Raw genomic sequence first — 55,558 nt, forward strand, 5'->3', positions numbered from 1 at the left:
CAGCAGCTCGCGCTCGCGGGAGGGGCGGTATTGGACCTGTTCGACCATCCCGGCCTGCTTGACTGCCTTGACCGTGTCCGTTGGGATGGCGGTCAGTGGAAACTGTGAAGTCAGATCCAGCCCTGGGCGCGCAACCTGCAGCAACTCCAGCAGCCGGTACGAGCAGTTTTCATCGAAGAAGAAGTAGTCGAAGCGAATCTGGCGCAGTTCCCAGAGATGCTCAACCATTCGCCCGGTTTCTTCCGGGGAGAGGTTCAGTTGGTACTCCCACAGGTCGCGGTTTTCCAGGCTGCGGTATTCCGAGAGTTTTTCCTGGTAGGGCACGAAGGCGAACAGGCCGGGGTAACCGCCCATCAGGCCTTTCCAGGCGTAGAGAATACTGTTGTCGTTGCCTTCGATGTAGGCACCGAAGTTGACCGCGTAGCTGAGCAGGGCGGTCTGGTTACTTTGCACATCAGCCTGATCGATTCGCAGCAAGGTGTGGCCGAACATCGACGAGGGGCTGTTCAAATACGCCGCAGGGAAGATCAACACGGCACTGTGTGGCGAGACGTCCTTGTACCACTGCTGATACTCATCGCACTGGACAGCAGGAAGGTCAGTCAGCTGCAGTTGCTCACGCAGCCAGCGGGTGCGCGCTGGGAAAACGCACTGGGCATGTTTGTCCTTGAGGCTGGCGGGCGCATAAAGCGCCTTGACGGTCGCTGCGAGTTCTTCCCGAGGGTGGTGCCCGCCATCGGGGGAGAGGAAAAACTTCGGGTCATCCACGTAGCTGCGCCAACCCCCCAGCTTGGCTGTCTCATAGTGGCCCAGGGCGATCCAGAAGGGGTCGTCGGCCAGTTGCTGTAAACGCGTGTTGTCGACAAGGGGAGCAGCATGCAGCGGGGCGCAGGCAATGAGCGCCAGGGAGGCAAGGCGTTTGAGCATGGAGAGGCAACTAAGTCGATGGGTGATCCGTCACGGTCGGCATGTGAATACCCGCCCTCTGAAGGGCGGGTAGGCCGAGCTTAAGCCTGGGGTGCGTATTTGGCCAGACGCGCGTCGCTCTTGAGCACGGCGAGGGTGTTGGTGTGGACATCGTCGGCAGTCACCTTGGCGCTGCTGAAGATCTGCTGGAAGTGTTCATGGGTGACAGCGGCAAAGTGGGCGCGGTCTTCGGGTGCGACACCCAGCACGACGGCATAGGTGGTCAGTGCTTCGCCCTGGCCCTTGGCCATGTCTTCGGACAGTTCGTTCATCATGCCATTCATGGCAATCCAGGATTTGCCACCGTAGGTCAGCGCCGCATTGGTCGCGCAGCCGTTGGTGCCCGATGTCATGCCGAACGTGGCGTTGCCAGAGGTGCCGTTAGTGGTGGATGCAAGGAAGTGAGCCGGGGTGCCACGCTGGCCTTCGAACAGCATGTTGCCCCAACCGCAGTCCGGGCCGCCGGGCGCTTGCGCCATGGCGTTGATCGAGACCGCGGTGAACAGAGTACCGAGAAGAATCCGTTTCATAGCGTTGTTCTCTATTTGATTTGCAAACCAAGGGTCAGGGTTACCTGGTGCCTGCTGTAGCGCAGGTTCCAGGCGGGCCGGTTATGGGTCCGGCCGCACAGCTTGGAGTTTAGGCACGATCTAGCGGTTGCGCGCTTCATTGCAAAAGTTTGTCGTAAAGTCGCCGCTTTATGAGGAATATCGCTACGTGCTACGCCCAAGTGCCTTGCCAGTCGCTTGTATGCAGCGCCAGAATGCCTTCATCTGCCCCGCCTGAAGTAAGGATGCCCGATGCCCGATCCTGTCGCTGCGAGCCTGCGTCTTGCGCCTGAAGCGCTGACCCGTCCGTTTTCCGCTGAACAGTTCGCTTTTTCCACCACCAATGATCTGGAGCCTTTTCGCGGTGTCCTCGGCCAGGAACGTGCTGTCGAAGCCTTGCAGTTCGGCGTCGCCATGCCTCGCCCCGGTTATAACGTGTTCGTCATGGGAGAGCCTGGCACTGGCCGTTTTTCTTTTGTAAAACGCTACCTCAAGGCCGAAGGCAAGCGTTTGAAAACGCCTTCGGACTGGGTCTACGTCAACAATTTCGAAGAACCCCGCGAGCCTCGTACCCTGGAACTGCCACCGGGCAGCGCCGGTACCCTTACCACCGACATCAATGGCCTGATCGACAATCTGGTCGCGACTTTTCCGGCGGTGTTCGAGCACCCGTCCTACCAGCAGAAAAAAAGCGCGATCGACCGCGCCTTCAACCAGCGCTACGACCGCGCCCTGGATGTGATCGAGCGCTTGTCGCTGGAGAAGGACGTTGCGCTGTATCGCGACAGCAGCAACATTGCCTTTACCCCGATGGTGGACGGCAAGGCGTTGGACGAAGCCGAATTTGCGCAGTTGCCCGAAGCCGATCGCGATCGTTTCCACGAGGACATCTCGGTACTGGAAGAGCGCTTGAACGAAGAGCTTGCCAGCCTGCCGCAATGGAAGCGTGAGTCGAGCAACCAGCTGCGCCATCTGAACGAAGAAACCATTACCCTGGCGCTCCAGCCCTTGCTGGCACCGTTGTCAGAAAAATACGCAGAAAACGCGGCAGTCTGTGCCTACCTGCAAGCCATGCAGGTCTACCTGCTGCGCACCGTGGTCGAACAGGTTGTCGATGACAGCAAGTCCGACGCGCAAGCTCGCAAGCTGTTCGAAGAGCAATACGCGCCAAGCCTGGTGGTGGGCCATCACGTCAGTGGCGGCGCCCCGGTAGTGTTCGAGCCGCACCCGACCTACGACAACCTGTTTGGTCGTATCGAATACAGCACCGACCAGGGCGCGCTGTACACCACCTATCGACAATTGCGCCCTGGGGCGTTGCATCGGGCCAACGGTGGCTTCTTGATCCTGGAAGCCGAAAAGATGCTGGGCGAGCCGTTTGTGTGGGATGCGCTCAAACGCGCCCTGCAATCGCGCAAGCTGAAAATGGAATCACCGCTGGGGGAATATGGTCGTCTGGCGACAGTGACGCTGAACCCACAGATGATCCCCTTGCAGGTCAAGTTGGTCATCATTGGTGCCCGCCAGCTGTACTACGCCCTGCAGGACCACGATCCAGACTTCCAGGAAATGTTCCGGGTGCTGGTGGACTTCGACGAAGACATTCCTATGGTCGACGAGAGCCTGGAGCAATTTGCCCAGTTGCTCAAGACGCGCACCTGCGAGGAAGGTATGGCGCCGCTTACGGTGGACGCCGTGGCACGCCTGGCAACCTACAGTGCCCGTCTGGCTGAACATCAGGGCCGTTTGTCGGCGCGCATCGGTGATCTGTTCCAGCTGGTCAGCGAGGCGGATTTCATTCGCCACCTGGCCAATGACGAGATGACCGACGCCGGCCACATCGAGCGTGCGCTCAAGGCCAAGGCCACTCGCACTGGGCGGGTTTCGGCGCGAATTCTCGACGACATGCTGGCCGGCATCATCCTGATCGACACGGAAGGCGCCGCGGTCGGCAAGTGCAATGGCCTGACGGTGCTGGAAGTGGGCGACTCGGCATTCGGTATACCCGCGCGGATTTCGGCCACTGTCTACCCAGGCGGCAGCGGCATTGTCGACATTGAGCGTGAGGTCAATCTGGGCCAGCCGATTCACTCCAAGGGTGTGATGATCCTGACCGGTTACCTGGGCAGCCGCTATGCCCAGGAATTTCCCCTGGCCATTTCCGCCAGCATTGCCCTGGAGCAATCCTACGGCTATGTGGACGGTGACAGCGCCTCGCTGGGTGAGGTGTGCACCTTGATCTCGGCGTTGTCCAAGACCCCGCTCAAACAGTGCTTTGCCATTACCGGGTCGATCAACCAATTCGGAGAAGTGCAGGCCGTGGGGGGCGTCAACGAGAAGATCGAAGGCTTCTTCCGCTTGTGCGAAGCTCGTGGCCTGACCGGTGAGCAAGGCGCAATCATTCCACAGGCCAACGTCGCCACCCTGATGCTCGATGAGCGTGTGTTGCAGGCGGTGCGCAACGGCCAGTTCCATGTGTATGCAGTACGCCAGGCCGATGAGGCCCTGAGCCTGCTGGTCGGCGAGCCTGCTGGCGCGCCGGATGCAGAGGGCCAGTTCCCCGAAGGCAGCGTCAATGCCCGTGTGGTCGAGCGTCTGCGGGTGATTGCCGAAATGATCAGCGACGAGGACCTCAAGGAGGCTGAGCGCGAGCAGGCCGAACAGGCGCTGGCGGAGGTCAAGCCCACCTGACCTGCTGTAGGAGCAGAGCATGCTCGCGATGAATTCACCGCGGTGGTTCAGATACACGGCGGTGATGCCATCGCGATGGTCCGGCATTCCGGCAAGGTCGGCTCCTACGCAACACACAACCGCTCGGTCGCAAAAAATTTGCGACGGCTGGTTTTCTTCTATTCTGAGGTCAGGACAGTCATAGGTCACAGGATCGAAACAGCCCTCACCCGGCTGAATAATCGCTTCACCGAGGATCGTCGCCATGCCGCGCACCCTCAGCCTTACACGCCAATGCCTGGGTCTGGTCACCCGCATCGAATGCACCATTCGCCCGCTGTCCGGCGATAACGGAATGTGGACGCTGCTGTTTGCGGCCGGCATGGCCGGTGAGCAGCCATCCGCGATCAAAGCCCAAGGCCCCTTTCACGGACCTTTCGTCGCAGAGTCGGTGCTGGCCGCCATTGTCGACAGCCTGACCTTGCATGGGTATCAGCTCAGCGATGGGCCGCAGATCTGGTCTTTGCACTTGCAAGCGCAACTGCGCCGTCTCAACGGCGAACGCTCACGGCATCTGGGCGATTTCCAGTCCCATCCAGAAAGCTGACAGGGACCGTTTGACGCACGCTCAAGGCTTTTTCTGTCATGGGTGGCTGGTATACTCGCGCACGTTTTTTCCCGGCCATCAGTGAGATCCAATGGAACTCCTAAGTACAGGGCTCACGGCGCTCTAGCACAACGGTCTATGGCATGGCCGACCTATGCCTGCCCCTTTCCTTGCCCTTTGTGGGCGACGGCTCGATGGCACTGCGATTAACGCTGGAATGATGGCACATCGGGCCGGGGGTACTTTGAACTCCGATATGAGCACATATGCTAAAAGGATTTAAGAACTTAGCTGTTAGCACCGGGCTAGAGCGGCTGAGCACAGGTTTTACTAGCTTTACTACCCTTTAAGGCGTTTTTGCTAGGGTGAAGGTAGTAAGCCGAAAGGCACAGGGTAGAGCCCTTAAAGCACAATTTACTATCTTTACTACCTTATATTTATATATAGAGAGAGAGAAGTATATATATATGTAGTAGTGAGGTGTGTGCACTACTACATAATACGTGTATGTACCCCACCAGCAGTTGGAATGCCCTATTAAAGCCAGTAAAGGTAGTAAAAGGCTCTAGCCTGGGCCTTTCAGGGCATTTCGAAGGTAGTAAGACAAAAGTAGGACCATAGTAAGATGTGCTCGGAGCGCTCTAGCCCGGGCCTTTCAGCTGGATACCCCAACCTAGTACGCCTTCATCGCTCGCTGGACGGTGCTCAGTGAGACGCCCAGGTGCTCAGCTGCCTTGCGGTATGACAGCCCGCTCTCGACGACTGTGCGTATGGCTGCATCACCTACGGCCTTCGACCTGCCTTTGTACACGCCGGCCTCCTTGGCCTTGGCGATCCCTTCGCGCTGCCGTTCCCGGATCATGCTGCGCTCGAACTGGGCCACGCTGCCGAGCAGGGAGAGCATGAGTTCTTGCATGGGGTCGGCCTGGCCGGCGAACAGTAGGTTCTCTTTGTGGAACTTCACGGCCACACCCTTGCCGGTCAGATCCTTGACCAGTGCCAGCAGATCGCTCAGAGAGCGCGCCAGGCGGTCGATGGAGTGAACATGCAGGGTATCCCCACTTCGAATAGATCGCAGCACCTGCGCGATCTCAGGCCGGTCCACGGTGCTTCCGCTCACCTTGTCCGTGAATATCTGGTCCAGCTTCACGCCATCCAGCTGTCGAGCGGTGTTCTGATCAACCGAGCTGACCCTGATATAGCCAATGTCCATTGTGCTCACCTCTGTATTCATAGGCTCTAGACATTGACATCATTGTCCTGAATCCCACGCAAGGCAACCTCGAAACCCACGCAACTGTGTTCATCTGACAAGCGGTCAGTAGGGTGTACCCCAAGAATACAGCTCAGAGCCCCCAGGAAAATACCCCTTGCCCCGGAAATCATTGACGGTCGACACAAAGAACTGTTGAAGAAGCGGCCAAGGTCCGGGGGCGCCAGGGCTCCCAGGAAAGCCCCCCAGGGGCCAGAATATCGACCCCCGTGGGTACCCCCTTCGTCCTTCTCGATCCACGCAAATACATACTTGGGTCGTAGATTTCCGCGCCAATTTTTTAAAAACCCAGCCCCTAATTCCCTAATCCGTGGCTTAAACCCCCGCCATAAAATCAAGAGCTGTGCCAATTCCCTAATCCGTGACTTAAAACTTAGCGCTCCTAAATTTTCCCAGAAAAATCAGCGAGTTGTGCCAGCCATCAGCCCCTAAACCGTGACTTAAAATCAAGCACTGTGCTTAATCCCACGGCTAACAGATTCGAGGCAATTAACACAGTTCCATATAAATTGCAATAAAAATAGACGAACGGGCCTATTCATCGCTGTATGCAATGTTATTATGTACGCATGCGACAAATTCCAGCCGGGGGCGGAATGATGAAACCGACCAGTGCCAGCATCACGACAGCGATCAGCCTCAGCCAATTAGCGGCTTGGCTTGACCTCGACCCCTCGACCATCAGTCGTAAGGCTCAAGCGCTCCCGACCCACGCAGTGCACACCGGCAAGCCTGGTAAACCACAACTGTGCATCAGCCTGGGCGACTTGGCCGAACTCATTCAAGCCAGAACCGGAAACCTGTCCGACATCGAATGCCGTTTGAGGCTCGCGCTTATGAACAAGTGTGCCCCTGCAAAGAGTTCTGATCGTACCTGGCGGCATGGAACATTCCGGCTCGTCGAGCAGCCCGATGGCAGCTTCTACGTGGTGCCGACCGGCGTCGACTTGAGCACCTTGCCGCTCGACGTCCGCATCGCGGTCGAGGCATCCCGCAAAGCGAAACACGCCGAAGTTCGCGCCCACCGTGAAGCACGCAAGGGGGCCTTGCCATGTGCATGAGCATCTTCGTCCCGCACCCGGTGGCCACCGCACTTTCGATGCTCGCCGAGCTGTCACCTTTGAACCCGGATGCCTTCTGGCCTTATGGGCCGTTTGCTGTGCTCATGAATGCCGCACAGCTGAATCAGTTGTTGATCGACCTCGCCGTCGCCGAACTAGCGTCTGGAAAACACACGGTGCATTAGCAGGCAGTGCCTGCAGGAGCGGAAAGCCATGGCCGAACAAGGTTTCATGGAGCTGTTGAATCAAGGCTTGGGCAACGTCACCGGCACGCCACTCGGCCAGCTGGGCATGGGCCTGTTGATGGCTTCTGGTCCACAACAAGGCAACCCTGGATTCGGCCAGCGACTTGGCCAGGCCTTCGGTGGCATGGCTGATTTGCAAGCCCGCCAGCAACTGCAGGAATATCGTCGACAGATGATTGCCCAGCAACAGGCCGACCTGCAGATGCGCCAGCAATCCGCACAGACCAAGGCCGATCAGGCCCAGCGCCAGCAACAGGCGTTCCAGAACCCTGATGTGCTAAGCCAGCTTGGCCCGCTGAGCCAGGCACTTGCCAAGCTTGGCGTAGACCCCAGTGCGATCTTGCGAGCCAACGCTGGCGACAACCTGCAGGCACACCGTGCAGCTGCACTTCAACAGCAGGCCCAGCAGTTCGACGTTCGTCAACAGCATCAAGGTGGTGGCGGTGGTGCTCAAGGGCCACGCATGCCGACCCCACGCCAACTCATCGAGGAACCGCTCGATAACGGCATGATGCAAAAGCATCTGTACGACCCGGCCACGCAAAGCTACAAGCCTTACGGCCAGCCCTTCAGCCCCCACTCGACGCGGGGCAAGGCCAAGTCTGCCGATCCACTTGAAGCCGTGGTTGACCAGTTAACGCCAGGCGCGCCGACAGTCGCAGCCCCTGGACTGGAAAGCCTGCCAGGCGCGCCGACAGTCGCAGCCCCTGGACTGGAAAGCCTGCCAGGCGGTGGCAGCCTGCAAAGCTACGCGCCGCAGCCGCAAAAGCCGCAAGGCGTCGTTTCATCTGGTGCTGTGCCGACGGCACCCAAAGCCGGCAGTGCTGCACCGTCCGGTGATCTGGCCGCTGCCAAGAACGCTATCGCCGCAGGCAAGTCACGGCAGGCCGTGGTTAACCGCTTGCGCCAGGCTGGCTACAGCGATGCGCAGATTCGGCAGGCGGGGATCTGATCATGGCTCTGTCCTTTGATGACCTGCCCGATGAGGCACCTACTGTGCCGACCACGCAGATCGCGCCACAAGCGGCTGGGCTGAGCTTTGACGACTTGCCGGACGAATCACCCAACCGCACAGCGGGTCAGTGGGCGACCGACATCGGCGGCAACATTGGCCGCGGTGCCTATAACCTGTTCGATAGCCTCGCTGGGTTGGGCGACATCGCAACCGGTGGCGAGGTCACGCCGTGGCTTGCCCAGCATGGCCTGGATTCCAAGGCTGCCCGTGCCAACCTCGATGCAGAAATGTCGCCGCAAGCCAGAGCGCAGCAACAGGAGGTCGCTGGCGCCCAAGGGTTTCTGCCGACCATCAACGCCGCGCTGCGCAACCCCGCGTTCATGGCTGGGCAAATCATCGAGTCGTTGCCGACGATGGTCGTCGGTGGCGTAGCAGGTAAAGGCGCTGCACTCGGTGCCAAGGCGTTAGGTATGGCAGCACCGGCTGCTGGAGTTATCGGCGCAGGCGTAGGGGAGGCCTTGCCCACGGCTGGCCAACAAGCTGCCAACACTGTGCAGCAGACTGGCGACCTGACGTTGGCGCAGACAGCTGCCGCACTCGGTTCAGGCGCGCTTACCGGCATCATCGGTGCTGGGTCCGCTGGCCTGGGTAGCCGCTTGGGTGCTGCCGATGTCGATGCCCTCTTGAGTGGTGCAACTGGACCCTCGGCAGGTCGTGGCATGTTCGGGCGGATGGGTGTCGGCGCTGGTTTAGAGACCAGCGAAGAGGCGCTGCAATCCAGCCAGGAACAAGCCGCGCAGAATTTGGCACTCGGTAATCCGCTGAGCCAGGGTGTTGGTAATGCTGCAGGCCAAGGCGCTTTGCTGGGTGGGCTGATGGGTGCGGCTAGCGGTTTGCGCCGCACGGGCATGACCACACCACAGCCTGCGCCTATGCCAATGCCTGCGCAGCAACAGCAGGGCCAAGCCGTACCAGTATTCAACCCACAAGGCATGGCAATCCCTACCCCAGCCCCCAGCGCGTCCCCAATCGCGCCACAGCCTGCCACGGTGCCGGCCCAGCCGCTGCCACAACCTGTGCCGTTCGCTGGTAGCCAAGACATCGCGCCGTTGCTGCGGAATATCGGCATGGACGAGACCCGCACTCAGCAGACACTGGATCTACTCCGCCCCGTCGAGGCTGATATCGAAGCCCAGCGCCGTGGTGTTTTGCCGGTTGCAGAGCAGCAACGCCTGGCCAGCCTGATCGGCCTCAAAGGTGACAAGGCCAATGCCTTCGCCCGTCAGGTGGGGGAAACTTGGGCACCGGAAACGATCATCGCGGCGACCAACAATGTCGCGAGCCAGTACAAAGATGTGCTCACGCTGCAACAGAAAATTGCCAGCGGCCAGGCCAGCGACATCGATCGCGCCGAGTTCGTGCAGCGCCTTGGTGAAATGCGCCAGTCCTTCGGCAACCTCGCAGGCGCCAGGGCCGAGGCGGGCCGTAGCATGGCGGCGTTTAGGGGCAGTAACTTCGACTTCAACCGCACCAAAAACATCCTTGAAAGCTTGGGCACCGACGGTGCTGACGACCTGGCCAAAGCATTCGGGGCAGCGGTCAAAGCGGGTGGTATCGGGAATGCAGCGCGGTTGATTAACCAACCCGACACACTCATGCAAAAACTGTTTGGATACTATTACCGCAGTGCCTTGATTTCCAACCCCGCGACAACGGTAGCGAACGTGATCGGCAACGCGGGGATGCTCGCAAAGCGCTCAGCAGACCGTGCTGGCGCCGCTGTGGTGAGCACCGCAAAAAATGTGCTTGGCGGTAAGGGCGAAACGGTCTGGCGTGAACCGGTCGCACTGCTCAGGGGCAACGCGGCCAACCTGCTCAATGCAACCCGTGCAGCAGGGCAAGCTTTCATCGAAGGGGATAATGCGGCCACTGGTATTAACGCGGTGGAAGCCACCGGCAACATGAACGCTCCAGGCGGCGTACTGCACAATGTGGCAAGCCTGCCTTTTCGGGGCCTTGCAGCAGGTGATTCATTTTTTCAGACCGTCCATATGGGCGGCGAACTGCGTGCCTTGGCTACTCGACAAGCGAGCGACGAGAAACGCAACGGGAGACTCCCGGCGGGCATCACCCTGTCACAGCGCGTTGACCAGATCGTTGCTGACCCCAGCCCGCAGATGATCGAAGCTGCTGGCGACTATTCCCGGCACGCGACCTTCAATCAAACAGCGGGTCCGCTGGTAAAAGGTGTGCTCGCGCTCAAGCGTAAGTTACCGATTTTACAGGTAATTTTACCTTTTTTGCGCACGCCAAGTAACATTGCAAAGGAGGTTATCGGCAGCACTCCGCTGGCCGGACTGACCCCGAAGTTTTGGGAAGATGTGCGCCAGGGTGGGGCGACCCAAGAACAGGCGCTCGGAAAAGTGCTGGCTGGTTCGGCGTTCATTACTGCTGCGTTGCTCGCTGCCAGCGAAGGGGCAATCACGGGCAGCGGTGTGAATGACAAGGAGCGCAGGGCCAAACAGGCCACGGGCTGGCAACCTTACTCCATCCTTGTGGACGGGAAATATCATTCTATCCAACGGTTGGACCCCTTCTCGTCCATGTTGGCGTTGGCCGCAGACCTTGCCGCCATGAAGCCCGGATCGGATAGCGCGACCAAGCTGGCGGGTGATTTGCTCGGTTCGTTCGTCGCCAACATCGTGGACAAAACCTCGCTCGCTGGTCTGAAAAACGCTGCTGAATTTCTCAGTGACCCAGCTGGTCGGGGTGCGTGGTATCTGAAAAACACCCTTGGCACACTGGCGCAGCCGCTCACTGTGCTCAGTACGCTGGCGTCCAGTACCGACCCCTATGCCCGTGAGTCGGCCACTGTGCTGGACCAGATCAAGTACCGCACGCCAGGGCTGCGCGATGACTTGCCCGTCAAGCTGGATAACTGGGGCGATCCGGTGGAGAACACCCGCCAGGGCTTGTCCATGTTGGCGGTTCCGTCTACGACCAGCGCCGAGACGACTGACCCTGTACGCCTGGAGGCTGCGCGTCTTGGCTGGACGCCACCAGCGTTCCAGAAAGCGCTGACCCTCAAAGGCAAGCAGACCCCGTTCACGACTGAGCAGCACCACGAGCTCGTCCAACTGGCAGGGCAGCTGACGCACCGTGGCGCTCAACGCCTAATGCAGTCGCCTGCCTGGAAAAAGCTCGACGACGACCAGAAGCGCGATGCCTTGGAGGCAGTGGCCAAGAAGGCCAGGGCAGCTGTGCGGATGGCTGCTATTCCCTACATCCACGCAGGCAATCGATCCGCACTCGACCGCCTGCGCAGTTCCGTCAACCAACGAGGCAATCAGTGATGAACATCGAACAAGCCACCGAAGCTGTGCAACAGGCCCAGGTGAGGCTCGACGGATTGCGCCAGGTCGAGGAAATGTTGCGGCGTGAACTGCCAATTGCCGAGCAGGCGCTTGATGCGGCACGCGCCAGGTTGTGCCGCATCAAACGGCAAAACGGTGTCGTCGCCCGCAGTCGTAAGGATGAACTCGCCGCGATCCGTCGGCAGATCGCAGCCCTCGAAGCCCAAGAGGATTCCAGCCATGTATGACAATGACTCGCGTCAACATTTTGAAGTCGAACAGGTCCATCACCTTCGCGAAGAAGCGAAGCTGTACAACCTTGATTTCACCCGCGCTCGGATTAGCATCCAAGGCGACAAGCACACCGTCACTTTCGACAAGCCGGTCGTACCAATCGACAAGTTCCTGGGCTATGCACCACCCGCCCGGTTCAGCCACCCCAGCGCCCTGCAGGTCGAAGGCACCATGCTTGATGGCCTGATTCGAATCCAGCGCGCTGAACGCCAAGCGGTGCGCTGTGGCGTAGTGTTCGGCTGGTCTGGTGAACAGATCAACCGTCGCCCTTTGACCGCTGAAGAGCTCGCCGAATACAAATCGCGCACCACCCACGCGGTGCAGGTCGCCAAGCTGCAGGCAGATCTGCAGGAAGCCATCCAGGCCCAGGCACGGCGGGCCCAGAAGGTGCGGGAGTCGGTTGATCTTTCCGCGCGCTACAGCGTTATCGACGAAGCCGATGTGCTGACCCCTGCTGAAACCACAGCCGATCTGGTAGGCCACACGCTCATCAACGCCCCCTCTAAACCACGTCGCGCCAAAAGCGCCAGGAGTCTGTGAGCCATGAATGACCAAGAACTTGCGGGCTGGGCCGCTGAATTGACTGGCAGCACTGGTGTGCCAGACGATGATGTGGGCGACTATGTGCCAGAGCCGGAAGCCCTGGGTGATGACGGTGCTGTTGCCGAGTTCGAGGCTTACGCCGCTGACCGCGACGAGCGCCTAGGACTCAATGACCTGGACAACGACGATCAGGTAGACGACGGCCATGTAGACGACGGCCAGCACACTGACCGCTCCAAGAAGCAGGTGCCATTGGGTGCCTTGCAGCAAGAACGCGCCAAGCGCCAACAGGTGCAGGCCGAGCTGCAGGAAACACAGCGCCGCTTCGATGAGATACAGCGGTTGGCTGCCCAGCTTCAGCACCTGCAGCAACAGGCCGCGGTCCCTGCGTTCGAGGAAGACCCGCAAGCGCACGTCGAAGCGCGCTTTCAACAACTTGAGCAGCGCCAGCAGGCCGAGGCACATCAGCGTCAGGTCACTGCCCAAGTCGACTTCATCGATAAGCAGGTAACAGCTGCAGCGCCGGAAGTGGATCGCATCGAAGCCGAGTTCACCGAAGCCACCCCTGACTACCCGCAGGCTTTCGAACACCTCAACAATGCGGTGGACGAGCGCATGCGGCAGCAGTACCCGGACAAGTCACCGGCAGATCATGCCCTGGCCAAGCGGGTCGCCATGTTGATGTTCGTTCGCGACGCCCAAAGCAAGGGACAGAACGTCGCGCAGTTGGTCTACAACCAGGCCAGAGCGCTGGGCTTCCAGGCAAACCAACGTGTGCCAGCAACTGGCAGTCGTGGTCAGCGTGGGTCGAGTGGTATCAGTGCCAGCCGGTTGAGTGAAATGTCCGACGACGAGTTCAACCAGTTGTACGCGGACATGCAGAGCAAAGCCCTTGTGCGTCCGTCGTTCGGAGGTTGAGCCCATGAGAGAACCACAACCCGGTAGGCTCACTCGCGGCATGCGCCTGGAGCGGGTGCTGGCCGACCTGCAGCGCGACATCGAGTGCCGAGGCAGCCTGGAAGATAAGCGCCAGCGTCGCGCGATCCTGCGCGGCATGCGCCTGGCTGTATGGCTGCTGGTGGACGCGAGGCCGTCGGTCAACGAAGTGCATCAGGAACTCCGCGCTGAGTTGTTCGGCTGTGCACTGCCCAGCTTATCCAATCGCGTGGACGATGCCGAGGCGGGTGTCGCTTGTGAGTGATCATGTGCAGCACAATCGGTAAGGGCGCCCATGAAGTGCCCTTTGTTGACTGGTGTTCTACGGCTTAGCTTTCGAGTTCTGCAGGCCAACGCAGCAGGCGCTTGAGCACACCGTCGTATTTGCGTACTCGGTACACCGCCAGGATGCCATTGATATTCCTCAGCACCATGTACGCTTTGCCGTCGTGTACCTCGAAACCGCTGTCGGCCTGGCCCGGTTGCTGGGGGCGTTCGCTGTGCCGATAGAGGGCGGCGACGGCGCGTTTGAAATACTCCTGCTCATAGTCAGACAGGTGCAGCCGGTCGGTGTCGATGAACTGTTGGAACAGTGCAGAGTTGAAGGTGGCCATGTCAGTTAACCTCGTCAGTGCGATGTGAAGTGGACACACCTATAAGTTAGTTTCTAAAACCAAGTTTGTGAAGCTGCAAGCGACGGGTGGGCGCCCTTTATTATTCCGGGTCGCCTAGACCCTGATCAATCGACCGCAGCTGTTCTAGCGTACCGTCATGCTCGGCGCGCATCAGCAGGATGTGCAGCTGTTCGAGCACATCGGCTTGTGTAGCGCCGCCTGGCTGGCGTTGAGCTTCCGCCCTCGCTGCCATGTGCAGTAGCTCCTGCGCTCGCTCAGGTAACGACTGGAGCGTCTCTGTCAGCCACGGCATATTGATCCACTGCGCGCTTGAGGCAGGGCGATCTGGTGGTAGGTGATTCATGGTCGTGTACCTCCCGTCAGTTCCAGCAGGAAGCCGTCCGCCTCCGCGTACCGCAACGTCTCATAGCTGAGCAGGAACAGTTGCGATGCGCTGGCACCGTCTGGCCAGAGGCGATCTGCCTCTGCGATGACAAAGGCAACCAAGGTGTCTGTCGCCTTGGGCGTGAGTGCCGACACAACGCGGTTGAACCAGCCGGGGTCCACGACGATCACGCCAGGGTCCGCCTCCAGGCTTTCACAGAGGGGTGTACGGGCGTCGATCACGACAGCCTCGCCGCCAGCACAGCGGCGCTTGACCTTGTCTATGGCTGCTTGGGTGAAGTCAAATATCTTGGCCGACGGTGGCGGCATACTGGTGGTTGCGGTCGCGCTATTCATGATCATCACCATCCAGGGCGTCCAGCATTTGCCAGGTGGCCTTGTCGTCGCTGTTCAGGTCGGTAGGAATGTCCCGCTCGATACGCGGTGCCGGGGTGTGCCCCAACTCGCGCTTGGCAGAGGCGGCGCTGCAATTGGCCAGGAACTCCAAGAAGTCGTTCAGAGGCGGCGCGGCCTTCTTGTCGCTGGCATCATCGTCTTCCTGAGTCTTCACCCGACCAATGCCACGGTTCATGATTTCGACGCGTAGCTTCGCCGCCAAGGCGGGGTCGGTCTTGGGGTCCAACGCGGCGTTGATGTGCCGTTCGAGCATGATCTGGGCGTATTCCGCTGCGAGCAGTTCGGTTTCGTACCGGGCTTTCTGTAGCGCTGCTCGGTGCTTGGCGAGTTCGTCGCGGCGCTGGGTGACTTCGTTGGGAACAAAGCGGTTGAGCACGAATGGGACGGGCAGCGATGCGGCAACTGTGCCGGAGATGCTAGTCATTTGATCCACCCTCTGTATTCGGGCGGCACAGAATCGCCTTCGCGGTCAGTGAGGCACGGGTTATCACTCGTCTGTGCTCGGGGTAGTGCTGGCACTCCCACCAGTACAAGCCCGCAGCCTCCTGGCACGCAGAGTGGCCGGAGCGGTATGCGAGAGCCAGCGTGCCGTACCGACGACACCAAGCAACGAAGCTGGCCTTGCACATCTCGGTTCGGCTTTCGAGGTGGAGAGCGCGCAACGGCGCCCCTGCGAGCATTACAAAGTCGCGCGAAATGGCCGCGAAAACATCACAAGAAGGCTTATCGGCCAGGAGCAGACTGCCCAAGGTGCGCTTGAGTTCGCGTTTTCTGTCAGCCTCCAGCTTGTCAAACTGTCGCCCTAACGCACCGCAAAGGTTCAGGGAGACGTATCCCGGTGGCGATGCAGTCGCGCTGCTAGGTATGGAATTACTCATCTTCAGCCTCTTCGGGGTTGGTTACTTCAAAGGGGCGAACCCCGGTGTCCAGATAATCGAACCGCGCCTTGGGGCGTTCGGTTCTCCACTTCGCCATGTTGCGCAGGCATATCAACATGTACTTCGGTTTGCTCGCGCGTTCGTCCACGCGCCCCAGATGCACGTCGCCCTCACGCAGTTCGCGCAGCGCCGGTAGAAGGTTTTTCTCGGTGAAATCAAGCCGCCGATACTCTTGGTCGTCCTTGAACCCTTTCATTCCGTCCAGCAGCGCCCGGGTGTACGTCAAGTCTTTGTCGAACGGAATCAGTCCGCCTTCAATCTTCGACCGAAGCCATGTGGCGCGCTCACTCAGGTTGTCTTCGATGAGGCGTTGCTTGGCACTGGTCATGGGTGGTCGCTGGTCGATCTTGAACTTGGAAATGTCCCGATTCGCCAGATAGCCAGCCAGTTTCGGGATGCCGTAACCCGGCGATAGCTTGCCGATCCACGCACCGAGTTGGTCGTAATAGGCGGTGTCCTTGGGTTTCTCAAGGCACAACGCAGGGCACAGCCGACGGTCGTCAACTGCCAGTGGCAGCGATTCCATCTCGTTGGTTGTGATGACGATGTGCGGGGTTCGACGCACACGCGCCGGAATGCCCTTGGGGTTGAGAGACGTGCGTACCGCTGACGTCAGTCTGTTGAACTTGCCAAGGTCGTCGGTGCTGTCAACCCTGGTTTTGCGTTTCAGCTCTTCGATGATCGTGAACACGCAGTCTATGAAGTCGTCGTCGAAGGTATCCCACAGCGCCGTGCTGCCAGATTCCCGCACCAGGGCAACACCCCATACCCACTTGAGGGCAACGCCGATCATGGATTTGCCTGTGCCCCGGAACGGCGATACGAACGCCAGCGCGACAGGTATCTTTTCGTCTGGCCGCTGGTAGACCGTTGCCAGATAATCCCATATGTAGTCAACCGTAATCCGGCAATGCCCCGCCATGTACATGAGGTGGTCGTCGAACATTTTGACGTCGTCGAAGGTCGCTGATTCATCCGGGCGGGCCATCAGCCGTCGTGTCAGGTGCCATGTGTTGAGCTGGTCAGAATGAAAATCATCCAGGGCGTTGGTAGGCTCGAAAACCTTCTTGCGGAAGATCCGTGCCGTCTTCTGCGACATGCCGCTCCACCACATTTCCGACACGGACTGTTTGCACATGGTGTGACTGGCTGTGTACCCGAACACCGGGCCGTACTGGCTATCCGCCCAGCGCTGCAGCCCTTCGCGACCCATGCCTGGGCATTCGGGGTCCGCTAGCACGGTTGCACGTTTGGTGCTTGCATCAAAGCCAATCTCGTTGGTGAACAGCTTCAATAGATCCCAGCCTTCCCGCGTAAGTTCAGCCATGGTGGCTTGCTTGGTGACGACTCCAGCGTCTTTGAAGGCGCCGTCGGCCAGTGCCTTGGTGGCAGCTAACGTGCCCTCCCGGATAATCGCGGCTTGCTCATACGACATGTGCAGGTGGTTCACGAACGCGCCAGCGGTGTCGAAGACTTCTTCAGCGGTTAAATTGCCGAGGCTGGCTACCAAAGCAATCTGTTCGGCTTGTGCGTCGGGCAGCGCTGGTTGAGGCTGGGCATGCTGGTCGGCGATTTGATCCAGTTGCAGTGACGACACGGTGCCCTTGGCGAAGTCGATCTGCACATTGGGTACAACGCCAGGCGCGACCGACACAGCCGTGGTGGTGAGGCTGCAGCTGTAGGTGGCCGTGATGGTGCGCGTGGTCACTTCCTGTGTCGGCACAGTTCGTCGGCTGGGCGTGGTCACTTCCTGTGTCGGCACAGTTCGTCGGCTGGGCGTGGTAGGTGCTTGGGAATCCCACTTGCGCACCAGGCCAAGGAGGTCGTTGGATGCCAACATGGTGCTGGCGGTACCTGAAATCGAGGGTATACTGTTCATACATACATGCTCCATCTTGCCCCGGCCTGGCTGCGAACCTCGTCGGGGTTTTTCTTGCCCCAGACTGCCGACGTTCGAAGTTAGGCGGTTTGGGTTGAGCGACCAGCGGCTGTGCGGGGTTTGGTCAACTGATGTTGAACCCACTGCTCAACTTCGGCACGGCTGAACATCACTCGCCCGGCACGGCTTCTAGCGCCGCGTGGGCTGATTTGAATGGACAGTGGGAAGTGGCCGTCTCGCATCCAGTTGTAGAGGGTGTTGACGCAGACACCAGTGACCTGGAGCGCTTCATCAATGCTCATGAACGGGCTGGTAACAGTCTGGTTAGCGGCGGGGGTTGTTGCTGGCATGGTGCACCTCGGGGCTCAACTGAACCCGACGCTTTTTAGCGCCGGTCACTTGGTCCCGAAGTCGAATGTTCTATTTCCGTTTCGACTTGCTAAGCCTGTCAGGCTCCTATGGCGGGCCTTGGGGCGGGATTACGTATATAGGGGTTTACTGCATTCCGTTGACATCAATGATAGTTGGTTATCTGAGAGGTCAAGGAAGTTGGGCGCTAGTTTCGCCCGTACCGTTCGTCAGAAACGGCGCCAGCCCGCATACGACGTGGCTTTGCGCACATGAGATTTTTTATTCAGCGCTACTTTCGGCAGGGTAAGTCGTGCGCAGCTGGTCAAGGTAATTTGACCAGGCTTGCATCGCAGCCCGTCGTTCATCGAGCAGATCCTCGCGGGCGTACACATCACCGAGCGGGCCTTTCATTTTGTGCGAGAGGCACATCTCCAAGACGGTGGTATCCAGCTTCAGCTCTTGCCGGGCGGTAGTCCTGAAGGTTGCGCGAAAGCCATGAGTGGTCACAGTGCCGCGTGGGTACCCAAGGCCATTGATCAGGCCGCTCAACAGGCTGTCACGCTGAATGGGTTGTGTGGGGCGGGTGGGGGAGGGGAACACCCAGCCTTCGCCCTTGGCGTTGACCACCCGGTTCTCCTGTAGCTCGCGAAGGATATCGACGGCTTGCGTTGGCAGGCAAGCGGTATGCAGCTTGCCGGTTTTCGGCACCGTGTAGGTCCACAGGCCCGCGTCCAGGTCCAGATCCTGCCAACGCATGCCAGTCATCTCTGCCGGGCGTGCCGGGATCAACACCAACAGGCGCAGTGCGCAGCCGACGCTGGTGCCCCGACCGCTGTAGCCATCGAGCCTGTGTAACAGGGCAGCCAGCTCTGCCGGCTTGGTGATCGCCGGGTGACGGGTGTGCGTGTGTTTGTTCAGCACCATGTCGCGGCGCTTGGGCACCACGTTCTTTTCGATCATCCCCCACGCCACCGCGTAGTCGAGCACCATTTCAACCAGGTTGAGGGTCAGTCTCGCCGCTGTCGGCTTCTCGATTGACGCGACCAGGGAACGGATGTGCATCGGGGTGATCCTATCCACCGGCAGTGGGCCAAGGAGCAGATAGGCATGGTTCCTGAGCGTGCGGGTGTAGCCCTTGATCGTACTGGCGGCTGTTCCTTCCTCCTTTAATAGAAGGTAGTCGGCTGCCACGCTTTCAAAAGTACACAAAGCTTTGGTACGTTCCACGTCTTGCTCCATGGCCCTGGCTTGCACAGGTGACTCGCCGCCGGCGATGGTCTTCTGCAGGGCCTCAGCCTTCTCTCGGGCTTTCTTGAGTGAAGTGTCGGGGTAGGCACCGAGTGAGATTCGGGTCTCTCTGCCGGTCAACGGGTTCTTGTACTTCAAGCGCCACAGCTTGGAGACCCCTGACTTGCCAATGACGACTTCCAGGTACAGGCCGGCTACCTTGCCGTGGCGGTACTTGCCCGGTTCGGTCAGGGAACTGATCTTGGCGTCTGTCAGTGCAGGCTTCATTTAGGGCAAGTCTCAGGTAGAAAAGGGGCAGGCAAGGTGAAATTCTGCCCCTTTTTACCCTGGGTAGCAATGAAAATGGTTGGAATCGGTTGGACTATATTTAGAGCGATATGCCTGTATTCGTTGGGCTTTGTGGTAGTATCAGCATGATTTTAAGGGCATTTTAGGAGACCCAATGGAACGCTTTATTGAAAATGCGATGTACGCCTCGCGCTGGCTGCTCGCGCCCATCTATTTCGGTTTGTCCCTAGGGTTGCTGGCACTGGCGCTGAAATTCTTTCAGGAAGTCTTCCATATCCTGCCCAACGTTTTCGCATTGGGCGAGGCGGACCTGATACTGGTGCTGTTGTCGTTGATCGACATGGCGCTGGTGGGCGGCTTGCTGGTGATGGTGATGATTTCCGGCTATGAGAACTTCGTGTCGCAGTTGGACATCGATGAAGGTTCAGAAAAGCTGAGCTGGCTCGGCAAGATGGACTCTTCATCGCTGAAGATGAAGGTGGCTGCCTCCATTGTGGCGATTTCCTCGATCCACCTGCTGCGGGTGTTCATGGATGCTCGCAACATCGAGACCCAATATTTGATGTGGTACGTGATCATCCACATGACCTTTGTCATTTCGGCCTTCGCCATGGGCTATCTGGACAAGCTGACCAAGCACTGATCCAGCCCTTGAACCACTCTCGACCGCCCGTCCGTTGCAAAACGGACGGGCGGTTGCGTTTATGCCTTGTGCTTTGTCCGGCACTGTATGAAAAATGAACGGTCGCTCGAATGTCCCAGTAGTGAGGTGTTGCAATGAACCTGCACGATCTGAACGCAGAGGCCAAAGCCGGCCACGTCGAGGAGTTGAACCTGATTGCCATTGAGGGCGGAGATTATTTGCTTGAGGCACGCGTCCATGGCCGCGCACATCCGTTATCCGATGCCAAGGGCCAACGGGTGCGGGTGCATTCGGTGATCGAGGCGCGCAATTGGCTCAAGCAGGTATCGGGCTTGCCAACGAACCTGGTGCATTGGTCTGTTCAAGATGAGATGTGTGGCATGAGCGGCGACGGGGAAGACCTCAAGGTGCCGATCTCCCGGCAATAAGCCCGGTAGCTGATTCGTTTTGCCGCAGTGTGCTAGGCTGCTCGCCCTTTTCATAAAGGGCGCAGTTCATGTGCGCCCTAGAGCGGAGCGAGACAATGTCCGAAATTAACCTGTCTACCGACGAAACCCGCGTCAGCTACGGCATCGGTCGCCAACTGGGCGGCCAATTGCGCGACAACCCGCCACCGGGTGTGAACCTGGAAGCCATCCTGGCCGGCCTGACCGACGCCTTCAATGGCAAAGACAGCCGCGTCAGCGAAGAAGACCTGTCGGCCAGCTTCAAAGTCATTCGCGACATCATGCAGGCAGAAGCTGCTGCCAAGGCTGAAGTGGCTGCTGGCGCCGGTCGTGAGTTCCTGGCAGAAAACGCCAAGCGCGAAGGCATCATCACCCTGGCTTCGGGCCTGCAGTACGAGGTGCTGGCCGCTGGCGAAGGCGCTATGCCGACTCGCGATGACAGCGTTCGTACTCACTACCACGGCACGCTGATCGACGGCACTGTGTTCGACAGCTCCTACGATCGTGGCCAGCCTGCAGAATTCCCGGTTGGCGGCGTGATCGCTGGCTGGACCGAAGCCCTGCAACTGATGAACGCCGGCAGCAAATGGCGCCTGTACGTTCCGAGCGAGCTGGCCTACGGCGCTCAGGGCGTTGGTAGCATTCCGCCACACAGCACGCTGGTATTCGACGTCGAGCTGCTCGACGTTCTGTAAGACCTGCGTGTGACGCATCGCAGGCAAGCCTTGCTCCTATGTATGGACTCGCCCCCACTATCAACCCGCTTTTGAACACTGCTACCCGGCTGCATCTATGTATAAGGCCTACTCGAGGAAGCCTGATCGGCTTCTGGCCAACATTCAATAAGCTCGCGGTATGCCAATTACGTTAAGGCCTCAAGGGCCAGTAGGAGCACAGGCATCAATCCGCGACGGTCTGACCTGGGGTCAATGTTCTTTAGCAAGGGTTGGAGCGCTTTAACGCCCCGGTGGCAGAACTCTGTGGATCAGTGACTCATCGTCGCCTCCTGGACATTGCCCATGTGGCGACGATAGGTCTGCTCGGTTTTCAGTAATACCCAGACGATGCGTAGGGTACGGTTGGCCAATCGGACGGCCGTTTCCTTGCGACCCAAGCGACACAGCCAGCGCAGCAAGCGCCGGTCATCGGGTTGTTCCGAATCAGGCCGCACCTGTCTCAAGACCGCATGCGCGCCCTGGATCGCCAGGCTGCGTAGGTAGGCGTCGCCCTGCTTGCTCATCTTGCCCAGCCGGATTTTCTGTCCGCTGCTGTGCTGAGTGGGCACCAAACCAAAGTAGGCGGCAAACTGGCGTGCGTTGGCGAAGCGCTCAGGCTCGACCTGCTTGGCCAGCAGCGCGGTGGCGATGATCGGACCGATGCCACGCACCGTCATCAACCTTTTCGCCGTCTCATCCTGCTGTGCGGCCGTTTCCAGTCGGCCGGTCAACACGCTGACGCGCTCGCCCAACTGGCTCCATTCGCCGAGCAGCTCAGCAATCAGCTCGCGCAGCAGATCCGGCAGCGGCTGGGTGGCATCCTCGAGTATCCGCGGCACCACCCGGCTGATCGCCGCCTCACCTTGCGCCAAGGCCACGCCATGCTCGAGCAGCAAGCCACGCATCTGATTACCCATGGCCGTGCGCCGCCGCACATAGCCCTGGCGGGCGCGATGCAGTGCCTGCATGGCCAGCGCCGCGGCACTTTTGACCGGCACTGAGACAATCCGACTATCTCGACCCGCCCGCAAGATCGCATGTGCATCGTTGCGATCATTCTTCGGCCCGCTGCGATGATCGGCCACATGCTGCGCAGGCAGGATCCGCACCGGGTTGCCTTGGGCCTGCAGCAACCGCGCCCATGCCTGAGCGCCTGGGCCTGTTTCCATCAGCACCATGACGCTCATGGGCAGTTGGCGAAGAAACGCCTGGAAGGCTTCGCGCGATTTGATTCGGTCCTCGTACACCACTTGGCCCAGGGCGTTTTCCCCGGCCACCTGGAAGACCCTCTTGGCAAGATCTACCGAGACGGTCGAACAGGTTGCTAGGTCGGCTGAAGACAAAGAGTGATTGTTGGTCGTATGCTTTTTCATGGGCTCGCCCTCGCTGTCGTTGGCTTCTTTATAGATGCCACCGTGGCGCATAGACGCCTCGGTTGGGGCGAGTCCATGTAATTACAGGGCTTGCCCGTGATGCATATCACACCTTGCGCACGAACTCGGATTTGAGTTTCATTGCGCCGATGCCGTCAATCTTGCAGTCGATGTCGTGGTCGCCATCACACAGGCGGATGTTCTTGACCTTGGTGCCGACCTTGACCACCAGCGAGGAGCCTTTGACTTTCAGGTCCTTGATCACGGTCACGGTATCGCCATCCTGCAGGACGTTGCCCACTGAATCCTTCTTCACCGCATCCGATTCGGTTTCAGCTTCAGCCGTAGCCGACCACTCGTGGGCGCACTCAGGGCAGATCAACTGGCTGCCATCTTCGTAGGTGAATTCGGAGTTGCATTTGGGGCAGGGAGGCAAAGTGCTCACTAAGGTTCCTCTGGGCGCAAAAATAAAGCCCACATTATAGAGGGTTTTGCACAAGGGTAGGAGCCAGCTTTAGCTGCGATGGCCTGCAAAGCAGGCCCATGGCCCGCCAAGCGACGGGCCGGGGGAGGGCGGATCAGTGTGTCCGAGCGACTGCAAACTCGCTCAACTCAACCAGAGCATCCCGGTATTCGTTGGCAGGCAGGACTTCCAGGCAGGCAATGGCGCGGGCGACATAATCGCGAGCCAGCTGTGCGGTGTACTCCAGGGCGCCGGCAGCTTCCACGGCCGCGCGGATGCTCTCCAGGTCTTCGATGCCGCCCTTCTGGATGGCTTTGCGAACCAGCGCCGCCTGTTCCGGGGTGCCTTCGCGCATGGTGTAGATCAATGGCAGGGTAGGCTTGCCTTCGGCCAGGTCATCACCGACGTTCTTGCCCAGGGTCTCGGCGTCGCCCTTGTAGTCCAGCAGGTCGTCAACCAGTTGGAAAGCGACGCCCAGGTGGTCGCCAAAGGTGCGCAGTGCTTCGGTTTGCTCAGGCGTAGCCTCGGCCAGGGCGGCGGCACTGTGGGTGGACGCCTCGAACAGCATGGCGGTCTTGCCGCGAATGACGTCCATGTAGGTTTCTTCGGTGGTGCTGGCATCGCGAATCTTCGACAGCTGCAGCACTTCACCTTCGGCGATCACACGGGTGGCCTTGGAGAGGATCTGCATCACCGGCATCGAGCCCAGCTCCACCATCATCTCGAAGGAGCGCGAGTAGAGGAAGTCGCCCACCAGCACGCTCGGCGCGTTACCCCACAGGGCATTGGAGGTGGCGCGGCCACGGCGCATGCCGGACATGTCGACCACGTCATCATGCAGCAGGGTGGCGGTGTGCAAGAACTCGATGGTGGCGGCCAGCAGGCGCAGTTGGTCGCCTTCGCGTCCAAGGGCCTTGCCGCACAGCAGCACCAGCAACGGACGCAGGCGCTTGCCACCGGCCGAAGTGATGTAATCGCCGATTTTCGACACCAACGGTACGCGCGACGTCAGTTGCTTCTTGATGATCTCGTCAACGGCGCTAAAATCGTCCGCCACCGCGCGGTAGAAAGCTTGGGGTTGCATCAGCGACAGTTGCTCCAGATAGGTTGCGCGGCATGCTAGGTCTCAGGCCAGGGCCTGTCAAGGCGAGTGCCTGCGGCATTGGGCCTGCACTTGCAAGGTGCTTGGCGCTTGCGTACAATCGCGCACCCTAACTTCCTGGGCAGCACCTGCCTTACGCAATTGCACTTGGGCCGTTCCAGCCTTGTGCAGCCATGCCAGCCGACACTCTACTTATAAAGAGCTGGGTGAGCAGGATTATCGGAGAAATACCATGTCTTATGCAGTAATCGTTACTGGCGGCAAGCAATACAAGGTCGCCCCAGGTGAATACCTGAAGATCGAAAAACTGGAAGTCGCTACCGGCGAATCCGTTACCTTTGATCGCGTTCTGTTGGTTGCCAACGGTGACGACGTGAATATCGGCGCTCCAGTTGTTGCTGGCGCTACCGTTGTGGCTGAAGTGATCTCCCAAGGTCGTCACGATAAAGTCCGCATCATCAAGTTCCGTCGCCGTAAGCACCACATGAAGCGTATGGGCCACCGCCAGTGGTACACCGAGATCAAAATCACCGGTATTCAGGCTTAATTTCAGCCTAATTCCTCACTAGGAGAATTGAACTCATGGCACACAAAAAAGCTGGTGGTAGTACCCGTAACGGTCGCGACTCAGAAGCCAAACGCCTTGGCGTGAAGATGTATGGCGGCCAGGTCATCAAGGCCGGCAACATCATCGTGCGTCAGCGCGGCACCCAATTCCACGCTGGCTACGGCGTTGGCATGGGTAAAGATCACACTCTCTTCGCTAAAATCGAAGGCGTGATCAAGTTTGAAGTAAAAGGCGCCTTCGGTCGTCGTTACGTGAGCGTCGTTGCGGCCTAATCGCGCGATTGCTGGAGAAGCCCTGTCTCACGACGGGGCTTTTTCGTTTGTGGGGTGAGTCTCTTGCAAAGCTGTTTGTCTGAGCTGCCGGCGCTGGTTGTTACGGTCGTTGATTGGAGCTACGGCGCTCATTTTTGCAAGAGCCTTATGTCTAGGTTTTAATCGGCTCGTCCGTGTGACGAGAGGCGTTTTTTTTATGAAGTTTGTAGATGAAGTTTCGATCCGTGTAAAAGCGGGTGATGGCGGCAATGGTTGCATGAGCTTCCGCCGCGAAAAATTCATTGAGAATGGTGGTCCAAACGGCGGTGACGGTGGTGATGGCGGCTCGATCTATATGGTTGCCGACGAAAACCTGAACACCCTGGTCGACTACCGTTACACCCGTCATTTCGATGCCCAGCGCGGCTCGAACGGCGGCAGCACCGATTGCACGGGTGCCAAGGGTGAAGATCTGTTCCTGCGGGTGCCGGTCGGTACCACGGTGATTGACGCCAGCACTCAGGAAATCATCGGTGACCTGGTCAAGGCCGGTCAGAAACTGATGGTGGTGCAAGGTGGTTGGCACGGTCTGGGTAACACCCGATTCAAGTCCAGTACCAACCGCGCGCCACGCCAGACTACGCCAGGCAAGCCGGGCGAGCAGCGTGACCTGAAGCTGGAAATGAAAGTGCTGGCCGATGTGGGTCTGCTGGGCTTGCCGAACGCGGGTAAAAGTACCTTTATCCGTTCGGTGTCCGCTGCCAAGCCGAAAGTCGCTGACTACCCGTTCACGACCCTGGTGCCAAACTTGGGTGTGGTCAGTGTCGATCGCTGGAAGAGCTTCGTGGTGGCCGACATTCCGGGCCTGATCGAAGGCGCTTCTGATGGGGCTGGCCTGGGTATCCGTTTCCTCAAGCACCTGGCGCGTACTCGCCTGTTGCTGCACCTCGTGGACATGGCGCCCATCGATGAAAGCAGCGCTGCCGATGCAGCTGAAGTGATCGTCAATGAGCTGGTCAAGTTCAGCCCTTCGCTGGCCGAGCGTGATCGCTGGCTGGTGCTGAACAAGTGCGACACGCTGCTTGAGGAAGAGCATGAAGAGCGGGTCAAGGAAGTGGTTGATCGCCTTGAGTGGGAAGGTCCGGTCTATGTGATCTCGGCCATCGCCAAGGAAGGGACCGAGCGCCTGAGCCGCGACATCATGCGTTACCTGGAAGACCGTGCGGATCGCCTGGCCAATGACCCGGCCTACGCCGAAGATCTGGCGGACCTGGATCAGCGCATCGAAGACGAAGCGCGTGCCCAGTTGCAAGCCCTGGATGACCAGCGTGCCCTGCGCCGCAGCGGCGTCAAGAGCGTGCATGACATCGGTGACGATGACGATTGGGATGAAGAGGACGCTGAAGACGGTCCAGAAATCATTTACGTGCGCGACTGATTCATTGCAGTACACTAAACGCCGCTTTTTGAAGCGGCGTTTTGGTATCTAACGAATCAATTTCACGAGTGGCGCCGGCTCGCGTCGCTCGCAGGCATAGGTTGGAAGACGATGCGGGACAAGGTGACGGGTGCGCAGCGCTGGGTCGTGAAAATCGGCAGTGCACTGCTGACGGCCGATGGCAAGGGTCTGGATCGCGCCGCAATGGGCGTCTGGGTCGAACAGATGGTGGCGCTGCATGAGGCGGGCGTCGAGCTGGTGTTGGTGTCCTCTGGCGCGGTCGCGGCCGGCATGAGTCGTCTGGGCTGGGTCAAGCGACCGAGTGCCATGAACGAATTGCAGGCGGCTGCCTCGATTGGCCAGATGGGGTTGGTGCAGGCTTGGGAGTCGAGCTTTGCCGAGCACGGTCGTCATACTGCGCAGATTCTGCTGACTCATGATGACCTGTCAGACCGCAAGCGCTACCTGAATGCGCGCAGCACCTTGCGTACTCTGGTCGAGCTGGGTGTGGTGCCGGTCATCAACGAAAACGACACCGTGGTCACCGACGAAATTCGCTTTGGTGACAACGACACGCTGGCGGCGCTGGTGGCCAACCTGGTCGAGGCGGACCTGCTGGTGATCCTCACCGACCGCGACGGCATGTTCGATGCCGATCCGCGCAACAATCCCGATGCCAAGCTGATTTTCGAAGCTCGTGCCGATGACCCATCGCTGGATGCGGTGGCGGGCAGTACGGGGGGTGCGCTGGGGCGTGGTGGCATGCAGACTAAATTGCGTGCGGCTCGTCTGGCGGCACGTTCCGGGGCGCATACCATTATTGTGGGTGGGCGTATCGAGCGGGTGCTGGATCGCCTCAAGGCTGGCGAGCGCCTGGGCACGCTGTTGTCGCCAGAGCGCGGCATGTTGGCGGCCCGCAAGCAGTGGCTGGCTGGGCATCTGCAGACTCGCGGTACCTTGGTGCTCGATGCGGGTGCCGTCCAGGCGCTGCGCTCCGGTGGCAAGAGCTTGTTGCCAGTGGGTGTGAAGGTTGTCCAGGGCAGCTTCCGGCGTGGCGAAATGGTGGTATGCGTGGCGCCTGATGGTATGGAAGTGGCGCGCGGGCTGGCCAACTACAGTGCGCTTGAGGCGCAGAAGATCATTGGCCAGTCATCCGAAGCGATCGAAAAATTGCTGGGTTATATTGCCGAGCCTGAGTTGGTCCATCGCGACAATCTGATTCTGGTCTGAGGGAGTGCGCTGTGCGAGTGCTAAGGAATGTGCTTGGTCTGCTGGCAGTGTTGCCGCTGCTGGCTTCGGCCGAGGAAATCGGTCAGGTATCAACGGTATTCAAATTTGTCGGTCCTAACGACCGTATCGTAGTCGAGGCCTTTGATGATCCGAAGGTCGAGGGTGTGACCTGCTACTTGTCGCGCGCCAAGACCGGTGGTGTGAAGGGTGGCTTGGGGTTGGCTGAAGATCGTGCCGAGGCGTCTATCGCCTGTCGGCAGGTTGGGCCAATCCGCTTTGCCCTGCCGTTGAAGGATGGTGAGGAAGTCTTCAAGGAGCGCACGTCGCTGGTATTCAAGACCATGCAGGTGGTGCGCTTTCTCGACAAGAAGCGCAACACGCTGGTGTATCTGGTCTACAGCGACCGTGTGATCGAAGGCAGCCCGCAAAACGCCGTGACCGCTATCCCGATCCTGCCCTGGGCCCAATAACCCCGGCCCCTGTAGGAGCGACGGGGGCGCCTAGCCTTTAGTCGCGATGGCATCACCGCGGTTTATCGCAGACCGCGGTGATGTCATCGCGACTAAAGTCTGCTCCTACAAAAAAAAGGATGTATCGCTGAATTGCAGGCAATAAAAAGCCGACCCTAGGGTCGGCTTTTTATGGAATGGTTCGCTTAAGCGGCTTCTTTCAGCGCTTTAACGTGGCCATTCAGACGGCTCTTATGGCGAGCAGCTTTGTTCTTGTGGATGATGCCTTTATCGGCCATACGGTCGATAACTGGAACAGCCAGAGTGTAAGCAGCTTGCGCTTTTTCAGCGTCTTTTGCGTCGATGGCTTTGACTACGTTTTTGATGTAGGTGCGAACCATGGAACGCAGGCTGGCGTTGTGGCTGCGACGCTTCTCAGCCTGTTTTGCACGTTTTTTGGCGGAAGGTGAGTTGGCCACCGTCGAGCTCCTCGAAAGACTTTGGGAATAGCAAACAAAATAGGCCGCGAATCATGCCGATGAGTTGAAGTCTTGTCAAGGGCGCTTGAGACGTTCCGCTGAGTGGTCATTCTTCAGAGGGGTGATTCCCTTCTGACGCACGACCTGTAAACTCGCGATTTTTTGGCACTGTCTGCGTTGCGGCGCGCAGTATCGCACAACCGGATGCCTCAGGCCCGCTCTTTATCTTCAGGCGCGAAAAACTTTCGATGAATCTTCTTAAATCCCTGGCTGCGGTCAGCTCTATCACGATGGTTTCGCGTGTTTTGGGCTTTGTGCGCGATACCATCCTGGCGCGTATCTTTGGTGCCGGTACCGCGACGGACGCCTTCTTTATTGCCTTCAAGCTGCCCAACCTGTTGCGGCGAATCTTCGCAGAAGGCGCGTTTTCCCAGGCGTTCGTGCCGATCCTGGCCGAATACAAGAGCCAGCAGGGCGAGGAGGCGACCCGGACCTTCATTGCTTATATCTCGGGCTTACTGACGCTGGTATTGGCTGTGGTGACGGCCTTGGGGATTCTGGCGGCGCCTTGGGTTGTCTGGATAACAGCGCCGGGCTTTGTCGACAGCCCCGAAAAATTCGAGCTCACCACTGACCTGCTGCGGGTCACCTTTCCCTATATTTTGCTGATTTCCCTGTCTTCCCTGGCCGGGGCGATCCTCAATACCTGGAACCGCTTCTCGGTACCTGCGTTTGTTCCGACACTGCTTAACGTCGCAATGATTTTCTTTGCCCTGTTCCTGACGCCGTACTTCGACCCGCCAATCATGGCGCTGGGTTGGGCGGTGCTGGCGGGTGGTCTTTTGCAGCTGTTATATCAACTGCCACACCTGAAAAAGATCGGCATGCTCGTGCTGCCACGCCTGAACCTGCGCGATAGCGGGGTCTGGCGAGTGCTCAAGCAGATGTTGCCGGCGATTCTCGGGGTATCGGTCAGCCAGATCTCGCTGATCATCAACACCATCTTCGCCTCGTTCCTGGTGGCTGGCTCCGTGTCCTGGATGTATTACGCCGACCGCTTGATGGAACTGCCCTCGGGTGTGCTGGGCGTCGCGTTGGGCACCATTTTGTTGCCGACGCTGGCCAAGACCTATGCCAACCGTGATCGTCACGAGTATTCTCGGATTCTCGACTGGGGCCTGCGGTTGTGCTTCGTGCTGGTGCTGCCGTGCTCGGTCGCCCTGGCGCTTTTGGCTGAACCCTTGACGGTGTCGCTGTTCCAGTACGGTAAATTCAGTGCCTTTGACGCGGCCATGACCCAGCGGGCGTTGATCGCCTATGCGGTCGGGCTGCTGGGGATTATCCTGGTCAAGGTGCTGGCGCCTGGCTTTTATGCGCAACAAAACATTCGTACACCGGTGAAAATCGCCATTTTCACCCTGATCACTACCCAATTGCTTAACTTGGCCTTTATCGGCCACCTGCAGCACGCCGGCCTTGCGCTGGCGATCAGCGTAGGTGCCATGCTCAATGCCGGTTTGTTGTACTGGAAGCTGCGCCAGCAGCAATTGTTCGTACCGCAACCGGGCTGGACCCCGTTTTTGATCAAGCTGGTCGTGGCGGTGCTGGTGATGGCCGCGGTGCTGTTCGGGGTGATGCAGTGGATGCCAGCGTGGAGCCAGGGGCAGATGCTCGAGCGCTTCCTGCGCCTTGGCGCGCTGGTGTTCAGTGGCATACTGGCTTATTTCGGTACCTTGCTGGTGCTGGGTTTTCGCTTGAAGGATTTCGCCCGCAAGTCGTTGCATTAAAAGGGGAGCGGCCTGGCCGAACGTCGGTTTTGTGCTTTCGGCCGCTTTGGGTGATGGTGTCGCCTGTCGTCAACCGTCGTGTGTGGTTATAATCGACCACTTTATGAGCAAGAAGCGCGTTATGCAGCTGGTTCGAGGCCTTCACAACCTGCGGCCCCAGCATCGGGGCTGCGTCGCCACTATTGGCAACTTTGACGGTGTTCACCGTGGTCACCAGGCTATCCTGGCGCGACTGCGCGAGCGAGCGGCGGAGTTGGGCGTGCCCAGCTGCGTGGTGATTTTCGAGCCGCAGCCGCGTGAATACTTTGCTCCCCAGACCGCTCCGGCGCGCCTGGCTCGCCTGCGCGACAAGATCGCGCTGTTGGCCGACGAGGGGGTGGACCGGGTCTTGTGCCTGGCCTTCAACCAGCGCCTGAGCAAGCTCAGTGCTAGAGAATTCGTCGACACTATCCTGGTCGATGGCCTGGGTGTTCGCCATCTGGAGGTCGGTGACGACTTCCGCTTCGGTTGCGATCGGTTGGGCGATTTCGATTTTCTCCTGCAGACAGGCTGCGTGCAGGGTTTTACCGTTGAGGCGGCGCAGACCGTCGAACTGGCCGGTGTACGTGTCAGTAGCACCCAGGTGCGCACGGCGTTGGCCAATGCCGATTTTGCCTTGGCTGAACAATTGCTGGGGCGTCCGTACCAGATAGCCGGGCGCGTGCTGCATGGCCAGAAGCTGGCGCGACAATTGGGTTGGCCGACCGCCAATATCCAGCTCAAGCGCCGACGTGTGCCCCTGAGCGGGGTATACCTGGTCAGCGCCGAAATCGATGGCACACCATGGCCGGGAGTCGCCAATATCGGCGTGCGCCCGACCGTTTCCGGGGACGGCAGTGCCCATCTGGAAATACACCTCCTGGATTTTGCCGGCGACCTTTATGGCCGGCGTTTGACGGTGGCCTTCCACCACAAGCTGCGTGATGAGCAGCGATTCGCCTCCCTGGAGGCGCTGAAGTCGGCGATCGATGCGGATGTCGCCGCCGCTCGTGCACACTGGCACAGCCAACCGCTAACAAAGAGCCTGAAATGACCGACTACAAAGCCACGCTAAACCTTCCGGACACCGCCTTCCCGATGAAGGCCGGCCTGCCCCAGCGCGAGCCGCAAACCTTGCAGCGCTGGGACAGCATTGGCCTGTACCAGAAGCTTCGCGAAATTGGCAAGGATCGTCCAAAGTTCGTTCTGCACGACGGCCCTCCGTACGCCAACGGCCACATTCACATCGGTCATGCGGTCAACAAGATTCTCAAGGACATGATCATCCGCTCCAAGACCCTGTCGGGTTTTGACGCGCCGTACGTGCCGGGCTGGGACTGCCATGGCCTGCCGATCGAGCACAAGGTCGAAGTGACCCACGGCAAGCACCTGTCCGCCGAGAAAACCCGCGAACTGTGCCGTGCCTACGCGGCCGAGCAGATCGAAGGGCAGAAAACCGAATTCATTCGCCTGGGCGTACTGGGCGACTGGGCCAACCCCTACAAAACCATGAACTTCTCCAACGAAGCCGGCGAAATTCGCGCCCTGGCTGAAATGGTCAAGAATGGCTTCGTGTTCAAGGGGCTCAAGCCTGTGAACTGGTGCTTTGATTGCGGTTCGGCCCTGGCCGAGGCGGAAGTCGAATACGCCGACAAAAAATCCTCCACCATTGATGTGGCCTTCCCGATTGCCGATGAAGCCAAGCTGGCTGCCGCTTTCGGCCTGGATGCACTGGCCAAGCCGGCCTCGATCGTGATCTGGACCACCACGGCCTGGACCATCCCGGCCAACCAGGCGCTGAACGTCCACCCGGAATTCAACTACGCCCTGGTCGATGTCGGTGATCGCCTGCTGGTGCTGGCTGAAGAGCTGGTCGAGTCGTGCCTGGCTCGCTACACGCTGGAAGGCTCGGTGCTGGCCACTGCTCCTGGTTCTGCGTTGGAGCTGATCAACTTCCGTCACCCGTTCTATGACCGCCTGTCGCCGGTGTACCTGGCTGACTACGTCGAACTGGGCGCCGGTACCGGTGTGGTTCACTCGGCACCTGCCTACGGTGAAGATGACTTCGTGACCTGCAAGCGCTATGGCATGGTCAACGACGACATCTTGACCCCTGTGCAGAGCAACGGCGTGTACGTCGAGTCGCTGGAGTTCTTCGGTGGCCAGTTCATCTGGAAAGCCAACCCGAACATCGTCGACAAGCTGGCCGAAGTCGGTGCGTTGATGCACACCGAAACCATCAGCCACAGCTACATGCACTGCTGGCGCCACAAGACCCCACTGATCTACCGCGCCACCGCGCAGTGGTTCGTGGGCATGGACAAGCAGCCCAACAGCGGTGAAACCCTGCGCAAGCGTGCGGTCAAAGCCATCGAAGACACAAAGTTTATCCCTACCTGGGGGCAAGCGCGCCTGCATTCGATGATCGCCAACCGTCCTGACTGGTGCATCTCGCGTCAGCGCAACTGGGGCGTGCCGATCCCGTTCTTCCTGCACAAGCAGACCGGCGAGCTGCACCCGCGCACGGTCGAGCTGATGGAAGAAGTCGCCAAGTTGGTCGAACAGCAAGGCATCGACGCCTGGTTCAACCTGGACGCCGTCACGTTGCTCGGTGACGAGGCAGGTCAGTATGACAAGATCTCCGACACCCTGGACGTCTGGTTCGATTCCGGTACCACACACTGGCACGTCCTGCGCGGCTCGCACTCGATGGGCCACGCCAGCGGCCCGCGTGCCGACCTGTACCTGGAAGGTTCCGACCAACACCGCGGCTGGTTCCATTCCTCGTTGCTGACCGGTTGCGCCATCGACGACCACGCTCCGTACCGCGAGTTGCTGACCCACGGTTTCACCGTCGATGAAAACGGTCGCAAGATGTCCAAGTCGCTGGGCAACGTGATCGCACCGCAAAAGGTCAACGACACCCTGGGCGCCGACATCATGCGCCTGTGGGTATCGGCCACTGACTATTCCGGTGAAATGGCCGTTTCCGAGCAGATCCTGCAGCGCAGCGCCGATGCCTACCGTCGCATCCGCAACACCGCGCGCTTCTTGCTCTCGAACCTGACCGGCTTCAACCCGGCCACCGACCTGCTGCCGGCCGAAGACATGCTGGCACTGGACCGCTGGGCCGTGGATCGCACCTTGCTGCTGCAGCGCGAGCTGGAAGAGCACTACGGCGAATACCGCTTCTGGAACGTCTACTCCAAGATCCACAACTTCTGCGTGCAGGAGCTGGGCGGTTTCTACCTGGACATCATCAAGGACCGTCAGTACACCACCGGTGCCAACAGTACCGCACGTCGTTCCTGCCAGACCGCGCTGTACCACATCAGCGAGGCGCTGGTGCGCTGGATCGCGCCGATCCTGGCGTTCACCGCCGACGAGCTGTGGCAGTACCTGCCGGGCGAGCGCAACGAATCGGTCATGCTCAACACCTGGTACCAGGGCCTGAGCGAGCTGCCAGAAGGCTGCGAGCTGGACCGCGCCTACTGGGAGCGGATCATGGCGGTCAAGACCGCGGTCAACAAGGAAATGGAAAACCAGCGAGCGGCCAAGGCCATCGGTGGCAACCTGCAAGCCGAAGTGACCCTGTTCGCCGACGAGTCCCTGAGCGCCGACCTGAGCAAGCTGAGCAACGAACTGCGTTTCGTGCTGATTACCTCGACCGCCAGCGTGGCACCGTTCGCCCAGGCTCCGGCCGAAGCGGTAGTCACGGAAGTGGCGGGCCTCAAGCTTCAAGTGGTCAAGTCCGGCCATGTCAAGTGCGCCCGTTGCTGGCACTGCCGCGAGGACGTCGGGGTTAACCCGGAGCATCCTGAAATCTGCGGTCGCTGTGTAGACAACATCAGTGGCAGCGGCGAGGTGCGTCACTATGCCTAACGCTGTTGCCGGGCGCTTCGGGCGCCTGAGCTGGCTGTGGCTGAGCGTGCTGGTCCTGGTCATCGACCAGGCCAGCAAGTTCTACTTCGAAGGCTCCCTGAGCCTTTACCAGCAGATCGTGGTGATCCCCGATTACTTCAGCTGGACACTGGCCTACAACACCGGTGCGGCCTTCAGCTTCCTGGCGGACAGTTCCGGCTGGCAGCGCTGGCTGTTTGCCGTGATCGCGCTGGTGGTCAGTGCAGTGCTGGTGGTCTGGCTCAAGCGCCTGGGTCGTAACGAAACCTGGCTCGCCGTCGCTCTGGCCTTGGTGCTGGGCGGCGCACTGGGCAACCTGTACGACCGTATCGTGCTGGGCCATGTGATCGATTTCATTCTGGTGCACTGGCAAAACCGCTGGTATTTCCCGGCGTTCAACGTGGCCGACAGCGCAATCAGCGTTGGCGCCGTGATGCTGGCACTGGATATGTTCAAGAGTAAGAAGTCTGGAGAAACTGTTCATGACTGAGCCGCGTATCGGCCAGAACGCCGAAGTGACCCTGCACTTCGCCCTGCATCTGGAAAACGGCGACACCGTCGACAGCACCTTCGACAAGGCGCCAGCCGTGTTCAAGGTGGGTGATGGCAACCTGTTGCCAGGTTTTGAAGCGGCTATCTTCGGCTTCAAGGCCGGCGACAAGCGCAGCGTCACCGTGCCGCCAGAAAACGCTTTCGGCCAGCCGAACCCGCAGAACGTGCAGATCATGCCGCGCTCGCAGTTCGACGGCATGGACTTGTCCGAAGGTTTGCTGGTGATCTTCAACGACGCCGCCAACACCGAGCTTCCAGGGGTGGTCAAGGCGTTCGATGAGGATCAGGTGACCATCGACTTCAACCACCCGCTGGCCGGCAAGACCTTGACGTTCGAAGTCGAGATTATCGACGTGAAGGCGCTTTGAGCCAGGAGCCCCGTATGAAAATCAAACTCGCCAACCCTCGTGGTTTCTGTGCAGGCGTGGATCGGGCGATTGAAATCGTCAACCGCGCGCTGGAAGTCTTCGGCCCACCCATTTATGTGCGCCACGAAGTGGTCCACAACAAGTTCGTGGTCGAGGACCTGCGCGCGCGCGGGGCGATTTTCGTCGAGGAACTTGATCAAGTGCCGGACGACGTCATCGTGATCTTCAGCGCCCACGGTGTGTCCCAGGCGGTTCGCCAGGAAGCAGCGGGGCGGGGCTTGAAGGTGTTCGATGCGACCTGCCCCTTGGTCACCAAGGTGCATATCGAGGTGGCACGCTACAGCCGTGACGGTCGCGAATGCATCCTGATCGGCCATGCCGGCCACCCGGAAGTCGAAGGCACCATGGGTCAGTACGACGCCGGCAACGGTGGCGCCATCTACCTGGTCGAAGACGAAGAAGATGTCGCCAATCTGCAAGTCAAGAACCCGGAAACCCTCGCGTTCGTGACCCAGACCACCTTGTCGATGGATGACACCAGCCGCGTCATCGACGCGCTGCGCACTCGCTTCCCGAGCATTGGTGGGCCGCGCAAGGACGACATTTGCTACGCCACGCAAAACCGCCAGGATGCGGTCAAGCAATTGGCCAACGAATGTGATGTGGTCCTGGTGGTGGGCAGCCCCAACAGCTCCAACTCCAACCGCTTGCGCGAGTTGGCAGAGCGCATGGCAACGCCGGCCTACCTGATCGATGGCGCCGAAGACATGCAGCGCAGCTGGTTCGACGGTGTCGAGCGCATCGGTATCACCGCCGGCGCTTCGGCCCCTGAAGTGCTGGTGCGTGGTGTGATCCAGCAGTTGCAGGCCTGGGGTGCGACCGGCGCCGATGAACTGGCCGGCCGCGAGGAGAACATCACCTTCTCGATGCCCAAGGAACTACGCGTTCGCTCCCTGCTTTGACACCAGGCGCTCGCAGAGGGGCTGCTCGCCTTTTTTCGAGCGCAGGCTGACTCGGCCGGTGTTGGCCAGTACCACTTGGTAATGGCTGACCGGCTGGCGTTTGGCGCAGATGTGCAGGGTTCCATTGTTGAGCCCCTTATTGCCCAGCGGCTCGCCCATACTGTTGAATTGAACCATGGTTTGCACGTGATGATTGCCTCTCACGGGGACACGGCTACTCACGGCATACTCCAGCAGGATCGGGTTATCCCTATCCTCGAAACCCTTCCCACTGGCATCAGCAATCACTCGCCAGCCCTTGCCCCAATCCTCTTCAATCGCCTGAACAATCACCCTCTGGTGACGCAGTATTGATTCATGGCGCGCCATGCGTAGTCCGCTCGCAAGCTGCTTTGCCATCACCTGACGCTGCTGAGATTCGACCAACTCATGGAACGCTGGTGCGCTTAGATGGACCAAGATAGCAACCAAGGCCATTGCTATAAGCAATTCGATTAAAGTGATGCCATTCTGTTTCACAATTTTCCCTCCCTGGAAAATGCCTGGGGTTTGCGCGGGGTTCGGTCCTTCAATTGTCATCCTGACCATTGAACGGCCCACGGCGCCGCTGTTTTATAGTCCAGTTTCCGCAAGAGAGATGTGTCATGCGCAAGGATTGCCGAGGCTTTTCGATGATCGAATTGTTGCTGGTCGTGATCTTCATCACGATCCTGGCAAGCATGGCCGTGCCGGCCTACACCGGCCTGATCCAGCGCAACCGTGCCGACGCTGACCTGAGTGAACTGGTCCGTTCCCTCAATTACGCCCGGCTTGAAGCGATTGATCGCGGCACCAGTATGCGCTTCACCCCCAGCACCTCCGGGGCGGCCTGGAACACTGAGTTGAAAGTCGTCACCGTGGCCGATACGGCCACCACCCTGCGCGTGGTCTCGGCCATGACCAGCGGGGCGACTCTCAATGCCGGCAGCATTACTGCCATCGACTTCAACAGCTTTGGTGGGCTTGCCGCGCCTTCAAGCGCGCAGACACTTACGTATACGCTAGGTGCCGTGACCCGAACTGTGAATATCTGCTTGAATGGGCGCATCGTGCAGGGAGGTAGTTGCTGATGCAGGGAGCAAGACAGCAAGGGGTGACGCTGATCGAAGTGCTGGTGGCGATGTTTATCCTGGCCATCGGATTGCTGGGGGCTGCGGCCATTCAGCTCAATGCCCTCAAATACACTGACAGCTCATTGATGAGCAGCCAGGCGACTTTCATTGCTTACGACATGATGGACCGTATTCGCGCCAATCCAGATGTCGACTACAGTCTGACGGGCCTATCTGCCGCCCCTTCGAGTGCCTCCGGCAGCGATGCGAGGCTGCAGGATTTTTTCGACTTCAAGACCAATATCAACAACTTTGGCGGATCGACGGCAACCGGGCGTATTGCGGTGGTCAACCGCCTGGTGACCATCACCATTACCTGGGATGACAACCGCGCAGGCGGTGGAACCCAGACCTACAGCCTGGTCAGCCGGGTCGCAGTCGACCCCGTGGCGATCACCCCATGAAGCGGCTCGCACGCGGTTTCGGGCTGGTGGAAGTCATGGTCTCCATGCTACTGGGGTTGATTGTGGTGTTGGGCATCACTCAGGTATTCATCGCGGCCAAAAACACTTACCTCGCCCAAAGTGCTTCCGCACGGCTGCAGGAGGATGCTCGCTTTGCCTTGAGCAAGATGATTCAGGAGCTCCGTATGGTGGGTATGTTCGGCTGCCTGACCACCCACTCGATGACCTACGCCGATGCCGCGATCGCCACTCGGTTCAGCAACCCGATTACCTTTGCTCGATCCTCCGATGGCAGTACCCAGACCCTCACTTTGATTACCGCCGACGTCGGCACCACAGGCAGTACGCAGGACTGGACCGTGGTAACCGATTGTGTGAGCACCGCGCGTGCCTACCTAAAAGCGCAGGCCCCTGGCGCTGGGCAGATCGCATTGCCGCTGCGCGAAGTGATCTACACCGTCGAGAACAACCAACTCAAAACTGGCACGAACAAGCAGGTGCTGGTCGATAACGTTTCCTCCATGGCGATCTCCTTTGGCATTACAAGCTCCGCCACCGACAACGCGGTGTCCAGTTACTCCACGACTCCCAGCAACGCGGCGACGATTCGCAGTGTGCGCCTGAGCCTGACCTTGCGAGACCCGCAGGCGCTCGTCGAGGATCAGACCTATAACGTCGTTGCGTCCCTGCGTAATCGGCTCAGGTAGAGGCATGCCAATGAACCGCAGCCACTGGCAGGGGCAGGGGCAGGAAGCCCAACGAGGCATGGCCCTGGTGGTCAGCCTGATCTTCCTGCTATTGCTGACCTTGATCGGTCTCTCATCGATGCAGAGCGCCACGGTGCAGGAAAAAATGGCCGGCAGCGTCAAGCAGCGTAATGAATCCTTCCAGATCGCAGAGGCCGCCTTGCGTGCCGGTGAAACGGTTGTGCAGGCCAGCACCTTTACCTTGGCGCAGTGCACCTATTGCCTGCCGCCACCGGAGTCGGTGCGGGTGACCGCCGCCGGCGTCTACAGCGGTACCGGGCAAAGCTCGGGGACCGTTTGGGTAGCGGCCAACAGTGGTTTTTATCTGATCCAGAATATCGGTGTGTCGGCCACCGCTGTGAACGTGCCGTCAGGTTCGTCCGCCACCTTGTACCGGGTCACCGCAGTGGGGCTGCAAGGCAACTCCCGATCGGTTGTGGAGAGTGTGTATGCGAAGTATTAAGGGACTGCTCGCCGGCCTTGCATTAGGGCTGTATGCCAGTACTCCGGCGTATGCTTTCACACCTTCTGAGTCGCCGCTGCTCAGTGCGGCGGCGGTAGCGCCCAACCTGATGTTGCTGGTGGATAACTCAGGCAGTATGTACAACATCGTGTGGGCCGCCGGATTTGATCCCAACGCTAACCAGGCGCCGGTCTACAACTGCAGTTCGAGCACGTCTTGCCAGTTTGGCAACTCGGCGCTGGACGGTGGGAATATCCTGCTTGAAAACCTGAACCGTGGTGGCTGTTCAAGTGGCTGGGTGGGTTTCTATCGGGGACTGTTGTCTCGCGTGTGCCTGAAGTTGCCTGACCCGGTGGGCAGCGGCAATACCCGCTACACCGCAGATTATCTTTCTTATCTGGTCGCTCAGGCGAACGGTGCAAACCGGGATTACACCACTGGCAACATCCCCAATGACTACCGTATGAATGTCGCCCGTGAGGTGTCCAAGACGCTGATCAATAACAACCGCGGCTTGCGCATTGGCCTGGCCAGTTTCAACGCGCCCAGGACCAGCGACCGTGGCCCCGGGGGCAATGTCCAGAAGTCGATAACGGACTTGTCGGTGGTGCCCAACAGCGTGACCCAAGCCCAGGCGGACGCCAACTACAACGCCCTGATCACGGCCATCAATGGTCTGGACGCCGAGTCCAACACGCCCCTGGCAGAGACGTACTACGAGGTCAGCCGTTATTTCCGAGGGCTGGCGCCGTACTACAATACGACGCCGTCAACCTACACCAGCCCGATCCAGTACCGCTGTCAGAAAAATTACGGGGTGGTGATTACCGACGGCTTGCCGACTTATGACCGCACTTTTCCCAGTAACGACCCCGATGGCGCCGGCAAGCTGCCGAACTGGGATAGCGTCAACAACGATGGTGCTGACTCAAGCGGTGATGAGGAAGGTGACACGCTGTACCTGGATGACATCGCCAAGTTTGCCTTTGATATCGACATGCGCAAAACCGGCACCGATGCCGCTGGCAAAAGCTGGAACGGAGTAGGCTTTGAAAAGCAGAACCTCAACACCTATACCGTCGGTTTCGCCGTTTCTAACGACATGCTGTCGGACGCTGCCAACTACGGCAACGGCCAGTATTACCAAGCCAACGACAGCGCTGCCCTGAGTGCAGCACTGGCCTCGGCTATTGGTGATATCAACTCCAAGGCCGGCTCCGGCGGCGGTGGCGCTACCAGTTCGGCGACGCTGCAGTCCGACACGCGCTTCTATCTCACCCTTTACGATCCCACGGATTGGCGTGGCACCATCAAGGCGTTGGCCATCGACAGCAATGGCAACGTCAATACCAATAGCCCGGCGTGGAGCACCGACACGACCATGGTGCCCGGCAGCACCTCGACCACTTTCCAGTCTTGGCGCACCGACACCAACAAGGCTATTTCTTTGGCGTTCGCCAACTTTTCCGATACACAGAAAACCGTTCTTGGCCAAAACTTGTCCATCGGCATCACCGCCACCGACTTGGTGGAGTGGTCCAAGGGCACCAACAAAGCCGGCTTGAAAGTGCGCAGTGTGCTGCTGGGCGATGTCGTCAACTCGCCACTGGTGGCCGCCTTGCCAGGTGACAAGACCGCCAGCGACCTGGTGGGCGATACCAGCTACAGCGGTTACCTGGCCACCAAGCAGTCGAGCATGACCAGCAGCCTGGTGGTCAATGCCAATGACGGTTTCATGCATGTGATCACCGCCAGCAATGGGGCGCGCCGCTACGCCTATATGCCTTCTACTGTGCTGCCATCGCTGTATCTAATTGCCGATGTGGGCTACAAGAATGGCCAGTCGCACAAATTTACGGTCGATGGTCAATTGGCCGTTTTCGACGCTCAATTTGGCAGCACCAATACTGCGTGGAAAACCGTGGCACTGGGCGGCGTCGGCGGGGCGGGCAAGGCCTACTATGCCGTGCAGTTATTCGATGCCTCGGCGGGCAACGTATCCCAAGCGCTCTGGGAAATTCGTGCCCCGGACGTGGCCACTACGGCCAACGCTTTCAATGATCTGGGTTATGCCTATTCGCGACCGGCCGTTGCGCGGCTGGCCGACGGCACCTGGGCAGCCTTTATCGGCAATGGCTATGGGAGCAATACCGGGGTGGCGGCACTGTATGTCGTCGATATCCGCGATGGCTCGCTGATCAAAAAGATCGTCGTCGACGCCACCGAGAAGGACAACGGGTTGTCTTCAGTCAAGCTCAAGGTCAACGCCCAGAACGTGGTACAGGCGGCCTATGGCGGCGATCTCAAGGGGCGGATGTGGAAGTTTGACCTGAGTGCTACCTCCACCAGCAGTTGGAATGTGGCGTTCTCCGGCAAGCCTTTGTTCACGGCGTCGGGTGGCATCAACCAGCCCATCAGTGTGCAGCCGCTGCTGCTTGACCACCCCACCAACGGCAAGCTGGTGTATTTCGGTACCGGCAAGTTCAACGAAGCCGCCGACAAGCTGTCCACGGCTCGCCAGGCGTTCTACGCCATTTGGGACGCCGACAACGGTGCCGGCAACTACACCGAGAGCCAGCTGCAAGCCCAATCCATTACCGGTGTTTTTACGGGATCCAGTGGCGAGTTCATCACTAGCAGTGAGAACGACGTCAACTGGGCCAGCAAAAAAGGCTGGTACCTGCCGCTGGTCTACAACAGCCTGCTCAAGGGCGAGCGGGTGATCTACCCGGCGCAGACCACCCGTGGGCGTATCGTCTTTACCACGGCCGCGGTCGATACCTCCGACCCCTGCGAAAGCTCGGGCACCGGGCGGTTGGTCGAGCTCGACCCGGAAAAGGGCAAGATGCTCAGTTATGCAGTGCTCGATACCAATGGTGATGGGGTCATCAACAGCAGTGACATACGGGCCAGCGGGATCAACTACGGCGAGGGTGTGACTCACCTTGCGAGCATTCTCAGCGGAACCGTCGATTACAAGATGATCACCTTGTCCAATGGCAAAGTGGTCAGGGTGACCGAGAAGGGTGCCCTCCAGTCCGGCTCCAGGCGGATCATGTGGCGACAAATCATGTAGGCAGGTTTACCCATGCAAAGACTCAAAAACGGCTTCACCTTGATCGAACTGTTGATCGTCGTCGCGGTTATCGGCATTCTGGCGGCCATCGCTTATCCCAGTTACACCGAATACATCAAGAAAGCCCGGCGCACGGAAGTGGCCGGGTTGTTGTCCGAAACCGCGCAAAACCTTGAACGGCATTATTCCCGGGCTGGGCAATATTCGGACACCGCGACGATTATCACGCCCGTCTCGGCTGGCACCGACTATTACACGCTGGTCGCCACGCGCAATGCCCAGGATTTCACCCTGACCGCAACGCGCAAGACGGGCCTGATGGCCGGTGACAAGTGCGGCGATTTCGTGCTCACCAATACCGGTGCGCGCACTAACCCCAATAGCGCCACCGGCGTCACCAGCAAGACCTGTTGGGGGCGCTGACCGCGCCAGCAGTTGGATCAATAGATGGCAAAGCAAGTAGTGATTGTCGGCGGCGGGGTGATTGGCCTGCTGACGGCGTTCAACCTGGCGGCACATGTCGAACACGTCACGGTGCTGGACCGCAATGCGGTCGGCCAGGAGTCTTCATGGGCAGGCGGCGGCATCGTTTCGCCCTTGTACCCCTGGCGCTACAGCCCGGCCGTGACCGCGCTGGCGCATTGGTCCCAGGATTTCTACCCCTCCCTTGGGGCGCAGTTGTTCGCCTCTACCGGGCTGGACCCGGAAGTTCATGTCACCGGCCTCTACTGGCTTGACCTGGAAGACGAAGAGAAAGCGCTGGAGTGGGCGCGCCGTGAACAGCGACCGTTGAGCGCTGTGGATGTGTCGGCCGTATACGATGCGGTACCAGTGCTGGGCGCAGGCTTCGAGCGGGCGATCTACATGGCCGATGTCGCGAATGTGCGCAATCCACGCCTGGTCAAGTCGCTGAAGGCCGCCCTGCAAGCCTTGCCCAATGTCACCCTCAAGGAGCACTGCGAAGTTCAGGCGTTCATTCAGGATGGCCGGCAAATCCTGGGTGTGCGAACCGCGCAGGGCGATCTTCTGGCAGATCAGGTGGTCTTGACCGCAGGCGCCTGGAGCGGCGACTTGTTGCGCACGCTGGCGCTGGATTTGCCGGTCGAGCCGGTCAAGGGCCAGATGATCCTGTACAAATGTGCTGACGATTTCTTGCCAAGCATGGTGCTGGCCAAGGGGCGCTATGCTATCCCGCGCCGTGACGGGCATATCCTGATTGGCAGTACGCTGGAGCACGAAGGCTACGATAAGACACCGACCGATGTTGCACTGCAGAGCCTTAAGGCGTCGGCAATCGAGTTGTTGCCGGCACTGGCCGAGGCAACACCGGTGGGTCATTGGGCCGGTTTGCGTCCGGGCTCTCCTGAAGGCATTCCCTACATCGGCCCGGTGCCCGAGCACGACGGTTTGTGGCTCAACTGTGGTCATTACCGCAATGGTCTGGTGCTGGCGCCTGCGTCCTGCCAGTTGTTTGCCGACCTGTTGCTGGAGCGTGCGCCGATTATCGACCCGGCCCCTTATGCCCCGGCCGGGCGCTTGACGTCAGTCCAGGCCTAGTTTTTTCAGCCGGTAGCGCATCGAGCGAAATGACAGGCTTAAGCGCTGGGCCGCCGCTGTGCGGTTCCAGCGTGTTTCCTTCAGGGCCTGGAGGATCAGCTTGCGCTCGATGCTTTCTCCACTAGGCTTTCGTGCTGCCCACCGACACTGCGCACCGCCTTTTCCTGAATGGCTCGCAGCAGTTTCACCTGCATAGGTAGCGGTAGGTCAGCCACTTCGTCGAGAAACAGCGTCCCGCCATGGGCGGCCTGGAACAGCCCAGGCTTGTCTTCGATGGCACCGCTGAAGCTGCCTTTGCGGTGTCCAAAAAACTCGCTCTCCATCAATTCGCTGGGAATGGCGCCGCAGTTCACCGGTACGAACGGTTTGCCGGCGCGCCCGCTCTGTTCATGGATCAGTCGCGCCACCAACTCCTTGCCGCTACCCGACTCGCCACTGATGTACACCGGTGCCTGGCTACGCGCCAGCCGTGCAATGTGCTTGCGCAAGGCAAGCATGGGTGGGGCTTGGCCAATCAGGCGGTTGTCGATCATCGGTTCAGGGCGGTGCGCGGTGTGCATTTGCAGGGCGCTGGTGACCAGGTCGCGCAGCCCCTCCAGGTCTACCGGTTTGGTCAGAAAGTCGAAGGCGCCAGATTTGAGGGCGGTAATGGCCGTAGCTTGGTTGCTTTCGCACAGCTCTCGCGAAATGTACAGGCCCAGCCCCGTTCCTGAGGCCTGGGTGGTGAAGAAGGGTTCAAAAAGATGTTGCAGTTGCTCGGCGCTGAAGCCTTCGCCGTCATCGAGCACTTCCAGAACGGATAGGCCGTTGGTCGGCTCGACAAAGAGGCGCAACCAGGCCTGGGCCCGGCCATGCTGTTGGGCGCTGTGGCGCAGCGCGTTCTGTACCAGATTGGTGAGGATCTGGGTCAGGTGATGAGGGTCCATGCGGGTGCGAACGGGGCCTGACGGTTGTTCGATATGGATGTGCGAGGCTACCCCTGCTGTGCATTGAAAGTCGGCCACAAAGGTTTTCAGCCAGGGTGTCAGGTCCAGCCTTTCGGGAGCGGCAGGTCGGCGTCGGGAGAGTTGCAGGACGTTTTCGATCACCAGGTTCAGGCGCCGGGACTGGTCCTGGATGATTTGCGTCAGGCGACGGTCCTGAGGCGGCAGCGCTGCTGATTCCTGCAACAATTGCCCAGCATGGCTGATTGCCCCCAGCGGATTGCGGATTTCATGAGCAATGGCCGCAGTCAGGCGTCCTAGCGCCGCCAGCTTCAGTTGCTGGGCCTGTTGCGCGACTTGCGCCAGGTCTTCAAGAAATACCAGGGTTTGCGGGGTGGGGCCTGGTCCCAAGGCGACGAAGCTGGGCTGCACCTCTGGGCCGGTGTTGGTCGGCTTGATCGGTCCAGGCCGCAATGTCGGATTGGCGCGCCAGCGTTGCAGGGATCATCAGGTTGCCAATGCCGCTGGGAATGCCGCCGCCTGCGTAGAACAGGCCGGATAACAGCAGTATGTCGGCCAACGCCAGCCCAAAGAGTTGCGCGGGGTGGCGAAGGTTTTCCAGTAGCACAACCGCCAGGGTAATGCCGACAGTCAAACGATAGAGGTGGTAAAGGCGCAACTCACGTTGGGCCACCAGGGGAGGAGGTGTGAGCGACTCAGCGCTCACGAGGGCCCTGTTCCAGGTGTTTCTGGCTGCAGTACCACAGGTTGCCGGTGTGAATGGCCTGGGTGTCCGGTACATGCAAGCCGCAATGGGCGCAGCGCACCATCTTTAGGGGGCTGTCCAGCGAGTTGTCAGGTTTGGCGGGTGGAGCGGACTTGAACTTGCGCCAAAGCCAGACGGCGGCAGCGATCACAGCGATCCAAAACAGTAAGCGAACCATGGTGCCCAGCGTTGTCAGGGGAGATTCGCCAGTTTAGCCAAGATGACAGGCGGTTGTGTAGACCCTGAACACACCGCAGGCAAGCCCAGCTCTCTGTAGGAGCCAGGTTTACCTGCGATGGCCTCGCCGCGATCCTTCAGTCGGATCGCGTCAACTTCATCGCGGCTAAAGCCTGCTCCTACCGGACGTTGAGCCGAGTTTGGTCGACCCCGAATCAGTCAAAGATCCCGAAAGTCATATAGCTGAACCACGAACGATCGCTGTTGTTGCCTTCAGCTTCGTGGTTTTCTTCCTCGACCGCGTCACTTTCTTTAGGCAGCAGATCGCTTGGAATGGCTTCCTTGGCGTCTTCGTACTGTTTGATCACGTCCTGGTTGGCGCGCGTCTCGCCCGGCGGCAGCGGCACCTCGGTTTCGATCAGGCCCAGGGTGGCCTTGGACAGCCACGACCGGTTGTCCGCTTCGTCCTGCTGAGGCACGAACTGGCCATCGACCAGGCTTGGGTGGTTCGGGTAGTTGAGCTTCAGGGTCTCAAGGCTAGTGGCCGCCAGGTCATTCAGATCCAGGCGCAGGTAGGACTCGACCATCACTGCCAGGCCGTCACCGACCGAAGGGGTTTCCTGGAAGTTTTCCACCACGTAGCGGCCGCGGTTGGCGGCGGCGACATACGCCTGACGGGTCAGGTAGTAATCGGCTACGTGGATTTCGTAGGAGGCCAGCAGGTTACGCAGATAAATCATGCGCTGCTTGGCGTCCGGCGAGTAACGGCTGTTGGGGAAGCGGCTGGTCAGTTGGGCGAACTCGTTATAAGAGTCGCGGGCCGCGCCCGGGTCACGCTTGGTCATGTCCAGCGGCAGGAAGCGCGCCAGCAGGCCGCGGTCCTGGTCGAACGAAGTCAAGCCCTTGAGGTAGTAGGCGTAATCGACGTTCGGGTGCTGTGGGTGCAAGCGGATGAACCGTTCGGCGGCCGATTTGGCGGCCTCGGGTTCGGCATTCTTGTAGTTCGCGTAGATCAGTTCGAGCTGGGCCTGGTCGGCGTAGCGCCCGAATGGATAGCGCGACTCCAGTGCCTTGAGTTTGCTCGTGGCGCTGGTGTAGCTATTGTTGTCCAGGTCGGCCTGCGCCTGCTGGTACAGCTCGGATTCGCTCAGGTTTTCGTCGACCACTTCTTTCGAAGAACAGGCGGCGGTGAGTCCGAGGATGGCGATCAGCAGCAGGTGTTTCACTTGCATGGCGGCTTGCGTCCCTATGACGGCCGCTGTCTTGGGCGTGGCCGTCCTGTTATGATGAGCACCCCGTGGAACCCTCGGGGCAAAAGACGTCGTATTTAACCACAAGCGTGCAGCTGAAACCAAAGGCTGTGCCGTCGCCTAGTCCGAGCATGTCCGAGATCATACAACTTCGCGCAGAGGTGCCGTCCGAACTGGGCGGGCAACGCCTCGATCAAGTCGCCGCCCAATTGTTCGCTGAGCATTCACGCTCGCGCCTTTCCGCCTGGATCAAGGAGGGGCTGCTGACTGTGGATGGCGCCGTCCTGCGTCCGCGTGACACCGTCCATGGCGGTTCACTGCTGGAGCTTAATGCCGAGCAGGAGGCCCAAGGCGAGTGGGTGGCCCAAGACATCGAGCTGGATATCGTCTACGAAGACGACCAGCTGATGGTCATCAACAAACCCGCAGGCCTGGTGGTCCACCCGGCTGCCGGCCACGCCGACGGCACGCTGCTCAATGCGTTGCTGCACCATGTGCCGGACATCATCAATGTCCCACGCGCTGGCATTGTGCATCGCCTGGATAAGGACACCACTGGTCTGATGGTGGTCGCCAAGACCATCCAGGCCCAGACCAACCTGGTGGCACAACTGCAAGCCCGGTCAGTCAGCCGCATCTATGAATGCATCGTGATCGGCGTGGTAACCGCCGGCGGCAAGATCAACGCGCCGATCGGCCGTCATGGCTCCCAGCGCCAGCGCATGGCCGTGATGGAAGGCGGCAAGCCTGCCGTCAGCCATTACCGGGTGCTTGAGCGCTTCCGCTCGCACACCCATGTGCGCGTCAAGCTGGAAACCGGCCGCACGCACCAGATCCGGGTGCATATGGCCCACGTGAACTTCCCGTTGGTCGGCGATCCGACGTACGGTGGTCGTTTCCGTATCCCGCCTGCTGCCAGCCTGACCATGGTCGAGGCGCTCAAGACCTTCCCGCGCCAGGCCCTGCATGCTCGCTTCCTGGAGCTGGACCATCCGACGACCGGTCAACGCATGAGCTGGGAATCGCCACTGCCGGATGATTTCGTCTGGCTGCTGTCGCTGCTCAAGCAAGACCGCGAGGCGTTTGTCGGATGAATGGGCTCACGCCTGACCTGCTGATTCCTGACTGGCCCGCGCCAGCCGGGGTCAAGGCTTGCGTGAGCACTCGTGCCGGAGGCGTCAGCCAGGCACCGTTCGACAGCTTCAACCTGGGCGACCATGTGGGTGATGATCCGGCTGCGGTGGCTCAAAACCGCCGCCGCCTGACCGACACCTTTGCCATTGAGCCTGCCTGGCTCAAGCAGGTACATGGTGTGGTGGTGGCCGATGCCGACCCTGCCGTGATTGCCGAAGCCGATGCCAGCTGGACAACCACGCCAGGTATTGCCTGCACCGTCATGACTGCCGATTGCCTGCCAGCCCTGTTCTGCGACAAGGCCGGCACTCGGGTGGGTGCGGCCCACGCCGGGTGGCGCGGCCTGGCTGCGGGTGTGCTGGAGGCCACGGTCGAACGGCTGGGTGTCCCGGCCGATCAGGTCATGGTCTGGTTGGGCCCGGCCATTGGCCCGAAGGCTTTCGAAGTCGGGCCGGAAGTGCGCGAAGCGTTCGTCAGCACTCACCCTCAAACTGAGCAGGCCTTTGTGCCTAGCATCAATGCTGGCCGCTTCATGGCTGACATTTATGAGCTGGCGCGCCTGCGCTTGGCTGAAATTGGTGTTACAGCAGTTTACGGAGGCGGCTTGTGCACCGTCACCGATTCGCGCTTCTTTTCCTATAGAAGCGCCGCCCGCACGGGCCGCTTCGCCTCGCTGGTCTGGTTGGACCGCCGCTGAGGGTTGACCTGCGTCAATCCCGCTACGCTTGAATCTTCCATAATCGTCCGCATCTACAGTGGTATCTCTGGCAGGTTTTCGTCAGTAGGCGCTGTTGACCGCGCCGGCCTGCCCATAAGGAAGGTGACACATGCGAATAGACCGTCTTACCAGCAAGCTGCAATTAGCCTTGTCCGATGCCCAATCCCTGGCCGTCGGTATGGATCACCCCGCCATCGAGCCGGTGCACCTGTTGCAAGCGCTGCTCGAACAGCAGGGCGGTGCGATCAAGCCCCTGTTGATGCAGGTGGGCTTTGATATCAATAGCCTGCGCAAGGAATTGAGCAAAGAGCTCGACCGTCTGCCCAAAATCCAGAACCCCACGGGCGACGTCAATATGTCCCAGGACTTGGCGCGCCTGCTCAACCAGGCCGACCGCCTGGCTCAGCAGAAGGGTGACCAGTTCATTTCCAGCGAGTTGGTGCTGCTCGCGGCCGCCGATGAGAACAGCAAGCTGGGCAAGCTGCTGCTGGGTCAGGGCGTCAGTAAGAAAGCATTGGAAAACGCCGTGGGCAACCTGCGTGGTGGTGCCGCGGTCAATGACCCGAATGCCGAAGAAGCACGCCAGGCCCTGGACAAATACACCGTGGACCTCACCAAGCGTGCCGAAGATGGCAAGCTGGACCCGGTTATTGGCCGTGATGACGAAATTCGCCGCACCATTCAGGTCTTGCAGCGTCGGACCAAAAACAACCCAGTCCTGATCGGTGAGCCCGGCGTGGGTAAAACCGCCATCGCCGAAGGCCTGGCCCAGCGAATCATCAACGGCGAAGTGCCAGACGGTCTTAAAGGCAAGCGCCTGCTGTCCTTGGATATGGGCGCATTGATCGCCGGTGCCAAGTTCCGCGGCGAGTTCGAAGAGCGTCTCAAGGCGTTGCTTAATGAGCTGTCCAAGCAAGAAGGGCAGATCATTCTGTTTATTGATGAGCTGCACACCATGGTCGGCGCCGGCAAGGCCGAGGGCTCCATGGATGCGGGCAACATGCTCAAGCCAGCCCTGGCCCGTGGTGAGCTGCACTGCGTGGGGGCAACCACGCTCAATGAATATCGCCAGTACATAGAGAAGGACGCTGCGCTTGAGCGCCGCTTCCAGAAAGTGCTGGTGGATGAGCCGAGCGAGGAAGACACCATCGCCATTCTGCGGGGCCTCAAGGAGCGTTATGAGGTTCACCACAAGGTGGCAATTACCGACGGTGCCATTATTGCCGCGGCCAAGCTCAGCCATCGCTACATCACCGACCGGCAACTACCGGACAAGGCGATCGACTTGATCGACGAAGCGGCCAGCCGTATCCGCATGGAGATCGACTCCAAGCCTGAAGTGCTCGATCGCCTTGAGCGTCGCTTGATTCAGCTGAAGGTCGAATCCCAGGCCCTGAAGAAAGAAGACGATGAGGCGGCCATCAAGCGCCTGGAAAAGCTGACCGAGGAAATCGCCCGGTTGGAGCGCGAATATTCGGACCTGGAAGAAATCTGGAACTCGGAAAAGGCCGAAGTCCAGGGTTCGGCCCAGATCCAGCAAAAGATCGAACAGTCGCGCCAAGAGCTTGAAGCAGCCCGGCGTCGTGGCGACCTGAGCCGCATGGCCGAGCTGCAATATGGCGTGATTCCAGATCTGGAGCGCAGCCTGCAAATGGTCGACCAGCATGGCAAGAGCGACAACCAGCTGTTGCGCAGCAAGGTCACTGAAGAAGAAATTGCGGAAGTGGTATCGAAGTGGACCGGTATCCCGGTCTCCAAGATGCTCGAAGGCGAGCGCGAAAAACTGCTGAAGATGGAAAACCTGCTGCATCAGCGTGTGATTGGCCAGGATGAAGCGGTGGTGGCCGTTTCCAACGCCGTGCGTCGTTCACGGGCCGGTTTGTCCGACCCCAACCGGCCAAGCGGCTCGTTCCTGTTCCTGGGCCCGACCGGGGTGGGTAAGACCGAGCTGTGCAAGGCGCTGGCCGAGTTTTTGTTCGACACCGAAGAGGCCATGGTGCGGATCGACATGTCCGAGTTCATGGAGAAGCATTCCGTGGCTCGCCTGATCGGTGCACCGCCAGGGTATGTCGGCTATGAAGAAGGTGGTTATCTGACTGAAGCGGTGCGGCGCAAACCTTATTCGGTGGTGCTGCTCGATGAAGTCGAGAAGGCGCACCCGGACGTGTTTAACGTCTTGCTGCAAGTATTAGAAGACGGGCGCCTGACCGACAGCCATGGCCGTACGGTGGACTTCCGTAACACGGTCATCGTCATGACCTCGAACCTGGGCTCCGCCCAGATCCAAGACTTGGTCGGTGATCGCGAAGGGCAACGAGCAGCGGTGATGGATGCGGTGACTTCGCACTTCCGGCCGGAGTTCGTCAACCGGATCGACGAAGTGGTGGTGTTCGAACCACTGGGTCGCGAGCAGATCGCGGGTATCACCCAGATCCAACTGGGCCGCCTGCGCAGCCGCTTGGCCGAGCGTGACCTGAGCCTGGAGCTGAGCCCCGAGGCGCTGGATAAACTGATCGCGGTGGGTTACGACCCGGTCTATGGCGCACGGCCGCTCAAACGCGCTATCCAGCGCTGGATCGAGAACCCGCTGGCTCAGCTGATTCTCTCGGGTCAGTTCCTGCCTGGCACCAGCATTACTGCCAAGGTGGTAGGCGAGGGCATCGAGTTCAGTTGATTGCTGCCCAAAGCTTGCCCGCGAGGTGTTGTGCCTGACACTTCGCGGGGGCTCCATCGCCGGCAAGCCGCACTCCTACAGGTAGGAGCACGGCTTGCCGGCGATGCTTTTTCGTAACCTCGCGATTTATTGGAAATTTTTCTTTGCATTTTGCTGCGAGTGCTCTTAGAATGCGCCCCGCTGCATGTCACCAAGCTAATTTCCGATTTATTCGGGTCACTGAAAAAAAGTTGTAAATCAGTGAGTTGAAAGAAAATTAGGGGTTGACAAGAGTTTTGAAGGTTGTAGAATAGCGCGCCTCAGAGGCACTAACGCAGAGATGCGAAGGCACCGAAGAGTCAGCGTGGTAGTGATACAGTCGTTGAGATTGCAGTAAGTAACATTGAAATTGATAGTTCCGTGATAGCTCAGTCGGTAGAGCAAATGACTGTTAATCATTGGGTCCCAGGTTCGAGTCCTGGTCACGGAGCCAAATTTCAAGCCGGGGTATAGCGCAGTCCGGTAGCGCGCCTGCTTTGGGAGCAGGATGTCAGGAGTTCGAATCCCCTTACCCCGACCATTTTTGGGTCGTTAGCTCAGTTGGTAGAGCAGTTGGCTTTTAACCAATTGGTCGTAGGTTCGAATCCCACACGACCCACCATTTTTGACTTCGGTACGCTGAAGTCGAATCTTAAAAGGTAAGGCGTTATTTGCGCCTTGCTACGAAAAGGCGCCTTAATTGGTGCCTTTTTTTTACCGGGGTATAGCGCAGTCCGGTAGCGCGCCTGCTTTGGGAGCAGGATGTCAGGAGTTCGAATCCCCTTACCCCGACCATTTTCGCCCAGGCTGTACATTGGGTAGAAAATCGAAAATCGAAGACATTGGCTTCGATTTCAAAAAGAAAGGCGTCCTTCGGGGCGCCTTTTTTTCGTCTGCTGGTTTTGAGCTTGACTGCTTTTGGGTAGGTGCCTAATGCACCGCGGCGTGGCCATCGCAGTGGTACGGCATTCCGGCAAGGCTGGCTCCTACACGGGGGGGTGTAGGAGCCGGCTTTAGCCGCGATGAACGCGCCGCGGTTTGTCTGATGCGCCGCGGCGTGGCCATCGCGAGCAAGCTCTGCTCCTACCTAGTGTGCTGTCTGCGAAATAGCTTTTCTAATTTTTCACCTACACTTCAGGTGTCATTTCCCCCTTGGAGAGCTTCAGGTGAGCGCACTGGACATTACGCTTAGCTCCGAAGAAAAGGCCGAACTGAACCGGCGCGTTCGCTCCGCCACCATTCCCCAGCGTGAAGGTCGTAGAGCACGCATTGTGCTGCTTGCAGCACAGGGCGAAACACGGGAAGAGATTGCACGACTGACTGGGTTTTCTCTCCCGACAGTCACCAACTGGTGCCAACGCTTTCAGTTGCTCCGGCTCGACGGATTGATTGATAAACCAGGTCGTGGACGCAAGTCGTCGCTGCCTGCCGATACTGTCCGCCGCGTCTTGGAGCAGGTCACGAAACCTCGCATTGGCGAGTCGCGATGGAGCTGCAGGAGTATGGCGAGAGCGGTCGGGATTTCTTCGAGTACGGTCCATAAGTTATGGGCTGCCAATGACTTGAAGCCTCATCTGACTCGCACCTTCAAGCTCTCAAACGATCCGCAGTTCGAACAGAAATTCTGGGATGTTATCGGCCTTTACCTGGCCCCGCCGGACAAGGCATTGGTGCTGTGTTGCGACGAAAAAAGCCAGGTGCAGGCCTTGGAACGCACGCAGCCTGGATTGCCTCTGGGCATCGGCCACATCCAGACGAAATCACATGATTACACCCGCCACGGCACGGTTACATTATTCGCTGCGCTGGATTATCTGCAGGGAAAATTGATCAGCAGCATCGAACGTCAACACCGTCATCAAGAGTGGTTGTCCTTCCTCAAGAAGATCAACAAGCAGACCCCCAAGAATCTCCAGCTTCACCTGATCGTCGATAACTATGCGACGCACAAGCACGCCGCCGTGAAAACCTGGCTGGCGAAGCACCCGCGTTTCCATATGCACTTCACACCGACGTCCAGCTCTTGGATGAACATGGTCGAACGATTTTTCCGAGACATCACGGTGTATCTACGAGACGGTAGCTTTGCCTCGGTGCGCGAGTTGGAATCCTCGATAACAACGTTCATGGCACTAAGAAATGCTCAGCCGACCCGGTACGTTTGGAACGCGAAAGGCGAGGAGATTTTGAGCAAAATCCAACGAGCTCGCGAGGCACTTGAGGCCGTACCATAGGGATAAATTATTTCGAAGACAGCACACTAGGAGAGAGCAAGGGGTTGAATCAATGCAGCTTAAGGCGCGGCTCGGTACCACGGCCGATTCGGCTGCCCAACATCAGCATCAGGGTGCGGAAGGTGCCATAGAGCGCCATCTGGTGCATGCGGTACAGCGACACGTAGAACATCCGCGCCAACCAGCCTTCCAGCATCACGCTACCCGTCAGGTTGCCCATCAGGTTACCCACCGCCGAGAAGCGCGACAGGGAAATCAGCGATCCGTAATCCAGATAACGGTATTCCGGCAGGGCCTGGCCTTCGATTCGCAATTTCAACGACTTTGCCAGCAGCGACGCTTGCTGGTGCGCCGCTTGCGCCCGCGGTGGAACATTGCGATCAGTGCCGGGTTGCGGGCAGGCTGCGCAGTCACCAAAGGCGAAGATATTGTCGTCGCGAGTCGTTTGCAGGGTCGGGCGCACCACCAGTTGATTGATTCGGTTGGTTTCCAGGCCGTCGATTTCTTTCAGGAAGAGCGGGGCACGAATCCCGGCTGCCCAGACTTTCAAACTGGCAGGAATGGTCTGGCCGTCAGCGGTGACCAAATGCTCGGCCGTCACTTCGCTGACTGAAGCGTTGGTCAGCACCGTGACGCCGAGCTTTTCCAGGGTCTTGTGCACAGGAATACTGATGCGCTCTGGCAACGCGGGCAGTACGCGAGGGCCAGCCTCGATCAGGGTGATGCGCATGTTTTCCGGCTTGATACGGTCCAGTCCATAGGCCGCCAGCTCGTGAGCGGCATGGTGAAGCTCGGCCGCCAGCTCAACACCCGTGGCGCCAGCGCCAACAATGGCCACACTGATTTGCGAGCTGTCATCACTGCCAGCGTGGGCGCGCAGGTAATGATTGAGCAGGCGCTGGTGAAAGCGTTCGGCCTGTTTGCGCGTGTCGAGAAACAGGCAGTGGTCTGCCGCGCCGCGAGTACCGAAGTCGTTAGTGGTACTGCCGACGGAAATCACCAGGCTGTCATAGCCCAGGGTGCGTGCAGGCACAAGCTCCACGCCATTTTCGTCGAGGGTCGCCGCCAACTGGATCTGCTGGGACTCACGGTCAAGCGCGCTCATGCGGCCGAGTTGAAATTCGAAATGATTCCACTTGGCCTGAGCCACATAGTTCAGTTCGTCTTCGGACGTGTTCAGCGAGCCTGCAGCCACTTCGTGCAGCAGAGGTTTCCAGATGTGGGTCAGGTTGGTGTCGACCAAGGTGATGCTGGCCTTGCCGCGCTTGCCCAGGGTTTTACCCAGGCGGGTCGCCAGTTCCAGGCCGCCGGCGCCGCCGCCGACAATGACAATACGGTGAGTCATGGGGACATCTCATAAGGTTTACGGAATTCGGATGAGCACGCGGCCGCAGGAGGGGGCCGGACTGGGCGAGTGCAAGGCAGCTCATAGCACCAGATGACTCAAGAGACGGCTCAATAAGCCCAGGCCAACGGTTACCAGCACCACCATGCAAAGGAGCAGCCAGGGCCTGAAAGGCTTGCGCTCGACTTGATGCTGTGGGGCTTGCAGGTACTGATCGACGCGTTGCTGGTCGTCGGGATTCAGGCGGCTGGTCATTGAGGGCCTCGTCGGGTAGACGCATCAGACTGTGAGAAAGCTACACCGTTCACTGTAGTCGGGCTGTCGTTACATAAATGTGCGGACGAGGCGAAATGATTGCGCTTTGTATCATTCGCCGTAGGTTTTCGCTATGCCAAGAGTGTGTCATTACAGGCTGATTCCGACGTCGAACACAATGCTGCGCCCCAGGTTGCTGCGCAAAAAGTCAGGGGCATCGGGGTGGGCAAACAACACCCGGGCAAACGTCGGCCCCACCAGCGACAGCGAGCGCCAGCCCTGGCGCAAGTATTCGGTGGGCGGAGGGAAGTGGCTGTTGAGGTCCAGTACTTCGCGCTTGAGGCTGGCGAAG

Annotated in this window: 57 protein-coding genes, 4 tRNA genes and 2 pseudogenes (2 of these 63 only partly in view); 39 read left to right on the top strand and 24 right to left on the bottom strand. The window is 59.5% G+C overall.

What is annotated here, in order from left to right:
- Together AC3IX4_RS03495 and AC3IX4_RS03500 are read right to left on the bottom strand one after the other, a co-directional pair.
- Nucleotides 1–927: the start of an Lnb N-terminal periplasmic domain-containing protein gene (locus tag AC3IX4_RS03495; protein WP_489259253.1), read on the bottom strand. It extends 927 nt beyond the left edge of the window; 927 of the gene's 1,854 nt are visible here — the first part of the coding sequence; its start codon is at nt 925–927; its stop codon lies beyond the left edge, outside the window.
- An 80-nt stretch (nt 928–1,007) separates the two neighbouring features.
- The gene (locus AC3IX4_RS03500) at nt 1,008–1,496 is read right to left on the bottom strand and encodes a DUF3015 domain-containing protein (RefSeq protein WP_489259254.1); all 489 of its coding nucleotides are present in this window, start codon (nt 1,494–1,496) and stop codon (nt 1,008–1,010) included.
- A 270-nt stretch (nt 1,497–1,766) separates the two neighbouring features.
- Here AC3IX4_RS03500 and AC3IX4_RS03505 point away from each other — a divergent pair, with 270 nt between their 5' ends.
- Nucleotides 1,767–4,205 carry a Lon protease family protein gene (locus AC3IX4_RS03505; RefSeq protein ID WP_489259255.1) on the top strand — a complete coding sequence of 813 codons (2,439 nt, stop codon included), beginning with the start codon at nt 1,767–1,769 and terminating at the stop codon, nt 4,203–4,205.
- 244 nt (nt 4,206–4,449) lie between these two features.
- Entirely contained in the window at nt 4,450–4,791 is a 342-nt protein-coding gene (locus AC3IX4_RS03510; RefSeq protein ID WP_489259256.1) for a PA4575 family protein, read from the top strand.
- A gap of 673 nt (nt 4,792–5,464) precedes the next feature.
- Here AC3IX4_RS03510 and AC3IX4_RS03515 read toward each other — a convergent pair.
- Nucleotides 5,465–6,004, bottom strand: coding sequence for a recombinase family protein (locus tag AC3IX4_RS03515; RefSeq protein WP_489259257.1), 540 nt, complete (start codon nt 6,002–6,004; stop codon nt 5,465–5,467).
- Between the two features lie 656 nt (nt 6,005–6,660).
- Here AC3IX4_RS03515 and AC3IX4_RS03520 point away from each other — a divergent pair.
- Genes AC3IX4_RS03520 through AC3IX4_RS03555 form a run of 8 tightly spaced genes read left to right on the top strand, consistent with a single transcriptional unit; the run spans nt 6,661 to nt 13,716 of the window.
- The gene (locus AC3IX4_RS03520; RefSeq protein WP_489259258.1) at nt 6,661–7,125 is read left to right on the top strand and encodes a hypothetical protein; all 465 of its coding nucleotides are present in this window, start codon (nt 6,661–6,663) and stop codon (nt 7,123–7,125) included.
- Nucleotides 7,122–7,310: a hypothetical protein gene (locus AC3IX4_RS03525; protein WP_489259259.1), complete on the top strand. Its 189-nt coding sequence runs from the start codon at nt 7,122–7,124 to the stop codon at nt 7,308–7,310. Before AC3IX4_RS03520 ends, AC3IX4_RS03525 begins: the two co-directional genes overlap by 4 nt.
- Before the next feature lie 28 nt (nt 7,311–7,338).
- Nucleotides 7,339–8,322, top strand: coding sequence for a hypothetical protein (locus AC3IX4_RS03530; protein WP_489259260.1), 984 nt, complete (start codon nt 7,339–7,341; stop codon nt 8,320–8,322).
- A 2-nt stretch (nt 8,323–8,324) separates the two neighbouring features.
- Entirely contained in the window at nt 8,325–11,678 is a 3,354-nt protein-coding gene (locus tag AC3IX4_RS03535; RefSeq protein WP_489259261.1) for a hypothetical protein, read from the top strand.
- Nucleotides 11,678–11,926 (top strand): hypothetical protein, encoded by a 249-nt coding sequence (locus tag AC3IX4_RS03540; protein ID WP_489256147.1) that lies wholly within the window; start codon nt 11,678–11,680, stop codon nt 11,924–11,926. Before AC3IX4_RS03535 ends, AC3IX4_RS03540 begins: the two co-directional genes overlap by 1 nt.
- Complete coding sequence (locus AC3IX4_RS03545; RefSeq protein WP_489259262.1) at nt 11,919–12,512, top strand: hypothetical protein; 594 nt, start codon at nt 11,919–11,921, stop codon at nt 12,510–12,512. Before AC3IX4_RS03540 ends, AC3IX4_RS03545 begins: the two co-directional genes overlap by 8 nt.
- 3 nt (nt 12,513–12,515) lie before the next feature.
- Nucleotides 12,516–13,433 (top strand): hypothetical protein, encoded by a 918-nt coding sequence (locus tag AC3IX4_RS03550; RefSeq protein ID WP_489259263.1) that lies wholly within the window; start codon nt 12,516–12,518, stop codon nt 13,431–13,433.
- 4 nt (nt 13,434–13,437) lie between these two features.
- Nucleotides 13,438–13,716, top strand: a complete 279-nt coding sequence (locus tag AC3IX4_RS03555) for a hypothetical protein (RefSeq protein WP_489259264.1) — start codon at nt 13,438–13,440, stop codon at nt 13,714–13,716.
- A 64-nt stretch (nt 13,717–13,780) separates the two neighbouring features.
- Here AC3IX4_RS03555 and AC3IX4_RS03560 read toward each other — a convergent pair whose 3' ends face one another.
- The 7 genes from AC3IX4_RS03560 to AC3IX4_RS03590 all read right to left on the bottom strand — a co-directional run bounded on the left by AC3IX4_RS03560 (nt 13,781) and on the right by AC3IX4_RS03590 (nt 19,549).
- Nucleotides 13,781–14,065: a hypothetical protein gene (locus AC3IX4_RS03560; protein WP_489259265.1), complete on the bottom strand. Its 285-nt coding sequence runs from the start codon at nt 14,063–14,065 to the stop codon at nt 13,781–13,783.
- 100 nt (nt 14,066–14,165) lie between these two features.
- Nucleotides 14,166–14,429, bottom strand: coding sequence for a hypothetical protein (locus AC3IX4_RS03565; RefSeq protein WP_489259266.1), 264 nt, complete (start codon nt 14,427–14,429; stop codon nt 14,166–14,168).
- Complete coding sequence (locus AC3IX4_RS03570; protein ID WP_489259267.1) at nt 14,426–14,806, bottom strand: hypothetical protein; 381 nt, start codon at nt 14,804–14,806, stop codon at nt 14,426–14,428. Before AC3IX4_RS03570 ends, AC3IX4_RS03565 begins: the two co-directional genes overlap by 4 nt.
- Nucleotides 14,799–15,290, bottom strand: coding sequence for a hypothetical protein (locus AC3IX4_RS03575; RefSeq protein ID WP_489259268.1), 492 nt, complete (start codon nt 15,288–15,290; stop codon nt 14,799–14,801). The genes AC3IX4_RS03570 and AC3IX4_RS03575 overlap by 8 nt, the downstream gene beginning before the upstream one ends.
- 446 nt (nt 15,291–15,736) lie before the next feature.
- Nucleotides 15,737–17,683 (bottom strand): primase-helicase family protein, encoded by a 1,947-nt coding sequence (locus AC3IX4_RS03580; RefSeq protein WP_489259269.1) that lies wholly within the window; start codon nt 17,681–17,683, stop codon nt 15,737–15,739.
- 80 nt (nt 17,684–17,763) lie between these two features.
- Entirely contained in the window at nt 17,764–18,033 is a 270-nt protein-coding gene (locus tag AC3IX4_RS03585) for a helix-turn-helix transcriptional regulator (RefSeq protein ID WP_489259270.1), read from the bottom strand.
- Nucleotides 18,034–18,313: 280 nt separating this feature from the next.
- Nucleotides 18,314–19,549, bottom strand: coding sequence for a tyrosine-type recombinase/integrase (locus AC3IX4_RS03590; RefSeq protein WP_489259271.1), 1,236 nt, complete (start codon nt 19,547–19,549; stop codon nt 18,314–18,316).
- Nucleotides 19,550–19,724: 175 nt separating this feature from the next.
- Here AC3IX4_RS03590 and AC3IX4_RS03595 point away from each other — a divergent pair, with 175 nt between their 5' ends.
- The 3 genes from AC3IX4_RS03595 to bamJ all read left to right on the top strand — a co-directional run bounded on the left by AC3IX4_RS03595 (nt 19,725) and on the right by bamJ (nt 21,354).
- A complete protein-coding gene (locus AC3IX4_RS03595; protein ID WP_489259272.1) occupies nt 19,725–20,213 on the top strand; it encodes a TIGR00645 family protein in 489 nt (162 codons plus the stop codon).
- A gap of 134 nt (nt 20,214–20,347) precedes the next feature.
- A complete protein-coding gene (locus AC3IX4_RS03600; RefSeq protein WP_489259273.1) occupies nt 20,348–20,641 on the top strand; it encodes a DUF6482 family protein in 294 nt (97 codons plus the stop codon).
- Between the two features lie 95 nt (nt 20,642–20,736).
- Complete coding sequence (gene bamJ, locus AC3IX4_RS03605; RefSeq protein WP_489259274.1) at nt 20,737–21,354, top strand: BamJ family beta-barrel-assembly machinery protein; 618 nt, start codon at nt 20,737–20,739, stop codon at nt 21,352–21,354.
- A 290-nt stretch (nt 21,355–21,644) separates the two neighbouring features.
- Here bamJ and AC3IX4_RS03610 read toward each other — a convergent pair whose 3' ends face one another.
- The 3 genes from AC3IX4_RS03610 to AC3IX4_RS03620 form a co-directional block, all read right to left on the bottom strand.
- Nucleotides 21,645–22,748, bottom strand: a complete 1,104-nt coding sequence (locus AC3IX4_RS03610) for an IS110 family RNA-guided transposase (protein WP_489261185.1) — start codon at nt 22,746–22,748, stop codon at nt 21,645–21,647.
- 106 nt (nt 22,749–22,854) lie between these two features.
- Nucleotides 22,855–23,193, bottom strand: coding sequence for a zinc ribbon domain-containing protein YjdM (locus AC3IX4_RS03615; protein ID WP_489259275.1), 339 nt, complete (start codon nt 23,191–23,193; stop codon nt 22,855–22,857).
- 133 nt (nt 23,194–23,326) lie between these two features.
- Entirely contained in the window at nt 23,327–24,295 is a 969-nt protein-coding gene (locus tag AC3IX4_RS03620) for a polyprenyl synthetase family protein (protein ID WP_489259276.1), read from the bottom strand.
- Nucleotides 24,296–24,545: 250 nt separating this feature from the next.
- Here AC3IX4_RS03620 and rplU point away from each other — a divergent pair, with 250 nt between their 5' ends.
- From rplU to AC3IX4_RS03645, 5 genes are all read left to right on the top strand, one after another.
- Nucleotides 24,546–24,860 (top strand): 50S ribosomal protein L21, encoded by a 315-nt coding sequence (gene rplU, locus AC3IX4_RS03625; RefSeq protein ID WP_007950961.1) that lies wholly within the window; start codon nt 24,546–24,548, stop codon nt 24,858–24,860.
- Nucleotides 24,861–24,895: 35 nt separating this feature from the next.
- Complete coding sequence (gene rpmA, locus AC3IX4_RS03630) at nt 24,896–25,153, top strand: 50S ribosomal protein L27 (protein ID WP_003228360.1); 258 nt, start codon at nt 24,896–24,898, stop codon at nt 25,151–25,153.
- 196 nt (nt 25,154–25,349) lie between these two features.
- The gene (cgtA, locus tag AC3IX4_RS03635) at nt 25,350–26,570 is read left to right on the top strand and encodes an Obg family GTPase CgtA (protein ID WP_489259277.1); all 1,221 of its coding nucleotides are present in this window, start codon (nt 25,350–25,352) and stop codon (nt 26,568–26,570) included.
- Nucleotides 26,571–26,681: 111 nt separating this feature from the next.
- Nucleotides 26,682–27,800, top strand: coding sequence for a glutamate 5-kinase (gene proB, locus AC3IX4_RS03640; protein WP_489259278.1), 1,119 nt, complete (start codon nt 26,682–26,684; stop codon nt 27,798–27,800).
- 11 nt (nt 27,801–27,811) lie between these two features.
- Nucleotides 27,812–28,270, top strand: coding sequence for a CreA family protein (locus AC3IX4_RS03645; protein WP_489259279.1), 459 nt, complete (start codon nt 27,812–27,814; stop codon nt 28,268–28,270).
- A 185-nt stretch (nt 28,271–28,455) separates the two neighbouring features.
- Here AC3IX4_RS03645 and rpsT read toward each other — a convergent pair whose 3' ends face one another.
- A complete protein-coding gene (rpsT, locus tag AC3IX4_RS03650) occupies nt 28,456–28,728 on the bottom strand; it encodes a 30S ribosomal protein S20 (RefSeq protein ID WP_166569909.1) in 273 nt (90 codons plus the stop codon).
- Nucleotides 28,729–28,976: 248 nt separating this feature from the next.
- Between rpsT and murJ the strand changes: the two genes are divergently transcribed.
- From murJ to ispH, 6 genes are all read left to right on the top strand, one after another.
- Nucleotides 28,977–30,515 carry a murein biosynthesis integral membrane protein MurJ gene (murJ, locus tag AC3IX4_RS03655; protein ID WP_489259280.1) on the top strand — a complete coding sequence of 513 codons (1,539 nt, stop codon included), beginning with the start codon at nt 28,977–28,979 and terminating at the stop codon, nt 30,513–30,515.
- 121 nt (nt 30,516–30,636) lie between these two features.
- On the top strand, nt 30,637–31,587 hold the full coding sequence (gene ribF / locus AC3IX4_RS03660; RefSeq protein WP_489261201.1) for a bifunctional riboflavin kinase/FAD synthetase: 951 nt from the start codon (nt 30,637–30,639) through the stop codon (nt 31,585–31,587).
- Nucleotides 31,584–34,415, top strand: coding sequence for an isoleucine--tRNA ligase (gene ileS / locus AC3IX4_RS03665; protein WP_489259281.1), 2,832 nt, complete (start codon nt 31,584–31,586; stop codon nt 34,413–34,415). Before ribF ends, ileS begins: the two co-directional genes overlap by 4 nt.
- Entirely contained in the window at nt 34,408–34,923 is a 516-nt protein-coding gene (gene lspA, locus AC3IX4_RS03670; RefSeq protein WP_489259282.1) for a signal peptidase II, read from the top strand. Before ileS ends, lspA begins: the two co-directional genes overlap by 8 nt.
- A complete protein-coding gene (gene fkpB, locus AC3IX4_RS03675; RefSeq protein ID WP_489259283.1) occupies nt 34,916–35,353 on the top strand; it encodes an FKBP-type peptidyl-prolyl cis-trans isomerase in 438 nt (145 codons plus the stop codon). Before lspA ends, fkpB begins: the two co-directional genes overlap by 8 nt.
- Nucleotides 35,354–35,367: 14 nt before the next feature.
- Nucleotides 35,368–36,315 (top strand): 4-hydroxy-3-methylbut-2-enyl diphosphate reductase, encoded by a 948-nt coding sequence (ispH, locus tag AC3IX4_RS03680; RefSeq protein ID WP_489259284.1) that lies wholly within the window; start codon nt 35,368–35,370, stop codon nt 36,313–36,315.
- On the opposite strand, the gene AC3IX4_RS03685 is transcribed toward ispH, so the two are convergent.
- Complete coding sequence (locus tag AC3IX4_RS03685) at nt 36,292–36,834, bottom strand: GspH/FimT family pseudopilin (protein WP_489259285.1); 543 nt, start codon at nt 36,832–36,834, stop codon at nt 36,292–36,294. The genes ispH and AC3IX4_RS03685 overlap by 24 nt on opposite strands.
- Nucleotides 36,835–36,959: 125 nt before the next feature.
- Between AC3IX4_RS03685 and AC3IX4_RS03690 the strand changes: the two genes are divergently transcribed.
- From AC3IX4_RS03690 to thiO, 7 genes are read left to right on the top strand one after another with little or no spacing between them, the layout of a single operon-like run.
- Entirely contained in the window at nt 36,960–37,424 is a 465-nt protein-coding gene (locus AC3IX4_RS03690) for a GspH/FimT family pseudopilin (protein WP_489259286.1), read from the top strand.
- Complete coding sequence (gene pilV / locus AC3IX4_RS03695) at nt 37,424–37,870, top strand: type IV pilus modification protein PilV (protein WP_489259287.1); 447 nt, start codon at nt 37,424–37,426, stop codon at nt 37,868–37,870. The genes AC3IX4_RS03690 and pilV overlap by 1 nt, the downstream gene beginning before the upstream one ends.
- Nucleotides 37,867–38,577, top strand: a complete 711-nt coding sequence (locus AC3IX4_RS03700; protein ID WP_489259288.1) for a PilW family protein — start codon at nt 37,867–37,869, stop codon at nt 38,575–38,577. The genes pilV and AC3IX4_RS03700 overlap by 4 nt, the downstream gene beginning before the upstream one ends.
- Nucleotides 38,578–38,587: 10 nt before the next feature.
- Nucleotides 38,588–39,079, top strand: a complete 492-nt coding sequence (locus AC3IX4_RS03705; protein ID WP_489259289.1) for a pilus assembly PilX family protein — start codon at nt 38,588–38,590, stop codon at nt 39,077–39,079.
- Entirely contained in the window at nt 39,066–42,155 is a 3,090-nt protein-coding gene (locus AC3IX4_RS03710) for a pilus assembly protein (protein WP_489259290.1), read from the top strand. Before AC3IX4_RS03705 ends, AC3IX4_RS03710 begins: the two co-directional genes overlap by 14 nt.
- Nucleotides 42,156–42,167: 12 nt before the next feature.
- Nucleotides 42,168–42,578 (top strand): type IV pilin protein, encoded by a 411-nt coding sequence (locus AC3IX4_RS03715; RefSeq protein ID WP_489259291.1) that lies wholly within the window; start codon nt 42,168–42,170, stop codon nt 42,576–42,578.
- 24 nt (nt 42,579–42,602) lie between these two features.
- Nucleotides 42,603–43,712, top strand: coding sequence for a glycine oxidase ThiO (gene thiO / locus AC3IX4_RS03720; RefSeq protein WP_489259292.1), 1,110 nt, complete (start codon nt 42,603–42,605; stop codon nt 43,710–43,712).
- On the opposite strand, the gene AC3IX4_RS03725 is transcribed toward thiO, so the two are convergent.
- From AC3IX4_RS03725 to AC3IX4_RS03750, 6 genes and pseudogenes are all read right to left on the bottom strand, one after another.
- Nucleotides 43,698–43,823 (bottom strand): helix-turn-helix domain-containing protein, encoded by a 126-nt coding sequence (locus AC3IX4_RS03725; RefSeq protein WP_489261202.1) that lies wholly within the window; start codon nt 43,821–43,823, stop codon nt 43,698–43,700. The two genes, thiO and AC3IX4_RS03725, sit on opposite strands and share 15 nt — an antisense overlap.
- Before the next feature lie 5 nt (nt 43,824–43,828).
- Nucleotides 43,829–44,638, bottom strand: a pseudogene (locus AC3IX4_RS03730) (sigma-54-dependent transcriptional regulator); the annotation flags it as partial.
- A gap of 186 nt (nt 44,639–44,824) precedes the next feature.
- Nucleotides 44,825–45,067, bottom strand: a pseudogene (locus tag AC3IX4_RS03735) (histidine kinase dimerization/phospho-acceptor domain-containing protein); the annotation flags it as partial.
- Nucleotides 45,006–45,362 (bottom strand): hypothetical protein, encoded by a 357-nt coding sequence (locus AC3IX4_RS03740; RefSeq protein WP_489259293.1) that lies wholly within the window; start codon nt 45,360–45,362, stop codon nt 45,006–45,008. The pseudogene AC3IX4_RS03735 and the gene AC3IX4_RS03740, both read right to left, overlap by 62 nt.
- Entirely contained in the window at nt 45,352–45,579 is a 228-nt protein-coding gene (locus AC3IX4_RS03745) for a PP0621 family protein (protein ID WP_489259294.1), read from the bottom strand. Before AC3IX4_RS03745 ends, AC3IX4_RS03740 begins: the two co-directional genes overlap by 11 nt.
- Before the next feature lie 214 nt (nt 45,580–45,793).
- Nucleotides 45,794–46,810, bottom strand: coding sequence for an outer membrane protein assembly factor BamD (locus tag AC3IX4_RS03750; RefSeq protein WP_489259295.1), 1,017 nt, complete (start codon nt 46,808–46,810; stop codon nt 45,794–45,796).
- A gap of 149 nt (nt 46,811–46,959) precedes the next feature.
- Between AC3IX4_RS03750 and rluD the strand changes: the two genes are divergently transcribed.
- The 8 genes from rluD (at nt 46,960) to AC3IX4_RS03790 (ending at nt 53,606) form a co-directional block, all read left to right on the top strand.
- Nucleotides 46,960–47,922 carry a 23S rRNA pseudouridine(1911/1915/1917) synthase RluD gene (rluD, locus tag AC3IX4_RS03755; RefSeq protein ID WP_489259296.1) on the top strand — a complete coding sequence of 321 codons (963 nt, stop codon included), beginning with the start codon at nt 46,960–46,962 and terminating at the stop codon, nt 47,920–47,922.
- Nucleotides 47,919–48,659, top strand: a complete 741-nt coding sequence (gene pgeF, locus AC3IX4_RS03760) for a peptidoglycan editing factor PgeF (RefSeq protein ID WP_489259297.1) — start codon at nt 47,919–47,921, stop codon at nt 48,657–48,659. The genes rluD and pgeF overlap by 4 nt, the downstream gene beginning before the upstream one ends.
- Nucleotides 48,660–48,789: 130 nt before the next feature.
- Nucleotides 48,790–51,354 (top strand): ATP-dependent chaperone ClpB, encoded by a 2,565-nt coding sequence (clpB, locus tag AC3IX4_RS03765; protein WP_489259298.1) that lies wholly within the window; start codon nt 48,790–48,792, stop codon nt 51,352–51,354.
- 396 nt (nt 51,355–51,750) lie between these two features.
- Nucleotides 51,751–51,826, top strand: a tRNA-Asn gene (locus tag AC3IX4_RS03770).
- Nucleotides 51,827–51,836: 10 nt separating this feature from the next.
- Nucleotides 51,837–51,913, top strand: a tRNA-Pro gene (locus AC3IX4_RS03775).
- 5 nt (nt 51,914–51,918) lie between these two features.
- Nucleotides 51,919–51,994: transfer RNA gene (locus AC3IX4_RS03780), tRNA-Lys, on the top strand.
- Between the two features lie 96 nt (nt 51,995–52,090).
- Nucleotides 52,091–52,167, top strand: a tRNA-Pro gene (locus AC3IX4_RS03785).
- A 371-nt stretch (nt 52,168–52,538) separates the two neighbouring features.
- Nucleotides 52,539–53,606 (top strand): IS630 family transposase, encoded by a 1,068-nt coding sequence (locus tag AC3IX4_RS03790; RefSeq protein WP_489256307.1) that lies wholly within the window; start codon nt 52,539–52,541, stop codon nt 53,604–53,606.
- Between the two features lie 49 nt (nt 53,607–53,655).
- Here AC3IX4_RS03790 and AC3IX4_RS03795 read toward each other — a convergent pair whose 3' ends face one another.
- The 3 genes from AC3IX4_RS03795 to AC3IX4_RS03805 all read right to left on the bottom strand — a co-directional run.
- Nucleotides 53,656–54,951 carry an NAD(P)/FAD-dependent oxidoreductase gene (locus AC3IX4_RS03795; protein WP_489259299.1) on the bottom strand — a complete coding sequence of 432 codons (1,296 nt, stop codon included), beginning with the start codon at nt 54,949–54,951 and terminating at the stop codon, nt 53,656–53,658.
- A gap of 81 nt (nt 54,952–55,032) precedes the next feature.
- The gene (locus tag AC3IX4_RS03800) at nt 55,033–55,206 is read right to left on the bottom strand and encodes a DUF3094 family protein (RefSeq protein WP_489259300.1); all 174 of its coding nucleotides are present in this window, start codon (nt 55,204–55,206) and stop codon (nt 55,033–55,035) included.
- Between the two features lie 150 nt (nt 55,207–55,356).
- Nucleotides 55,357–55,558 carry the final stretch of a DUF1780 domain-containing protein gene (locus AC3IX4_RS03805; RefSeq protein ID WP_489259301.1) on the bottom strand. Its footprint extends 428 nt past the window's final position, so the window shows 202 of its 630 coding nt (coding positions 429–630); its start codon lies beyond the right edge, outside the window; the stop codon is at nt 55,357–55,359.

It is taken from the genome of Pseudomonas sp. KH_021 (assembly GCF_057838865.1).

Coding starts and splice junctions, on each gene's coding strand:
- AC3IX4_RS03500 (WP_489259254.1), bottom strand. CDS start 1,496: ATGAAACGGATTCTTCTCGGTACTCTGTTCACCGCGGTCTCGATCAAC.
- AC3IX4_RS03505 (WP_489259255.1), top strand. CDS start 1,767: ATGCCCGATCCTGTCGCTGCGAGCCTGCGTCTTGCGCCTGAAGCGCTG.
- AC3IX4_RS03510 (WP_489259256.1), top strand. CDS start 4,450: ATGCCGCGCACCCTCAGCCTTACACGCCAATGCCTGGGTCTGGTCACC.
- AC3IX4_RS03515 (WP_489259257.1), bottom strand. CDS start 6,004: ATGGACATTGGCTATATCAGGGTCAGCTCGGTTGATCAGAACACCGCT.
- AC3IX4_RS03520 (WP_489259258.1), top strand. CDS start 6,661: ATGATGAAACCGACCAGTGCCAGCATCACGACAGCGATCAGCCTCAGC.
- AC3IX4_RS03525 (WP_489259259.1), top strand. CDS start 7,122: ATGAGCATCTTCGTCCCGCACCCGGTGGCCACCGCACTTTCGATGCTC.
- AC3IX4_RS03530 (WP_489259260.1), top strand. CDS start 7,339: ATGGCCGAACAAGGTTTCATGGAGCTGTTGAATCAAGGCTTGGGCAAC.
- AC3IX4_RS03535 (WP_489259261.1), top strand. CDS start 8,325: ATGGCTCTGTCCTTTGATGACCTGCCCGATGAGGCACCTACTGTGCCG.
- AC3IX4_RS03540 (WP_489256147.1), top strand. CDS start 11,678: ATGAACATCGAACAAGCCACCGAAGCTGTGCAACAGGCCCAGGTGAGG.
- AC3IX4_RS03545 (WP_489259262.1), top strand. CDS start 11,919: ATGTATGACAATGACTCGCGTCAACATTTTGAAGTCGAACAGGTCCAT.
- AC3IX4_RS03550 (WP_489259263.1), top strand. CDS start 12,516: ATGAATGACCAAGAACTTGCGGGCTGGGCCGCTGAATTGACTGGCAGC.
- AC3IX4_RS03555 (WP_489259264.1), top strand. CDS start 13,438: ATGAGAGAACCACAACCCGGTAGGCTCACTCGCGGCATGCGCCTGGAG.
- AC3IX4_RS03560 (WP_489259265.1), bottom strand. CDS start 14,065: ATGGCCACCTTCAACTCTGCACTGTTCCAACAGTTCATCGACACCGAC.
- AC3IX4_RS03565 (WP_489259266.1), bottom strand. CDS start 14,429: ATGAATCACCTACCACCAGATCGCCCTGCCTCAAGCGCGCAGTGGATC.
- AC3IX4_RS03570 (WP_489259267.1), bottom strand. CDS start 14,806: ATGAATAGCGCGACCGCAACCACCAGTATGCCGCCACCGTCGGCCAAG.
- AC3IX4_RS03575 (WP_489259268.1), bottom strand. CDS start 15,290: ATGACTAGCATCTCCGGCACAGTTGCCGCATCGCTGCCCGTCCCATTC.
- AC3IX4_RS03580 (WP_489259269.1), bottom strand. CDS start 17,683: ATGAACAGTATACCCTCGATTTCAGGTACCGCCAGCACCATGTTGGCA.
- AC3IX4_RS03585 (WP_489259270.1), bottom strand. CDS start 18,033: ATGCCAGCAACAACCCCCGCCGCTAACCAGACTGTTACCAGCCCGTTC.
- AC3IX4_RS03590 (WP_489259271.1), bottom strand. CDS start 19,549: ATGAAGCCTGCACTGACAGACGCCAAGATCAGTTCCCTGACCGAACCG.
- AC3IX4_RS03595 (WP_489259272.1), top strand. CDS start 19,725: ATGGAACGCTTTATTGAAAATGCGATGTACGCCTCGCGCTGGCTGCTC.
- AC3IX4_RS03600 (WP_489259273.1), top strand. CDS start 20,348: ATGAACCTGCACGATCTGAACGCAGAGGCCAAAGCCGGCCACGTCGAG.
- bamJ (WP_489259274.1), top strand. CDS start 20,737: ATGTCCGAAATTAACCTGTCTACCGACGAAACCCGCGTCAGCTACGGC.
- AC3IX4_RS03610 (WP_489261185.1), bottom strand. CDS start 22,748: ATGAAAAAGCATACGACCAACAATCACTCTTTGTCTTCAGCCGACCTA.
- AC3IX4_RS03620 (WP_489259276.1), bottom strand. CDS start 24,295: ATGCAACCCCAAGCTTTCTACCGCGCGGTGGCGGACGATTTTAGCGCC.
- rplU (WP_007950961.1), top strand. CDS start 24,546: ATGTCTTATGCAGTAATCGTTACTGGCGGCAAGCAATACAAGGTCGCC.
- rpmA (WP_003228360.1), top strand. CDS start 24,896: ATGGCACACAAAAAAGCTGGTGGTAGTACCCGTAACGGTCGCGACTCA.
- cgtA (WP_489259277.1), top strand. CDS start 25,350: ATGAAGTTTGTAGATGAAGTTTCGATCCGTGTAAAAGCGGGTGATGGC.
- proB (WP_489259278.1), top strand. CDS start 26,682: ATGCGGGACAAGGTGACGGGTGCGCAGCGCTGGGTCGTGAAAATCGGC.
- murJ (WP_489259280.1), top strand. CDS start 28,977: ATGAATCTTCTTAAATCCCTGGCTGCGGTCAGCTCTATCACGATGGTT.
- ribF (WP_489261201.1), top strand. CDS start 30,637: ATGCAGCTGGTTCGAGGCCTTCACAACCTGCGGCCCCAGCATCGGGGC.
- ileS (WP_489259281.1), top strand. CDS start 31,584: ATGACCGACTACAAAGCCACGCTAAACCTTCCGGACACCGCCTTCCCG.
- lspA (WP_489259282.1), top strand. CDS start 34,408: ATGCCTAACGCTGTTGCCGGGCGCTTCGGGCGCCTGAGCTGGCTGTGG.
- fkpB (WP_489259283.1), top strand. CDS start 34,916: ATGACTGAGCCGCGTATCGGCCAGAACGCCGAAGTGACCCTGCACTTC.
- ispH (WP_489259284.1), top strand. CDS start 35,368: ATGAAAATCAAACTCGCCAACCCTCGTGGTTTCTGTGCAGGCGTGGAT.
- AC3IX4_RS03690 (WP_489259286.1), top strand. CDS start 36,960: ATGCGCAAGGATTGCCGAGGCTTTTCGATGATCGAATTGTTGCTGGTC.
- pilV (WP_489259287.1), top strand. CDS start 37,424: ATGCAGGGAGCAAGACAGCAAGGGGTGACGCTGATCGAAGTGCTGGTG.
- AC3IX4_RS03700 (WP_489259288.1), top strand. CDS start 37,867: ATGAAGCGGCTCGCACGCGGTTTCGGGCTGGTGGAAGTCATGGTCTCC.
- AC3IX4_RS03705 (WP_489259289.1), top strand. CDS start 38,588: ATGAACCGCAGCCACTGGCAGGGGCAGGGGCAGGAAGCCCAACGAGGC.
- AC3IX4_RS03710 (WP_489259290.1), top strand. CDS start 39,066: ATGCGAAGTATTAAGGGACTGCTCGCCGGCCTTGCATTAGGGCTGTAT.
- AC3IX4_RS03715 (WP_489259291.1), top strand. CDS start 42,168: ATGCAAAGACTCAAAAACGGCTTCACCTTGATCGAACTGTTGATCGTC.
- thiO (WP_489259292.1), top strand. CDS start 42,603: ATGGCAAAGCAAGTAGTGATTGTCGGCGGCGGGGTGATTGGCCTGCTG.
- AC3IX4_RS03745 (WP_489259294.1), bottom strand. CDS start 45,579: ATGGTTCGCTTACTGTTTTGGATCGCTGTGATCGCTGCCGCCGTCTGG.
- AC3IX4_RS03750 (WP_489259295.1), bottom strand. CDS start 46,810: ATGCAAGTGAAACACCTGCTGCTGATCGCCATCCTCGGACTCACCGCC.
- rluD (WP_489259296.1), top strand. CDS start 46,960: ATGTCCGAGATCATACAACTTCGCGCAGAGGTGCCGTCCGAACTGGGC.
- pgeF (WP_489259297.1), top strand. CDS start 47,919: ATGAATGGGCTCACGCCTGACCTGCTGATTCCTGACTGGCCCGCGCCA.
- clpB (WP_489259298.1), top strand. CDS start 48,790: ATGCGAATAGACCGTCTTACCAGCAAGCTGCAATTAGCCTTGTCCGAT.
- AC3IX4_RS03795 (WP_489259299.1), bottom strand. CDS start 54,951: ATGACTCACCGTATTGTCATTGTCGGCGGCGGCGCCGGCGGCCTGGAA.
- AC3IX4_RS03800 (WP_489259300.1), bottom strand. CDS start 55,206: ATGACCAGCCGCCTGAATCCCGACGACCAGCAACGCGTCGATCAGTAC.